Genomic DNA, 55011 nt, shown 5'->3' with positions numbered 1-55011 from the left:
GCCCTCAGCGGCGTCGATTTCGACGTGCGCCCGGGTCAGGTGACCGCGCTGGTGGGTGACAATGGCGCGGGCAAATCCGTGCTGACCAAGACGATTGCCGGCATCCATGAGGCCGATGGCGGCACAATCGAATGGGATGGCAAGACGGTGCGGGTGCGCAATCCGCGTGACTCTGCCGCGTTGGGCATTGAGGTGGTCTATCAAGACCTTGCGCTGTGCGACAACCTTGACGTGGTTCAGAATATGTTTCTGGGCCGCGAAATTATGACAAATGGCATGCTGGACGAGGACGCGATGGAACGCGCCGCCGCCGAAACGCTATCGGGGCTGCGGGTCACGACCCTGCGCTCGATCCGCCAGCCGGTGGCCTCGCTTTCGGGCGGGCAGCGCCAGTCAATTGCGGTGGCGCGCGCCGTGATGTGGAATTCCAAGCTGGTGATTTTGGACGAACCCACCGCCGCGCTGGGTGTCGCGCAGACCGGTCAGGTGCTGCAACTGGTCCGCCGCCTAGCCGATCAGGGGCTGGCGGTGGTGATGATCTCGCATAACCTCAATGATGTGTTCGCGGTGGCCGACAATATTGCGATCCTGCGGCTGGGTGAGATGGTCAGCCAAGGGTCGATGGACGACTATGATACGCAGCGCGTGGTCGAGCTGATGACGACGGGCAAATCCGATCACGTGGTGACTGCCGGACAGGGGCGCGCCGCGCCCTCGATTGCCGCCGAAAACGCCAAAGAGGTCGCCGAGGCGCGCGCCGCATCTGGCGAAAGCGGCCCGGCAGCGGTCGTCACCAGTGGCGAAACCGAAAGCTTTGGCAGCTACATGGGCCGCGTCTGGTCGCGCGTCAAAGCGGGCGAAAGCGGCGTGCTGCCGGTGATCCTTGGCTTTGTGCTGATCTCGGCGATCTTCCAGTTTCAGAACGACAAATTCCTGTCCAATGGCAACCTTGTGAACCTGCTGGTGCAAGGCTCGGTCTTTATGATGATCGGGATGGGGCAGGTTTTCGTGCTGCTTTTGGGCGAGATCGACCTGTCGCTGGGCTTTGTCGCGGGGATCGGGGCGACGGTGGCGACGCTGCTGGTGGCACCGGGGCTGGGCTGGCCGTGGTGGACGGCTGTGATCGTGGCGCTTAGCGTAACGGCGGTGCTGGGCATCGTGCAGGGTTTGCTGATCACGCGCCTGCGCCTGCCCTCGTTCGTGGTGACGCTGGCGGGTCTGCTGGGCTTTAACGGCTTGATGATCCAGCTATTAGGCGCGGGCGGCACGGTGCCGATTGCGTCCGAGATGATCAACAACTTCGCCAATGGCACGCTCAGCCCGCTGATGGGCTGGATCGTGACTGGCGGAGCGGTGCTGGTCTTTGCCGCGCTCACCTATCTCAAGGACGCCAAGCGGCGGGCCAGTGGATTGGTCGCACCGCCACTGGGAATGACGCTGCTAAAAATCGCGCTGGCGGTTGTGGCGGGGGTTGTGCTGGTCACTATTTCCAACATGAATCGCGGGATTGCGCGCTTTCCGCTCTCGGGGATGCCTTGGGTGATCCCGATTGTGTTTACGGTGCTGATCGCGTGGTCGTTCCTGCTCGGCAAGCTGAAGTTCGGCCGCTACGTTCTGGCCATCGGTGGCAACGCCGAGGCCGCGCGGCGTGCGGGCATCAACCTTAGCCTGATCCGCACGGCCGCCTTTACGCTAGCGGCAACCACGGCGGGCATGGGGGGCATTATCTACGCCTCGCGCCTGCGCTCGATCTCGACCAGCTTCGACGGTGGTACGATTGTGCTGTATGTCGTGGCAACGGCGGTGATCGGGGGCACGTCCCTGTTTGGCGGACGCGGTCATCCGTTGCATGCGGTGCTGGGAGGGGTCGTGATTGCGGCCATCGTGAACGGCATGGCGCTGCTGGGACTGCCCGCTGCGGTGCAGCTGATGGCAACCGCACTGGTGCTGCTGGCCTCGATCACGGTTGACGTGGTAGTGCGTCGCCGCGGGGAAACTACGCGCTAAGGCAACCGCGCGTGAAACATTGAAAAGGCCCCGTCCTGTGCGGGGCCTTTTGTACCTCCTGAAAGTTTACTTCTGTCGGCCGCAGAGTAACCAACAGATTCGTCATATGCTCTGATGGAAAAAACCAGGCGGCGTTGTCAGGCGACAGAGCAGTATTGGCGGTGCTGAAAGACGAAGGCGAACTCGTCTCTCGTTGGGTAGTGACCCTGTCTCATATTCGGCGCAAACGCCGCGCCACTCGGCGAGAGCAGCAGCGCAGTTGGCGTCTGAGCTGATGCGGCTTTAGCGGAGGGCAAGGCGCTCGGAAAATTACCCCCGATAGAACAGAAGATGGCATCAACGCCGTATTCACCAGAGTACCTCGGACGCGCGGTGCGGCGGCTCATGGACCACCGCGATGCGTATCAGTGCAAAGCTGTGGCCTTGGTTGTGAGCACAGGCAAACATGGCTGCTCGCTAGACAGTCTTCGCATGTCGGTCCGGCGCAACTTTGCCGCGTGGTTTGAACCCAACCATCACACTGTTGAACCCACGGCGGATTTCTTCGCGCGCCGCTTTGGCGATATGGAGGATCTGGGCGGCAGGCCCTTTATCGGCCCGACGGGGCAGATGTTTGACACCATCGCCGCGCGCGCCGGGTTGAAACGTGAGGCGGCCTATCTCACCAATGCGGTCAAGCATTTCAAATTCACCCCGAGGGGAAAGCAGCGCCTGCATCAGCGCCCCAATGCGTCCGAGATCAAGCATTGTCGCTGGTGGCTTGAGGCCGAGATCGCTCAGGTGAAGCCCAAGCTAATCGTTGCAATGGGGGCGAGTGCGGCGCAAAGCCTGACCGGTAACGGGGCGGCCATTCTGGCACGGCGGGGACAGATCAAAAAAAGCAGATCGGGCCTGCCCGTTCTGATCACGCTGCATCCCTCGCACCTGCTCAGACTTACGGATGCCGCCGCGCAGGACCGTGCGAAGGCGCAGCTTCAAGCCGATCTTGTGCAGGCCGTCGCATTCACCGCCTCCGGTCCAAGCGCGCAAAGTTGAGCGCGACGAGGTGCGGCGCAGACATCGCCGCGCCGCCTGTATTGGAAATGCGGTGTCAGGTGATCTGCAGCGACCCTTGAGACGCCATCAGCAGCGTCACCACATCGGGCGCGGTCACTATCTCGTATTCAGGGGCCATCTGCTCGGCGTTGAACCCGTTATGGATCATGCAGGCCCCGCAAATCCCGATCCGACCGCCGCCTGCCAGATAGGCCTTGAGAAGGTCGTCCACCGGCTCAAACGGCTTGCCGATATCCATGCCTTCGGTCGCGCCGGGCACGCCCAGCTCCACTGCTTCGACCATCAAAAGCACCATCGCGCTATGGCCCGCCTTAACCGCATTGAGCGCCATGGTGAAGGCCACCGTGACCTTGGCGGGGTTGGATTTACCGTCAAAGACGGTGGTGACGAATTCGGCAGTCTGCATAGCGTTCTCCTTTGCGGTCGCGTGATCTCGATGTAGCCTCCAAAGCGCGCAGGGCTAGTCCGCGCGGACAGTCAAAGTGACGCAGCTCACCGCAATTTCCCGCGACGCATCGCGGCAAGCGAGTCAAACCACCTGCCGCTGGGAATTCTCGGCGACCAAACAACCTGCGCGGGATGAACGCTTGAGGGAGACACCACGGCAGACCGGGCCACCATCGCTGGGTGCAAGCCGCCTTACCGCACCAACGCGCGCAGGTCTCAGCGCGTAACGCCGCGTATATGAAAAGCAGTCTTCTCTGGCTGAGGGACGAGCAGGTGGCGCGGCTTCGACCTTATTTTCTGAAGATCCAGCATATTCGCGCGGGTAATGTCCTGCAGCGGCTTGTCAGCTATCACTGCAATGAAATTTGCGATCGCTTTCTTACACGGTTTTTTCCAGCGTCGCAGTTGCCCTTCGCTCTTACCCACGCCGCGACCCCGCTCAAGCGTCTAGAACATCTCGAGTGTGCTCGACACGGTAATCAGGGGCTCGGTCGCGCCGCCTAGGAGCGCCCTGGCATTGACCAGATCGATCTTTTCGCTGCTACCGCGCGCGACCTCAATCCGGTCGAGCAACGCATCCGTCGGCAACTGCGCAACCTTCGGCGCACCAAGAAATCTGCCCCCACGTGCTGATGCAAGCCGTTTGGATGCCTCAAAACGCTTCTGAGCATCCTCCGTGTCCCCAGCAAGCCGCGCCTCCCAAGCCTCGATCTGCTGATGCCAGACACCCCGAGCCTTCTGGCGCGCGACCTCCTCAGAGGCCGAACGCAACGACAAGACGACTTCTTTGCGTGGCTCTACCTCTTTGTAAGCAGGGGGAATATGTCGCCGTAAGTGCCAGACATTGCCCTATTTCGTGATTATATCGCGACTACTCACCTTGCTTCGTATAGCAAAATGTCGTGCAAAATGTGGCGCGAAAACCAAGAAGGATGCTACAGCGAAGACCAATAACTGCACAACCGATTGATATCGGACAAAGAATATCGAGCACATGGAAAATATTGGCGGAAGCGGTGGGATTCGAACCCACGGTACGGTTCCCCGCACGCTAGTTTTCAAGACTAGAGCCTTAAACCACTCGGCCACACTTCCGTTCGCGCTCGCATTAGCCCGCTTCACGCGATTCTGAAAGGGTTTCGCGCCAAATTCCGCCAGCGATGTGCAGCGCTGCTTTTCATGGGGCGGGCAACGCGCTAGGATCACGCGCGACGGCGATGGGTGTGCGGGCGGTTTTCGCGCTGCGCAGGACGGGATCGCTGACGGGAAAATAGCCGCGGGACAACCGCGCGCAGCAAGGGGCACAGGATGAAACGGCAGCAGATGCAGACAAATGGATTGCGCAAGCGCAGCTCGGCGATGGCGCTGATTTTGGGCGCGGGACTGGCGCTTAGCGCCTGTCAGGATGGCGCGAAACCGTTTGATTTTATGAAGAAAAAGCCCGCTGACGAGGGCAGCGCCGAGGCCACGCCCGCCAAAGCGACCAAGCTAGTTGAGCGCGACGTCGAGGCTCCGCAGGTGTTTTCGGTCGATGAAAAGGGGCTTTGGGACGGTCGCCCCTCGCTTGGCGGTGTCTGGGTCGCCTACCCCAAGGTCAAAGACCCCGAGCGCGTGATCATTCGCAACCCCGCCAATGGCAAATTTGTGATCGGCGCGCTGTTCCGGCGTGAAATCGACAATCCGGGGCCGAAACTGCAGGTTAGCTCAGATGCGGCGGATGCGCTTGGCATGCTCGCGGGGGCACCCGCTGAACTGTCGGTCGTGGCCCTGCGCCGTGAGACGGCTCCGGTGGAAGATGAAACCACGCCGTTGGTCGACAAACCCGTGATCGCCAAGCCCGAGACCGTCGAGCAGAAATCCCTTGATGCGGTGACCAGCACGGCGGCGGGCGCAATCGCCAAGGCCGAATCCGGCAAACCAGCCAAACCCGCGATTGGCGCTCCGCCGACACCCGCACCCGCGCCTGCGCCGCCGGTTGCAACACCGCCGAAAGCCTCAAAACCTGCGGTCACAGCGCCCGCTGGCAAGATGTATATCCAGATCGGGATCTTCTCTGTCGAGGCCAACGCCAAGCGCGCCCAAAGCCAGATGGCCAAGGCGGGCGTGATCGCGACGATCAAGAAAGAGCAAAGCCAAAGCAAAACCTTCTGGCGTGTGATCGCAGGGCCTGCGCCCTCGAAAACCGACCTCAACGCGTTGAAGAAAACCATTCATGGGCTGGGCTATCCTGATGCCTACCCCGTCTCGAACTAGGATGACCATGAAACTTACCCGACTGATATTCGCCACGCTTCTGGGGGCGCTGACCGCCCTGCCCGCTTTTGCTTTTGACACCAAGGCGCATGCGGCTTGGGTCTATGATGTGACGACGAAAACGGTGCTGCTGTCCAAGAACGCCGATATCCCGCTGCCCCCGGCGTCGATGTCGAAACTGATGACGATTGATATGCTGTTCGAGGCGCTTGAAGATGGCCGGATCACGATGGACACAACCTTTCCGGTCTCGGCCCATGCGCAGTCGATGGGCGGCTCGACGATGTTTCTCAACACCACCGACCGGCCCAGCGTGCGCGACCTGATTCAGGGGATCATCATCAATTCAGGCAATGATGCCTGCGTGGTCGTGGCCGAGGGGCTTGCGGGTTCCGAGCGCGCTTTTGCCGAACTGATGACCGAACGCGCCCATGAGCTGGGCATGAAGAACTCGATGTTTGCCAATGCCAGCGGCTGGCCCGATCCCGGTCAGCGCATGTCGATGCATGATCTGGGCATCATTGCCGACCGCATCATCACCCATTTCCCGCAATATTATCACTTCTTCGGCGAAACCCATTTCAACTACAAAGACCGCGCCCCTGCCAATGCGCAAAACCGCAATCCGCTGCTGGAAATCAAAGCCGCCGACTGGAAGGCTGACGGGATGAAAACCGGCCATACGCAGGAATCGGGCTATGGGCTGGTCGGCTCTGCCGTGATGGGGGATCGCCGGATTCTGTATGTCCTGTCGGGCATGGACTCCGAGGCCGCGCGTGCTCAGGAAGGCGAAGCAGTTGCCAACTGGGCCTTTCGCCAATTCGTGATGAAAGACGTGGCCAAGGCGGGATCGCGTCTGGCGCAAGCCTCGGTTTGGCTGGGCGCGCAGGACAGCGTCGGGCTGGCCCCGGAAAAAGACCTCTCGCTGCTGATCCCGGCCAATGCGCAAGACAAGGTCAAGGCAGAGGCCGTGTTTGACAGCCCCATTGCCGCGCCGATCACCAAGGGTCAAAAGCTGGGCAAGCTGGTGATCACGGTTCCCGGCCTTGAAGAGCCGCGCGAAGTCGCGCTGGTGGCGGAAAATGACGTCAAACGCGGCGGGTTCATGGTGCGCGTCAAGGCGGCCGTTGCGCGTCTTGGGGGCAAGGCCTTCACCGCCGCGATGGAAAAGGTCAACAGCTAGGGTATGTTCATCAGTTTTGAGGGGATCGACGGGTCGGGCAAGTCGACGCAAGCGCGGACGCTGGCCGAATCCCTTCGCGCGCGTGGGCTGGACGTAGTGCTCACGCGCGAACCCGGCGGCTCTCCGGGTGCCGAGGAAATCCGGCGTCTCGTGCTGGAGGGCGACCCTGATCGCTGGTCGGCGCAGACCGAGATCCTGCTGTTCACCGCCGCGCGCCGCGATCATCTGGAACGCGTGATCGAACCTGCCCTCGCGGCGGGTAAAGTGGTGATTTGTGATCGTTTCGCCGATAGCACGCGGATGTATCAGGGCCTGTCGCGCGGCGATCTGCGCGCGCTGGTGGATCAGCTTCACACGCTTATGATCGCCCGCGAACCTGACCTCACGATCTTGATCGACATCGACCCCGCCGTGGGGCTTGCGCGCGCCAAGGGGCGGCAGGGCAGCGAAGAACGGTTCGAAGATTTCGGCCTTGGATTGCAGCAAAAAATGCGCGCCGGGTTTCTGGATCTCGCGCGCGAATTCGCGCCCCGTTTCGCCGTGATCGACGGCGCGCGCACATCTGAAATAATCGCGCAAGACGTGCTGGAAACCACCCTCGCCAAGCTCTAGAGTGGCGGGCATGAGCACGGCCGACCTTCCCGATCCTACCCTCGCGCCCGGAGCGCGCCACCCGCGCGAAACCCGCGTTCTGGTGGGTCAAACCCGTGCCGAGGAAGATTTCCTTGACGCCTTCAACATGGGGCGGCTGCATCACGGCTGGCTGCTGACCGGCCCGCGCGGGGTCGGCAAGGCCACACTAGCGTGGCGGATCGCGCGGTTTCTGCTGACGCGCCCCGATGACAGCGGACCGGGCCTGTTTGGCGAACCAGACTTGCCCCGCAGCCTTGATCCCGATCCCGACCACCCGGCGCTTGCGCGCATCACGGCTGGCTCGGAACCCGGTATTTTCACGCTCAAACGCGGCCCCAATGAAAAGGAAACCGCGCTGTCGCAAGACATTCGCGTCGATCAGGTGCGCAAGCTGAAATCGTTTTTGCACCTGTCGGCGACCGAGGGCGGGCGGCGCGTGGTGATCGTGGATGCCGCCGATGAGCTGAACGTGCAGGCCGCCAATGCGCTGCTCAAGCTGCTTGAGGAACCACCCCCTCGCGTGACTTTCCTGCTAATCGCGCATCAACCCGCGCGGCTGTTGCCTACGATCCGCTCGCGCTGTCGCGAATTGCGCCTTTCCACGCTGGCACCCGAGCAGATGGAAGCGGCCCTCGCCGCTGCCGAGGATGAGGGCGTGCCGCCCGAGTTGGACCACCACGCGCTTGCAGCGCTATCTGGCGGCTCGGTTGGCGCCGCGATCCGGTTGATCAATCTTGAGGGCATGACGCGCTATGCCAATCTGATCAAGCTGATGGCCACTCTGCCCCAATTGGACCGTCTTGGCGCGATTGCACTGGCAGAAGGCTGCGCGGGCAAAACCAACGAGCCGCGCCTTGATCTGACGCTTGGCTTGGTGGAGTTATTTCTAGCCCGTGTGGCGCGCACAGGTGTCGCAGGCGCTCCCATGCCCGAGGCAGCCCCCGGCGAGGCCGATTTGCTGACCCGCCTATCACCAGATGAACGCGCCGCAATGAAATGGGCGACCCTTCACCAAACCTTGGGCGCGCGGGCGCGTCATGGTCGGGCGGTCAACCTTGACCCTGCCGCTTTGGTGATGGATATCGTTTTAGAGATTACCGCCGCAGCTTCGTAAGCCGCGAAAGGAGCCTTTTTTGACACTCCCCGACGTTACCACGCCCCCCGAGATCACCGACAGCCATTGCCACCTCGATTTCCCTGATTTCGCGGGTGAGTTGGATCAGGTCATCGCGCGCGCCAATGAAGCTGGCGTGACGCGCATGGTCACGATCTGCACGCGGCTGAAAAGCGAGCCCTCGGTGCGCGCCATCGCTGAAACCCATAAGGGCGTTTTCTACGCTGCGGGCACCCACCCAATGAGCGTGGCCGAAGAGCCAATGACATCGGTCGCGGAACTGGTCGCGCTGGCTCAGCATCCCAAATTCGTCGGTCTTGGCGAAACCGGGCTGGATTATCACTACACCGCCGAGAGTGCAGAGGCCCAAAAGGTCTCGTTGCGTATTCATATCGAGGCCGCGCAGGAAACTGGCCTGCCGCTGATCATTCATTCGCGCGACGCGGATGAAGATATGGAAGCGATCCTGACTGAAGGGATGAAGATCGCGCCCTACTCCTGCGTCATGCATTGTTTTTCCAGCGGTCCGCGTCTGGCGCAAGCGGCGATTGATCTGGGGTTCTATTTGTCGATGTCAGGCATCGCGACCTTCCCGCGCAGCCAAGAGGTGCGCGATATTTTCGCTACGGCGCCGCTTGATCGCATCCTTGTGGAAACCGACAGCCCCTATCTAGCACCTCCGCCCCATCGCGGACGGCGCAACGAACCCGCCTATACCGCGCTAACCGCCAAGGTGGGCGCAGATGTGTTCGGGGTGCCGCTCACCGAATTCGCCGCCGCCACGCAGGCCAATTTTGACCGTCTATTCGCCAAAGCCGCCCAACATGGCGAGCGCGGGAGTCTGCCCGCATGAGCCGCCTGCGTTTCACCATTCTGGGCTGCGGATCATCGGGCGGTGTGCCGCGCATCGGCAACCATTGGGGCGAATGCGACCCCGCCAATCCGAAGAACTACCGCCGCCGTTGCTCAATGCTGGTGGAGCGCATCACCCCGCAGGGCCGCACGCAGGTCTTGATCGACACCTCGCCCGATATGCGCGCGCAGCTGCTTGACGCAAAGGTCGGCACGCTGGACGCGGTGGTCTACACCCATTCCCACGCCGATCATGTCCACGGAATTGATGACCTGCGCCAGATCGTGTTCAACATGCGCAAACGCCTGCCCGTCTGGGCCGATAGCGACACGCAAGAGGCGCTACTGAACCGCTTTGCCTATGCGTTCGTGCAGCCCCCAGACAGTAATTACCAACCGATCTGCGACCTGCAGGCGATCCGCCATGAAACCGCGTTCGAGGTGAACGGCGCGGGTGGTGCGATCAGTTTTCAGCCGTTCCGAGTAGAACACGGCAATATCGACGCGCTTGGCTTTCGCATCGGCCCGCTGGCCTATCTGCCCGATGTCTCAGCCATTCCCGACCCGGCTTGGGCGCATCTTGAGGGGTTGGAGTGCTGGGTGCTTGACGCGCTGCGCCGCACGCCCCATCCGACCCACGCTCATTTGGCGCAATCGCTGGAGTGGATCGCGCGCGCGCAGCCCACAAGCGCGGTTCTGACCAATATGCATATCGACCTCGACCATGACGCGGTGGCCGCCGAGACCCCCGATCATATCCGCCCGGCCTTTGACGGGATGGCGCTTGAATTCACAGCCCCCGACAGCCCAAAATGAGTTCGCTGATCGACGTCATCCTGCCGGTTTTTCTGGTGCTCGGCTTTGGCTATGTGGTGGCGTGGCGCGGGATGTTTTCGGACAGTGCCGTCGATGGGCTGATGCGCTTTGCGCAGAATTTCGCGGTGCCGGTCCTGCTGGCGCGCTCGATCGCCAATCTTGACCTTGGCCAAAGCTACAACTGGGGCATGATGAGCGCGTTTTATGCAGGCGCGCTGGTGTCTTTTGCAATCGGGATCGCCGGCGCGCGGATGATGGGGCGCACCGGGCCGGAAAGCGTCGCCATCGGCTTTGCCTGCCTGTTTTCCAACTCGCTGCTGCTGGGCGTGCCGATCACTGAGCGCGCCTATGGCACCGACGCCCTGTCGGGCAATTTCGCAATCATCTCGATCCACGCGCCGCTGCTGTACACCATCGGCATCCTCACAATGGAGGGCGTGCGCAATCACGGCACCGGCGCGGGGCTTGGCCGCGTCGGGATGAACGCGCTACTGGGGGTGGTGCGCACGCCGCTGGTGATCGGAATCATGACGGGTTTCGCGATCAAACTGGGAACCGCGCTGACGGGGTATCCGCTGCCCCATCCGCTGCAAGCGGGCATGGATATGATGGCGCAAGCGGCGCTGCCAGCGGCGCTGTTCGGGCTGGGTGGCGTGCTGTATCGCTACCGCCCCGAGGGCGACAGCCGTGCAATTGCGATGATTGCGGTGCTCTCGCTGGTGGTGCATCCCGGCATTGCCTACGCGCTGGCGCATTTCGCGTTTCACGTCGACACCAGCGCGCTGCGCTCGGCCACGCTGACAGGGGCGATGGCACCGGGCGTAAATGCCTACATATTCGCCAATCTCTACGGGGTTGGGCGACGCGTCGCGGCCTCGGCGGTGCTGATCGCTACCGCGCTGTCGATCTTCACAATCTGGGGCTGGCTGGCGGTTCTGCCTTAGGCGTCGCTAAGTGCGCCGCACCCGGATCACCACATCCACCCGCGTCACCTGCGCCCCTTCGGGGGCCTTGGGCACGCGAGCCAGTTCCAATTCTTCAGCAGGTGCATCGGAAATCCGATTCTCGTCTTCCCAGAAGAAATGCGGGTGATTATCCATGCGCGTGTCGAAATAGCTGCGCGAGCCATCGACCGTGATTTCATGCATTAACCCGGCCCCACAAAACGCGCGCAACGTATTGTAGACCGTGGCCAGCGAGACCTTCTCGCCCGCGTCAACTGCTGCCGCATACAGGCTTTCAGCGGTGACATGACGGTTCTCGCCATCGCCCACCAAAAGCGCCGCCAGTGCCAAGCGTTGCCGCGTCGGACGCAAGTCGGCCTTATTCAGCCACGCCTGAGCGCGCGTCTGCATCAAATTTGGTATCACGGACATCTTAGCACTCCTCCCCTGTATATATGCAGGTTTGCGCATCAAATTTCAATGCAACCGCGTTACTGCGCCATTCCCCTTGCCCTTGCGCCGATTGGCGCGGCAATGATAGACAATTGAAAACGCGGGGCAGAACCATGAGGGGGCAGGTATGACAGGATTTCCGACGAGCTTCGGGAAAGAGGATCTCCTCAAATGTGCGCGGGGCGAGTTGTTCGGTCCCGGCAATGCGCAGCTTCCCGCGCCGCCGATGCTGATGATGGACCGCATCACCGAGATTTCGGGCGATGGCGGCTTACACGGCAAGGGCCATGTCGTTGCCGAATTCGATATCACCCCCGATCTGTGGTTCTTTGAATGCCACTTCCCCGGCAATCCGATTATGCCGGGCTGTCTGGGCCTTGATGGCCTGTGGCAATTGACCGGGTTCAACTTGGGCTGGCGCGGCTGGCAAGGGCGCGGCTATGCGCTGGGTGTCGGTGAGGTCAAGCTGACCGGCATGGTGCGCCCCGAACGCAAAATGCTGACCTATAAGGTCGATTTCACCAAAGCCATTCAAACCCGCCGCCTCACGATGGGGGTTGCTGATGGTATTGTCGAGGCCGATGGAGACGTGATCTATCAGGTCAAAGATATGAAAGTCGCGCTCTCGGAAACCTGAGCGCCAGAGAAAGAATGGAGGGCCGTATGCGCCGTGTCGTCATTACCGGGCTGGGCATCGTCTCGCCCATCGGCAACTCTGCCGAGGAAGTCACCGCCAGCCTCAGGGCTGGAAAATCGGGCATCACCTTCCAGCCCGAATATGCCGAGTTGGGCTTTCGCAGTCAGGTCGCGGGCGTGCCCGAGATTGATCTGGCCGCCAATATCGACAAGCGCCAGCTGCGCTTCATGGGGCCGACGGCCGCCTATGCCTATATCGCGATGGCGCAGGCGATTGCCGATGCCGGGCTGGAACAATCCGACATTTCAAACGAACGCACCGGCCTGATCGCAGGCTCGGGCGGCCCATCCACCTCGAGTTTCTTTGCCGCGCATCAGATTGTCCAAGAAAAGGGCAGCCCTAAGCGGATCGGCCCGTTCGCGGTCACCAAATGTATGTCCTCGACCGTCTCGGCCTGCCTTGCCACGCCGTTCCAGATCAAGGGTGTGAACTACTCAATCACCTCGGCCTGCTCGACGTCCGCGCATTGCATCGGCAATGCCTGCGAGCTGATCCAGATGGGCAAGCAGGACATGGTCTTTGCCGGTGGCGGCGAAGAGGTCGACTGGACACTGTCGTGCCTGTTCGACGCGATGGGCGCGATGTCGTCAAAATATAACGACACGCCCACTACGGCGGCGCGCGCATTCGATGCAACCCGCGACGGGTTCGTGATTGGCGGCGGCGGCGGCATGCTGGTGCTTGAGGAACTGGAACACGCCAAGGCCCGCGGCGCGAAAATCTACGCTGAAATCACCGGTTACGGCGCGACTTCGGACGGCTATGACATGGTTGCCCCCTCGGGTGAGGGTGGCGAACGCGCGATGAAACTGGCGTCGTCGACTTTGGCTGAGGGGCGCAAGATCACCTATATCAACGCCCACGGCACCTCGACCGTGGTCGGCGATGTTGTCGAGGTCGAAGCCGTGCGCCGCGCCCTTGGTGACGACCACGCGCCGATTAGCTCGACCAAGTCGATGACCGGACACGCGCTTGGCGCGGCGGGCGCGAACGAGGCGATCTACTCGCTTCTGATGATGCAGCACGATTTTATCGCGCCCTCGATCAACGTCACCGAACTTGATCCCGGCATCCGTGAAGGCGAAATCGCGACCAAGCTGGTCGAGAATGTGAACCATGATTCGGTGCTGTCCAACAGCTTCGGCTTTGGCGGCACGAACGCCTCGCTTTTGATGAGCAAATACAAAGACTAATTCAGAAAATCTCGGCGAGGGCGGACATGGCAGATCTGATGAAGGGCAAGCGCGGCCTCGTGATGGGCGTCGCCAATGAGCGCTCGATTGCGTGGGGGATTGCCAAGGCGCTGGCCGATGAGGGCGCGGAATTGGCGTTTTCCTATCAGGGCGACGCGTTCGGAAAGCGCGTCGAACCGCTTGCCGCCAGCGTCGGTGCCAGCCTGCTGGTCGATGTCGATGTGACGGATGATGCCTCGATGGATGCGGCCTTTGCGCAGATCAAAGACGAATGGGGCAGCCTCGATTTCGTGGTCCACGCCATCGCGTTCTCTGACAAGAACGAGCTGACAGGCCGCATCATCGACACCTCGCGCGACAACTTTAAGAACTCGCTTACGATTTCCTGCTACAGCTTTATCGACGTGGCCAAACGGGCCAGCGAATTGATGAATGACGGCGGCTCAATGATCACGCTGACCTATATGGGGTCGCAGCGCGTGACGCCGTTCTACAACGTGATGGGCGTGGCCAAGGCAGCGCTGGAATCGGCTGTGCGCTATCTGGCCGCCGATCTGGGGCCGGATGGCATTCGCGTCAACGCAATCTCGCCCGGCCCAATGAAAACGCTGGCGGGCGCGGCAATTGGCGGGGCACGCAAGACCTTCCGCCATACCGAGGCCAACGCACCTTTGCGCCACAACGCCACGCTAGAGGCGATCGGTGGCACCGCCGTTTACCTGTGCTCGGACTATGGCGCTTGCACCAGCGGTGAGATCATCTCGGTCGATAGCGGCTATCACGTCATGGGCATGCCCGCCGCCGATAACCTGTAAGGGTTTCGCCAGCATCCGCCACGCGCTAGGCTGCGCCCAAATCTTTAAGGGAGCGGCGCATGGCACTTGGGTTTTCAATCGGCATAATCGGCTCAGGGATGTTAGGCGGCGCAATCGCGCAGGCGCTTTGGCGGGCCGAACCCCAAGCGCTGTATGTCGCAAACCGCTCGGGCAAGGCCCCCGACATCGCAGACTTCCCCCCCGAAAACACCCTGCGCGATCCGCAAGCCTTAGCCGAGCGCTGCGACGTGGTGATCCTGTGCGTCCCGCCCTCTGGCGCGCGCAATCTGCGCATCAATGCGCGCGACACGCTGGTGATCTCGGTCATGGCGGGGGTGCCGCTGGCCGAACTGTCCCGCCTCTCGGGCAGCCCCCGCGTGATCCGTGCCATGTCGAGCCCCGCCGCCGCCAGCGCACTGGCCTATTCCCCCTGGATCGCAAGCACCGCCGTCACGCCGCAAGACCGCGCCCGCACCCGTACACTGTTTGAAGCCTGCGGAACCACTGACGAACTCCAGAGCGAATCCCATATCGACCTTTTCACCGCGATGACCGGCCCCGTGCCCGGTTTTGTCGCCGCCTGCGCTGCCGCGATGGTGCGCCATGCCGAGGCCGAGGGCGTTCCCCCCGGGATCGCTGATCGCGCGGTGCGTCAGCTTTTCCTTGCAGCAGGTGAGATGATGGCGCACGGCCCCAGCCCGCAAGATCATGTCGATGAGATGATCGACTATGCGGGAACCACCGCCGCTGGTCTGCTCACTCTGCGCGAAAACGGGTTTGACGCGCGCTTGGCCCAAGGCCTTGCGGCCGCTGCGCAGAAATCGCGCGAGATCTACTGACCCTTGCGAAGTGGCCGCCCGGCGCTAGACTGGTCGCGGGGAGGACTGAGCATGTCCATTCAGCTTTGCGTCTTTGACGCTTACGGCACATTGTTCGATGTCGATGCCGCCGCGCGCGATTTGGCGATTGAGGAACCGCGCCTGCAGGAAATCTGGCCGCGACTGGCCGCCGATTGGCGGCGCAAACAGCTAGAATATAGCTGGCTGCGCGAAATCATGGGCGATTACGTCGATTTCTGGCAACTGACCCGCGATGGGCTCGACTGGGCGATGGAGGCGCAGGGGCTAAGCGATCCCGAGCTCGCCAATCGCCTGATGGCGCTCTATCGCGAATTGCCCGCCTACCCGGAAGTTCCCGAGATGCTGGAGGCGCTGCATCATCGCGGCATCGGGCGCGCGATTCTGTCCAACGGGTCGCCCGACATGCTGGAGGCTGCGGTGCATGCCGCCGGGATCGGACCGCTGCTGGATGAGGTGCTGTCGGTTGCCGACCTCAGCCGGTTCAAACCGACCGCCTCGGTCTACAAGATGATCGCAGATCGCATGGGCGTCGCGCCCGAAAAGACCGTTTTTGTCTCGTCCAACGGTTGGGATGCAGCCGGCGCGGCCAAGGCCGGGTTTCGCGTGCTTTGGATCAATCGCGCGGGTGCACCGCCCGAACGGCTGCCCTACAAACCCGCCGCGATCCTGAGCGATCTACGCGCGGTGCCCGATTGGGTCTAGGCCCGCTTATCGGTTCTCATCCATCTTTCGCAGCGCATTGCGCAGCCTTACGGTTTGCCTGTTGAACGCCTCGGCATCGCCGTAGTCGACAAAATCGCCGTAGCGCCCATGTTGACCTTCAAGGCGGCGCGCATGTTTGATCGGGCACCAGAATTGCTCGGTGCGCGCGGCCACCTCGCGCACATAGCTCAGCACCCCGTTGCCATAGCCGCAATAGACGCAGTTCAGCTTTTGCAGCGCGTTCAGATAGGCCAAATGCTGACGGTCAATCGCGATGTGATCGGCGCGTTTCACCTTGGCGATATGATAGATCGGAAAGCAAATCGCCTGATAGATCGTGACGAAAAGATCAAGTAAAACGAATGGGATAATTAGCGAATAGATCACCGGAGCGGTCAGCACCACCATCGGGCGCGTGCGCTTGAGGAAAATCCACAAATTCACCCGCGCGCGCCGCTGCGCCTCACGCGCGCTTTGCTCAAACACCACGCGATTATGATCTAGCCGATAGGCCATCGCATCGCGGCGCGTAGCCCATTCCGCCTCGATTTCCTCTTCGATCTCATTCAGTTTTTCGTGCAATCTATCGAGCTTATCGGGCATAGAACTCTCCTTTGAACGCAGTATGATCTGAGCAGCCGTAGTATTCCAGAGGAGAGCGACATGGAATTTTTCACCGCCGATGACGGGGCAAAAATCGCCTATCTTGATGAGGGCACGGGCGTGCCGGTTTTGGCGCTGGCGGGGTTGACGCGCACGGTGCATGATTTCGACTATATGGCGCCGCATCTGGATGGCATCCGTTTGATCCGAATGGATTATCGCGGACGGGGGCAAAGCGACTGGAGCGGCCAAGCCAGCTACAGCGTGCCGCGCGAAGGGGCCGATGCGATACAACTTCTCAACCATCTGGGACTTGATCGCGCGGCGATCCTTGGCAGCTCACGTGGCGGGCTGATCGCGATGTATCTTGCAGCGACCGCTAAGGACCGCATGATCGGGCTCTGTCTGAATGATGTCGGCCCAGTGCTCGAACAAAACGGGCTGGACAAGATCTTCGACTATATCGGGCGCAATCCGGTTGCCAAAACGCATGCCGAACTGGCGGCAAAACTGCCTGCAGCTATGACCGGCTTTGCGAATGTGCCCGCAAGCCGGTGGCTGGAAGAAAGCCACCATCACTATCTGCAAACCGACGCGGGCCTAATAATCAACTACGATCCAGCGCTGCGCGATGCATTCTTGGCCGCCTTCAAGGATGGCGTCGCCGAAGTTTGGCCGCTGTTTGACGCCTGCGCCGAGCTGCCGATTGCGCTCATTCACGGCGCGAATTCCGATCTGCTTAGCAACGCGACGGCACAGGAAATGCAAACTCGACGCCCCGACATGATCTATACCGCCGTGCCAGATCGCGCACATATCCCCTTTCTCGACGAACCCCAGTCACTGGCGGCGTTACGGGCGTGGATCGCCAAACTTGGCTAATTCCAGCATATGAAAGACGACCGCATCACCCTGATCGCCAGCGCGATCACCCTTGCGACCGGCGTGATCTGGGGGCTGTACTGGTTTCCCGTGCGCGCCTTGGCCGATCGCGGTTTCGCGGGCGCTTGGGGGACTTTGGTCATCACGCTCGGGGCGCTGATCGTGCTGGCACCCAACGCCTATGCACGCCGCCACGATATCGCGCGCAGTCCTAAATTCGCGCTGTTTTCCATCGCATTAGGCGGGGCCGCCTTCGCGCTATATTCAATCGGGTTTCTCTATGGCCGTGTAGCGCTGATCATCCTGCTCTGGTGCCTCACCCCGGTCTGGAGCACGCTGATCGCGCGGTTCCTCATGGGCTGGCCGACCCCGCGCCTGCGGATCGTAGCGATGATCGTCGGCATCGCGGGTCTTGCGCTGATGCTGGGCGCAGGGGGCGGGCTGCCGCTGCCGCGCAACCTCGGCGAATGGATGTCGCTGCTCGGGGGCCTGCTATGGTCGATCGCAACGACGGGCATGCGCGCGAAATCCACCCTGCAACCGGGGCCGTCGGCGTTTGTTTTTGCGCTTGGCGCGGCGCTGGCCTGCGCGGTGCTTGTGCCGGTTCTGCAACCGACCCCAACCACGCAACAGGCGCAAAGCCTGCTTGCCCCGCTCGCCCTCGCACTGGTGTCCGGCGCGCTCTGGTGGGGGCTGTCGCTGGCAGCGTTGATGTGGGCCACTGTGCGCATCGATCCCGCGCGCGTCGGCATCTTGATGATGACCGAGGTCGTCGTGGGGGCCGCCACCGCCGCAGCTTTCGCCCATGAGACGCTGTCCGTTCTCGAAATTACGGGCGGCGCGCTGGTGCTGGCGGCGGGGATGCTGGAACTTTGGCCCGTCAAACCTGCCCGCCCCGACCTCAGCGCATAAAAAAGGCGCCCCGCAAGACGCCCTTTCCGTCCAACGGTCGCGACAGGATCAGTCCTTCGCGCGCTCTACGTAGGTGCTGTCGTCGGTGTTGATCACGATGCGCGTGCCCACGCCGATATGGGGGGGGACCATGACGCGGATACCACCGGTGCACATCGAAGGCTTGTAGCTTGACGAGGCGGTCTGACCCTTGACCACCGGCTCGGTTTCTTCAACCTCGACCGTCACCTTTTGGGGCAGTTCGATTGCAATCGCAGCCCCCTGGAACGTCTTGAGATAAACCCGAATCCCATCGCGCAGAAACGCCTTGGCATCGCCGATCACGTCTTCTTGGACCGCAATCTGCTCGTAGGTGTTGGGCTCCATAAAGTGATAGCCCTCGCCATCCTCATAGAGGAAATCATACTCGTCATCCTCGACATGGGCGCGCTCGACCTGCTCGGTGGTGCGCCAGCGTTCGCTGACCTTGGTGCCATCGGAAATGCGGCGCATATCGACCTGCGTCACCGGCGTGCCCTTGCCGGGATGGATGTTTTGGGCCGACAACACGACATATAGCTTGTCGTCTCTTTCAAGCACATTGCCCTTGCGGACCGAAGACGCGATGACTTTGACCATGGGATATCCCTTGTGAATTCGCAAAAAACAGGCTCTGGCGCCCGGATTGCTGAGCGCCTAAACCATTTGAGCCTAGATTTCCAGCCTGAAAGCCACGTCATGCCCCGCCCCTTCTGGCATCCTGACCGCCATGCCGACCGCCGTCCCGCGCTTCTGGCACGCGCGCGCATCCAGTCCGCGATACGGGGCTGGCTAGCCGATGAGAGTTTTCTCGAAGTCGATCCGAGCGCGCTGCAAATCAGCCCCGGCAACGAGGCGCATCTGCACGCCTTCGCCACCCAAGCCATCGGCAATGACGGGCAGCCCCGCACGATGTATCTGCATACCTCGCCCGAATTCGCGATGAAAAAGCTGCTCGCGGCGGGCGAACCCCGGATCGCGACCTTCGCCCATGTCTGGCGCAACCGCGAGCGCGGGGCGCGCCACAGCCCGGAATTTACCATGCTGGAATGGTATCGCGCGGGCGAGGATTACACCGTTCTGATGCGCGATTGTGCCGCGATGCTGCAACTGGCCGCGCAGGCGGCAGGGGCCACGTTGTTTCGCCATAACGGCGTGGACTGCGACCCGTTCGCGCCGCCCGAGCGGCTCTCGGTGGCCGAGGCTTTCGCACATTATGCCGGGATCGATCTGCTGGCGACCTGCGATGGTGCTGCAACCGATGTCGCGGCCCTGCGCGCGCAATGTGGCGATACTGGTTTCAGCGTAGCGCGCGATGACAGCTGGTCAGATATGGTGTCAAAGCTGCTGGTCGCCAAGGTCGAGCCGCATCTGGGCCATGGCCGCGCGACGATCCTTGATCGCTACCCGCTGGCCGAGGCTGCGCTGGCCCGCCCCACCCCGGATGATCCACGCCTCGCCGAGCGGTTTGAGCTATACGCTTGCGGGGTCGAGCTGGCCAACGGCTTTGGCGAGTTGACCGACGCGCGCGAGCAACGCCGCCGGTTCAGCGCCGATATGGACCTCAAAGAGCAGCTTTACGGCGAACGCTATCCGCTGGACGAAGATTTCCTCGCCGCCCTCGCGATCATGCCGCCCGCCTCGGGGATTGCGCTGGGATTTGACCGGCTAGTGATGCTCGCCACCGGCGCGCCCAAAATCGACGATGTGATCTGGGTGCCGGTGGGCTAACGCGCTATTTGCTTTGCGCGGCGTGCTCCTTCAGGACCGCCAACGACACTTCGCGCAGCGCATCGCGATGGGTCGAGGCCAGCATGACCTTGGGCGCGCAGCCCTCCAACGCCGCATCGGCAAACCGCGCCGCGCACAGACACCAGCAATCACCCGGTTTGAGCCCGCCAAACCCGTATTCGGGGCGCGGCGTGCTAAGGTCATTGCCGACATATTTTGACCAGGCCAAAAATTCGGCCGTCATCAACGCGCAGACCGTGTGAGAGCCGGAATCCTCCCAGCAGGTGTTGCAACTGCCATCGCGGAAAAACCCGGTCATCGGGCGCTTTGAGCAAGGCTGCAACGCCTCGCCCAGCACATTCACCGCCTCATACATCTGCATCGCGTTCGGCCCCTTTTTACAAAGCTTCCGCGATGCGCCGCAGCATGGCAAGGTTTTCTGCGTCCACGCCAGCCTCTTTGAAGCCACGATCAGCGGAATTGACCGCTATTACGGCATCATGGGCTGGATTGATGTAGATATATTGGCCGTAAATCCCGTGGGCGAAATAATCGCCGCCATGTAGGGCGGTGTCGGTAGGCACCCACCATTGATAACCATAGCCCGCCCCGCCCGGCGCTTGCAGTGAGGTCGAGGCCGCAACCCAATCGGCGGGCACGATCTGGCGACCTTGCCATTGGCCATCTTGCAAAAACAACTGCCCGAAACGCGCGTAATCGCGGGTGCGCAGGTTCAGCCCACCCAGCACAAACGAGGTGCCCTCGCCGTCCGTCAGCATCACCGGCGAGGCCTCCAGCCCCAGCGGCTTGATGATCAGATCATTCATCGCCACCGCCGGATCGGTCCCCGTAGCCCCCGCGATCACCATGCCCAAAACATGCGTGTCGATTGAGACGTAATGCATCCGCGCGCCGGGATTGGCCGCGCGCATTTTCAGCCCAGCAGCGAATTCATTCATCGACCCGCCCAGCGCCAGCACTCGGCCCATGCGGTTGATGTCGGAATTATAGTCCAGATAATCCTCGTTAAAGGCCACCCCCGAGGACATCGTCAAAACATCGCGAATGCTCGTCCCGTCATAGGCCGAGCCCTTGAGCGCGGGCGCATATTGCGTCACCTGCGCGTCCAGATCCGGGATCGTGCCGTCGTCATGCAAAATGCCGAAGGTGGCAGACAAGAAGGATTTCGCGACCGACCAACTGATGCGTTCATCATCGGGCTTGGTGTCGCGGTAATACTGCTCAAACACTTGCTGGCCGTTGTGCAGCACCACCAGCCCCGTCACCCAGCGCCGATCAATCCAATCCTGCGCACCTTTGGGCAGGGTAATCTGCGCACCCTCGGCCAAAGGCGTGATCGGCCCGGTGCCACGGTCCAACACGCGCGAGCGAAACAGCGCGGGCATATCCGAAAAATTGGCGGTGATCCGGTCGGCATCAAACAGATGATTGACTGCCCAAAGCCGCGCGATTTCCTGACGTTTCCAGATCGCCAACCCCGCTACGACGATCACTACAACCGCCAGTAACCGTAACGTCCACCGCAGAAATTTACGCATCGTCCCCTCCCAAGGATTATTCAGGATCACCAAACACGCGCCGTCCCGCTCTCACAAGCAAGACGGCGCGTCACCACGGAAATTTCAGGAAACTTAAAACGCAGCGGCACCTTGCAGATCGAAGACAGCCGCCTTCTTAGCGGGCACGCCGCAACCACCGCGCGTTCAGTAAATATAACGGATCTGATCAGACCAATAGCGTTCCATCCGGCGCAGCGTGTGGTTCATTTCCTCCATCGCCTCAAACGAAATCACCCCGCGCGCATCCATCCCTTTGGCGTGCCGTGCGAACAAGGCCTCAACGTTTTCGCGCAACTCGCGGCCCTTGGGCGTCAAGCGCACCCGCACTGAACGGCGGTCAATTTCGCAGCGCTGATGATGCATATGGCCGGTTTCGACCAGCTTTTTGAGGTTATAAGATACGTTAGAGCCTTGGTAATAGCCGCGTGTCTTCAACTCGCCCGCCGTCACCTCATTCTCGCCGACATTGAACAGCAGCAGCGCCTGAACTGGATTGATCTCAAGGATGTTGAGCCTTTCAAACTCGTCCTTGATCACATCCAGCAGCAGCCGGTGCAGCCGTTCCAGCAGCGCAAGACTGTCCAGATAGCCCGCCATCAGCCCCGGCAGTCCCGGCGCGGGCGCCATATCATTTCCCATTTTCTGCACGGTCATCCGATTCTCCGCGAGTTCGCATTTCTAGGCTGCAACACTGGCGGGAAATGGCAAAGATACCGTTAAGCGCCCAAAACGCCCTATTTTAAGGCGTTTGGGGTGCAGCTAGACGGGGAATCGTTCGCGATCAGCTGCGCGTGATGTGACGCGCGCGGGCAAATTCGCCGATCTGCGCCAACAGCGCGCTATACTGCGCGGGGCACGGCTGCGCGCCCGACACCCACGGATATAGATCCTGATCGTTTTCCTCGAGCAAAGCGTCGTAGATATCCAAAGTGGGCGCATCAAGGCTGGCAAGCCGCTCATCGGAAAACGGCCCCAAAATCATATCCATTTCCTTGGTGCCGCGCCGCCAACTGCGCATCCGCATCCGTTTCAGGCGCGCTTCTGCCGTCTCGCTCATTCGCTTTCTCCTGCCAAAAGCCGCTTTTCCAACCGGCCCAATCGCGCATCCAGCTCTTCCAGGCCCGTGCGCACTTCGCGGATCTCGCGCACAAGGGCACGATCCGCCCCCGGCTCTGCCACCAGATCGGGCGGACCGTCAAGCCCCGCACCCTCACCCGTCAGCAGCCACATCAACGTCACGTTCAGCATCCCCGCCAGCATCTGCAACCGATTAGCGCGCGGCTCGGCCACATCGTCTTCCCATGCCCTTAGCGTTTCCAGACGCACGCCCAGCTTTTCCGCTAGTGCCTCTTGGGTCAGCCCCGCCGTTTCGCGCGCGCCAGCAAGGCGGTCGCCAAAGGTCGCACTTGCCTCGCCATACCAATCCTGCGCCATGATCGACTCCTGCTCTGTCTTGATTGCCTTCGCGCGCAAGCCTAAGACCGTTGACGCAAAGTTACAAACCGGAGGCGACCCGATGGCATTCCTTTCCGACACACTCGCGCGCGTGAAACCCTCGCCCACCGTTGCGATGACGGGCAAGGTGGCCGAGTTGCGTGCACAGGGGCGCGATGTGATCGGTCTGTCCGCGGGCGAGCCTGATTTCGACACGCCCGAAAACATCAAGGCGGCGGCGAAAGCAGCGATTGATGCGGGACGCACGAAATATACCGCCGTTGATGGTATCGCCGAGCTGAAATCCGCGATCTGCGCCAAATTCGACCGTGAAAACGGGCTGAGCTACACGCCGTCGCAAGTCTCGGTCAGCTCGGGCGGCAAACAGGTGCTGTTCAATGCGCTGATGGCGACGCTGAACGCGGGTGACGAGGTGATTATCCCCACGCCCTATTGGGTCAGCTATCCCGACATGGTGCTGATCGGCGGCGGCACGCCCGTGTTTGTGCAAGGCCAAGCCGATCAGGGCTACAAGATCAACGCACAGGCGCTAGAGGCCGCGATCACGCCCCAGACCAAGTGGTTCCTGTTCAACTCGCCCTCCAATCCCTCGGGGGCGGCCTATTCGCCAAGCGAACTCAAGGCGCTGACCGACGTGCTGATGCGCCACCCCGATGTCTGGGTGATGACGGATGACATGTACGAACATCTGACCTTTGACGGGTTCGAATTCACCACCCCCGCGCAGATTGAACCGGGGCTGTATGAGCGCACGCTGACCGTCAATGGCGTCTCCAAGGCCTATGCGATGACGGGCTGGCGGATTGGCTATGCGGCGGGGCCGGAACCGCTGATTGCCGCGATGCGCAAAGTGCAGTCGCAATCGACCTCGAACCCCTGCTCGATCAGCCAATGGGCGGCGGTTGAGGCGCTTAGCGGCCCGCAAGATTACATCGCCACCTCGTGCGCGGCGTTCAAACGCCGCCGTGATCTCGTGGTGGCGCAACTGAACGCCTGCCCCGGTATCACCTGCCCCACGCCCGAGGGGGCGTTTTACGTCTATCCCTCGATCAAAGAGTGTATCGGCAAGACCTCGGCCGGGGGCACCACGATCACCGACGACGCGGCCTTTGCCAACGCCCTGCTGGAAGAAGGAGACGTCGCCGTCGTGTTCGGCGCGGCCTTCGGGCTTTCACCGAACTTCCGCATCAGCTACGCTACCTCGGATGACGCATTGCTTGAGGCTTGCGCGCGCATCAAACGGTTTTGCGAAGGACTGCGATAAGGCCGAAAACGGCCAGCGGGGACATAGGTTTATGGGCGATCTGCCAGAGTATTACTTTCGGGTAAAAGACAACGGCGCTGCGGTGTTTCGCGTCGATACCGAGAACCGTCAGCGCCGCATCGAGTTGGACCAGATCGCGGTTGTTAATGTCAAAAATGGCGAGATCAAACCCCAAGGCGAGCGCGCCCTCACCCCCGAGGACCGCGCCGAGATCGAGGCCTGGATCACCCATCGCCGCGAGGTTCTAGGCGCGCGTGAAGTCGATGACATCCTACGCGCCGTCGATCACCTCAACCTTGTCACCCAATGGGCGCAATCCAAGGCAACCGACGCCCAGCTTGAAGAAATCACCGACACGCTGCTGCTGACCATGCACGATCTGCGCACGATCTTGGTGCGCAAAAAAGCGGATCGGTTGGTGGGGGACACTTGAGGGGGATGCCGCATTTCAGTGACGGACTGCAACCAAAAGACGTGGCAAAAGCCTTTAATAACGCGACCTTCATACACGGTTGGTAAGTTACAAGAACACTCTGCCTAAGCTTAAACCCAAGCAGACCAAATTTCGGAAAAATATCAAATTTCAAGTGAGGTAAACGGACCGTGTTAGTAGATCATCGCGCCAAGCTTGTCTCAGTTTCCGTTCCCAAAACTGGAAGCACATCAATCCACCACTCCCTTAAAAAGGCTCTTGGTGCCAATAATGAAACCAAAAGCAAGCTCGCGCCAGTTTACCACCTGAATGCTGAAGACATACGAAAAATAATGGGTCCACATAAGTTCGATTCATATTTCTCGTTTGGCGTCACGCGCAATCCTTTTGACCGGATGGTTTCGTTGTTTCACGACTTCCACGATCAACGGGGCTTAATCAAAGCGAGCACGTTCGAAGATTTCATTCTCAATCGCTTCGATGAGAAATGGAGCCAGCAAATTCACTTTCTGCCTCAATCGTTTTTTCTTCACTCAGCCAGCGGACAAGTAACGTCAGAAGCTTATCGCTTTGAAGACGGTCTCGAAAATATTTTGGGAAAAATTGTCGACAGGCTTGATCTCAAAAACGTAGAAATCGGACACGCCAGAAAAAGTGCACGCAAAAAATGGCAAGACTATTATTCAAATACGAAAACGGCAGAGGTTGTGCGAACTGTTTACGCGTCTGATTTTGAGGCTTTCAATTACCCCACTGAGGTGCAGTAAGTTTCACAATTCTGCTGCCTCAGAATGCCCCGCCGCATTTAACTCCGCGCCTGCACCCCGTTAGTGATAAAGCCCGAGACTGGATAAACGCTGCCCAGTGCGTTTGGCTGACTCATTACGCGCACTTGGCTCCAGTCGTTTTTGCGCGACACGTCCATCACGATCATATCCAGCGAGACCTGATTGCGCTTCCAGTTGGCGTGATCAATGCGGATCTGGCGCGGCGAGTCGACGGCCGAGACAACCGCGACATGACCCAGCGGAATCTTGCGGCTTGATGAAAACGCCATCACCGCGCCGACTTTGGGCGTGTGGCCGCGCTCATACGTTCCATGTGCCTTTGACCACCACGTCCGCGCATTACCGCGAATTTCAACGCCCGAGGCATTGCGCGCGAACGGCACGCACCAGACCCGCTGACGCTGGGCGCGCATCTTCTTGGCGACCGCGACCGCATAGGCGCGGCGTTCGGGGGACACGCCCGACTGCTCCTGCGCGCTGGCGAAATTCATCGCCGGATCAGCCGATAGTTTCGTACCATCCGAACAGGCGGCAACAGTTGCCAAAACGGCAATCAAGAGGGGCAGACGAAACGTCAGTTTCGAGGTGGTGTTGATGTTGGGCATTTGGTCACTGTCTCGCGGGCTACGGGCTTTATGGCTTCAGAGCCGATTGTTTCCAAAACCCATAGCGAGAAAGCCACGTTTCGCGAAAGCCTATCTGTCGCCGCCCACCGCAAGCGGCGGAAATTCGCCGATTTTAGCCGCCCCAACCGCCTCAGCACGCGCCCAAGGCTTGCCTCAGACCGAGACCACCTCGCGCAACACCTCACGCGTCAGGGTCTCTTTCGTGCCTTCCATCGCCACCGCGCCGCGTTTGAGCACATAAAACCGATCCCCCAGATCATGGGCAAAGTCGAAATACTGCTCGACCAGAACAATCGCGATATCGCCCTTGTCGCGCAGATAGGAAATCACCCGCCCGATCTGGTGGATGATGTTGGGCTGGATGCCTTCGGTCGGCTCATCCAGCAACAAAAGCTTGGGCTTCATCAGCATCGCGCGCGCAATCGCAAGCTGCTGCTGCTGCCCGCCCGACAGATCGCCGCCACGGCGATTCAGGAACTCCTTCAGGATCGGAAACAGCTCGTAAATCTCGTCGGGAATGAAATGTTCCGATTTCGGCAAACAGGCAAATGCCGTTTCCATATTCTCGCGCACACTCAGCAGCGGGAATATCATCCGCCCCTGAGGCACATAACCCAGTCCCGCGCGCGCCATGCCTTGCGGCGGCACATGCCCCATCTCGGCCCCGTCCAAGACCACATCCCCGCCCGAGCGGATATGCGTCCCCGAGATCGCCTTGAGCAGCGAGGTCTTGCCCACCCCGTTCGTGCCCATGATGCAGGTCACCTCGCCCGCGCGGGCCTGCATGTCGATGCCATACAGGATCTGACTGCCGCCATAGTGCAGCGTCAGCCCTTGCGTACGTAACATCGCGGTTTTCACGTCAGCGTCCAAGATACACCTCGATCACCTTTTTATCCGCCGTCACATGATCTAGCGATCCTTCGGCCAGAACCGCCCCCTCATGCAGCACCGTGACCCGACAATTCAGACGGCGCACGAACTCCATGTCATGCTCGACCACGACCACCGCGCGCGTGCGGGCCAGATCGACCAGCAACGCGGTTGTCGCCTCACGCTCGGCCAAAGTCATGCCGGCGGCGGGTTCATCGACCAGCAACAGCTTGGGTTCCTGTGCCAACAGCATCCCGATCTCTAGCCATTGTTTCTGCCCGTGGCTCAACTCACCCGCCTTACGCGGCAGTTGATCTGCTAAGCCCACTTGCGCGGCAACCTCGGCCACGCGGGCATCGTCCTTGGTCCCGGCCCGCCAGAACAGCACCTTCCACGGGCTGCGCGCGGCTTTGAGCGCCATCATCAGATTGTCGGTGACCGATTGATCCTCAAACACCGTGGGGCGCTGAAACTTGCGCCCGACCCCGGCGCGCGCGATCTGCGCCTCGTTGCGCCGCAGCAGATTAGTGGACATCGGCCCCCATAAAACCGTGCCCTCATCGGGGCGGGTCTTGCCGGTGACGATATCCATAAAGGTCGTCTTGCCCGCGCCATTGGGGCCGATCACCGCGCGCAGCTCGGCTGGGCCGATGTTGAAACTAAGATTGTTGATCGCCTTGAACCCGTCAAAGCTGACCGAGATGCCCGAGACCTCCAATAGCGTGCCAGAGCCTGCGCCGATACTCATTCCCGCGCCTCCTCTTCTTGCAAGCTGCCTGCATCGGGGCCAAGCGGCGTGCCGCCCCGTTTGGGCGGGCGCAGCCCCGCGATCAGATCGACCAAGCCCGACAGCCCCTTGGGCGCAAGCAACGTGACCAACACGAAAGCCAGCCCCAGCAACACCTGCCACCAATCGACCCATTTGATCGTGTAAAACCCAAGCGGCACGTCAGGCACCCGCCCTCCGGTAAACCAGCTTGAAACGATAGAGACGAAAAACGCCCCCATCACCGCGCCATATAGCCGCCCACGCCCGCCAATCGCGACCCAGACCGCCAGATAGATCGAGGCAATCGGCGCCATCTCTCCGGGGTTGATGATACCCGCCTGCGGATAATACAGCGCCCCCGCAATCGCCGCGATCACCGCCGTTAAGGTAAAGACGAACAGCTTGAACCCCTCAACCGGATAGCCCAGAAAGCGCACCCGCGCCTCGTCATCGCGAATACCGCGCATCACCGAGCCGAACTTGCCCGACACAATCGCTGATGCGAGGATATACCCCAAAGCCAGCGCCAGCGCCGAAGCCCACAGAAACCAGACCGAGGAATGATCCTGATCCGCGCTGAGGCCAGGAATGTTTTGCAGCCCCGACAAGCCATTGTTGCCGCGCAGCCCGCTTTCGTTTTGAAACAGATACAGCGCCAGCGCCAGCGTCATCGCCTGCGTCAGGATCGACAGATACACCCCCGTCACGCGCGAGCGAAACGCCAGCCAGCCAAACACCAGCGCCAGCAGCCCCGGCACCAGAACGACAAACAGCAATTGCATCGGCAAGCTGCCCGCAAAGCTCCAAATTGCAGGCAGTTTCGAGCTACCCACGACGCCGAAAATCTGGCTACCAATCGCGTCTTGCAGCTCTTGCGGGGTCATCGGGAAATCGCTGGCCGATTTCAGCACGATATCGCGCGTGCGCTCATACATCAGCCACATGCCGATCATGTAGCCGCCAAGGCCGAAAAACGCGAAATGGCCAAGGCTCAGAATGCCCGTGTAGCCCCAGACCAGATCCATCGCGATGGCGATCAGGCACAGGCACAGCGTCTTGCCCAAGGTCTTGACCATCGAGGTCGAAATCAGCCCCGGCCCATAGGCATGGCTCAGCAAGGTGATTGTCAGCGTGAACACCGCAAGGATCAGCAGGAACCAGATCACCGAGGGGTTCTTGACCAGAAATCCGGGTCTCATGCGCCTGCCTCCGATGTCGCAGCGGGGGTTTCGCACCCCCGCCCCCCCGCGGGATATTTGAGCCAAGGGGAAAGGGAAAACGGGTGTGCCATGCTCAATCCCCCGCCGCCCGGCCCTTGAGCGCGACGATGCCGCGCGGGCGGAATTGGATGAAGATGATGATGAACAGGATCATGTAGGTTTGTGCGGCCAAAGTGTTGGAAGGGTTCAGGAACTCGATCCCCTTTTGCAGTCCGCCAATCAGCGTCGCACCCGCCAGCGTGCCAAAAATTGAGCCGACCCCGCCCACAACCACGGTCATGAAGCTTTGGACAATGTAGTCTTGTCCCATCTCCGAGGTGACCTTGGCGAATAACCCGATAGCGACGCCTGCGATCCCGGCGATCCCCGAACCAAAGCCAAAGGCCAGCATATTGATGCGATCCGGGTTGATCCCCATTGACGCCGCCATCGAAGGATTTTGCGTCACCGCGCGCACCTCAAGGCCCAGCCGCGTACGTTTCATCACCCACAGGTAAAGGGCGAGAAAAACAACGGCGAGCACGAAGATCGCAATGCGAATATAGCTGATCGAGACGATGTCGTTGATCTGCAGCGCCCCGTCCAGCCAAGGCGGCGAGGTCAGTGGGCGCGCCTGCGTGCCAAAGATATTCTTGAACAGCTGTTGCAGCGCAATCGAGATCCCAAAGGTCGCCAAAAGCGTTTCCAATGGCCGCTTGTAAAGCCAGCGGATCACCAGCCGCTCCATCGCTACCCCCGCGCCAAAGGTAATCGCGAAGGCCAGCGGCAGCGCGATCAGGATCGAGGCGGTGTAATCGGGCACGAATTGCTGCACCACATAGCCGGTATACGCGCCCATCGTGATGAATTCGCCATGCGCCATGTTGATAACGCCCATGATGCCAAAAGTGATCGCGAGCCCAATCGCCGCAAGGAAATAGATCGAAGCTAGCGACAGCCCGTCGAGCCCCAAATCCACGCTTTGCATCATCGCGACTTGGCGGCTGACGCGGGCCAGTCCGGCCTCGGCGGCCTGTGTGACCAGCGCGTCAGGCTCGGCGTAGATGTCGGCGTAACTATGGGCGTCGATCTGGGCCTGCGCCTCGGCCGCGCTCAGGTGCGGCGCAACCGTGCCCGCCTTGGCCAGCGCACTATAGGCCAGCTCGCGTTTGGCGGGATCGGACATCTCCGCCAACGGCAAACCGCCAACTTTACCATCTACCACATTGGCCGCCAGCGCCTGTTTCATCGCGCCCTCGCTGATGCGTTTAGGGGCCATCTGCGCCGCGACCAGCAGCGCATAGGCCTTGGTCTCACTCAGGTCGCGACCGGGGCGCAACGTTTTGGCGATATTGCCTCCCGGCTCGCCGGCAAATGCCTTGCGGGTCCTTGCAACCAACGGGTTTAGCGTCGCGCGCAAATCCAGCCCGGTGTCAGACCCAAAGCTGTCTATCGCAGCGACACGTTCACCCGCGTCCTTGCCAAAGCGGATCGTCAGCAACCGCTCAAGCCGTTGTTTTTCAGCTTTGATCTGGCCGTCCGGCTCATCCGCGATTGAGGCGCGCAACGGCGCCAGATGGCTGGCCTCGCCGTCGCGCTCAATCGCCGTCAGCGCCTCACGCCGCTTGGCCGGGTCAGGATCGGACAGCAGGAACCGCACAAGCGCTGCGCCAATCACCGCACGCACGCCGGAATTGGGTTTGACCTCGGAAATCTCGCTGCGCGGCGCACGGCCTGCCGATGCGCCCGTCACCGGATCGCTCAGCGCATAGTCCTGCCCCTGCTTTTCGATCAGGAACAATGCGTCATCCGACTTGCGCAGCCCAACGCGCCGATCTGCCCAAGCCTGCAAAAAGCGCGAGGCACCGGGGCCGGAGGCGGCGATTTCGTCGATCACCGGGCCGATCGTGCGCCGCGAAGGTTTGGCGATTTGCGTGACATGAGCACTTAGCACAGCGCCCAATCCCGAGGGCGAAGCCGCCGTTTCAGACGCCTCCAAGACTGGCTGATCGGGGCTGTCTTGCGCAACGCCGGGCAGCGCCAGCATTAAGAAGAGTCCCAGCGTCATTAATACCTTGCGCATCCCGCCCCCTTGAAAATCGGCGGGGAGAGAAGCCCCCCGCCTCAGGTCGATCAGTAGTTCGACTTCTTTTGCACGCAGGTCTTGGTTTCGGTGTTGTACATGCCGCAATCGAGCCCCGGCCAATCCGATTTCAGCACCGCCGATTCCGGCAGGAAATCGGTCCAGGCATCGCCCGGCACCGGGTCGGTCTGGCTGATGATGTCAAACTGGCCATCGGCCTGAATTTCGCCAATCAGCACCGGCTTCGTCAGATGGTGGTTTGGCAGCATTGTGGCTGTGGTGCCCGTCAGGTTGGGGAATTCCTGCCCCGGCATCGCGGCGATCACCTTGTCAATATCGGTGGAGGCAACCTGCGTCACCGCCTGCACCCACATGTTAAAGCCGATATAAGTGGCCTCCATCGGGTCATTGGTCACGCGGGCATCGTCGCCCGTGTAGGCGTGCCATTGCTTGATAAACGCGGCGTTTTCAGGGGTGTCGGAACTCTCGAAATAGTTCCAGGCAGCAAGCTGGCCGACGAGGTTCTTCAGATCGGCCTCGCCCAGACCCGACAGCTCTTCTTCGCCCACCGAAAAGGCCACGACCGGAATGTCATCGGCTGTGATGCCGCTTGCCGCGAGTTCCTTGTAAAACCCGATATTGGCATCGCCATTGATCGTCGAGATCACGCCGACCTTCTTGCCATCCGCGCCCAACGCCTTGACGTCAGACACAATTTTCGACCAATCCGATTGCCCGAAAGGCGTGTAGTTGACGAAAATGTCGCTCTCCGCGATGCCCTTGGATTTCAGATAGGCGTCCAGAATGTTGTTCGTGGTGCGCGGGTAGACGTAATCTGTGCCCAGCAGCGCGAATTTCTCAACGCCCAGTTCCTCAAGGAAATAATCGACCGCCGGGATCGCTTGCTGGTTCGGGGCCGCGCCGGTGTAGAACACGTTGCGCGAGCTTTCCTCGCCCTCATATTGCACCGGGTAGAACAGCAAACCGTTCAGTTCTTCAAGAACCGGCAACACCGATTTACGGCTCACCGAGGTCCAGCACCCAAAGATCACATCGACCTTATCGACCGAGATCAGCTCTCGCGCTTTTTCCGCAAACAGCGGCCAATCCGAGGCCGGATCGACCACGACCGCCTCCAGCATCTTGCCGTTGATCCCGCCTTTTTTGTTCTGCTCTTCAATCAGCATTAAAACGGTGTCTTTCAGCGTGGTTTCCGAAATCGCCATCGTCCCCGAAAGCGAGTGCAAAACCCCGACCTTGATCTTTTCACCCTCTGCAAAAGCAATGCTTCCCGTCATCGAAGCCGCGCCCGCAAAGGCGGCTGAAATCATAAGATTGCGCCGTGTCAGCATGTGTTTTCCTTCGTTGTGTCAGCGCGCGAGGCCTGTATTCGGCAAGCTCTTGTCGCGGCGGCTGATCCCCCAATGTTGATTGCAGTGCGCAGATCCATGCTGCGACCGATGGCCCGGTTTCGGCGCCTCAACCATCGAAGCCGCGACCGCTGCATTGCGGCAAAATAAACCGCGCAACCGCCGCATAAATCACGCCAAGAAGGCGAATTTGCTGAAATTTCATACGTGAAAATATAGAAACTGCGCAATTTTTCAGCGCAAAATACTCAGTTACATAAGAATCGCCTTCGGCAGTAAACCGCCTTCGCGGATCAAAAACGCCACCACATCTTCGACCCCCGCCCCTTGGCGCAGCCGCGCCAGCACATAAGGTTTATCGCCCCGCGCGCGCTTCGTGTCACTCTCCAATAGATCCAGATCGACCCCGACATAGGGCGCAAGATCGGTCTTGTTCACCACAAGCAGGTCCGATTTCGTCACCCCCGGCCCGCGTTTGCGCGGAATATCCTGCCCCGCCGCCGTGTCGATCACATAGATCGTCAGATCGGCCAATTCGGGGCTGAACGTGGCGGCCAAATTATCGCCGCCCGATTCAATCAGCACCAGTTCCAGATCGGGAAACGCGCGGTTGAGATCGGCAATCGCGGCGAGGTTGATCGAGGCATCCTCGCGGATCGCCGTGTGCGGACACCCCCCCGTTTCCACACCGCGAATCCGATCCGCAGGCAGCACTTGCGCGCGCATCAACGCCTCGGCATCCTCGCGCGTATAGATGTCATTGGTCACCACCGCCATCGACAGCCGCGGCGCCAGCGCGCGGGCCAGTTGCTCGGTCAGCGTCGTCTTGCCCACGCCCACCGGCCCGCCAATTCCTACGCGTAAAGGTCCGTTGCCCATACTCCCCCCTCAGGTCCTGAACAGACGCACATCCAGCGTCTCATGTTGCATTGCCGCCATCTCGGCGCGAAAGGCGCTGGTCGCGATATCGGTCGTCTTCGCCTGCGCGGCGCGCTGCGCAATCTGGGTAATCTGCCCATGCATCTCGGCAAGCACGCGTTGACCGGAGATTTGTCCTAAAGGGACAAGTCTAACCGCCGCTGACACCAAGTTCGCCGCGAAAGAATGTAGAAAAAGTGCTATTACCTGATCGGGCGCAAGCGGCAAATTGCGCGCCGCATCAGCCACCGACACCGGCAAAGCACGCGGCGACACCGCGACCCCGCGCAGACCCTCTTGCGCACGCGCAAAGGCCGCCCCCTGCTCCACCGTTTCGTGCAACCGCTCTGCCGAGCCCGCAAGCGCTCGCGCCAGATCATCCAGCGCACCCAGATCTTCACCGCGAAAACCGCAGGCCAGCAGCACCGCATCGCTCCAGCCAGCGCCATACGTCAGCACATCCTCCAGCCAATGCGCGAAGCTGCCCGCATCCGTCACATCACCCGCCGCAATCGCCTGCTCGAGCCCGTGGCTATAGGCGAAAGCCCCCGTCGGAAACCCCGGCGAAAGCCATTGCATCAGCGACAAATGCGCGGCGATCTCAGGCATGATCGTGACTGTGGTGATGATGCCCTTGGCCGTGATCGTGATGATGGCTGTGGCCGTGGTCGTGGCCCATCGTGCGGCCCATCCCATAGGCGCCGCCCTCGGGTTGGAAGGGTTCAACACCGGGGCTGACCTGCGCACCAAGCCCCTTGAGCATCCCCTCCAGCACATGATCCGCCCGGATCACCAAGCGGTCCGGGCGGATCTGACAAGGCGTGTGGCGATTGCCGATATGCCAAGCCAGCCGCGCCAGATCGCCCCGGATCACCAGCACCGGTTCCAACGCCGGGCGCACCTCAATGAACCGCCCATCCGCCAGCACAAACGCCTCACCTCCGTGCAGATTCGTGACCTCGGCCAGATCGACCAAAAACCCCACCCCCGAATCCGCCACCAAACGTTTGCGGCGCAAAAATCGTCCTTCGTAATCCAGCGCAACATGATCAGTAGCACCCTGCCATGCACCCTTTTTAGCAATTTTTACGGCCGTCGGAAAATCACTCATCGCGCTATCTCCATTAACATTTTTTCAAGCTTCTACACGCAGGATTGGGGCAAGACCGATGGAGAAACAGAATGTTCGATTACCGCGCCCCTGCCGATGAACTCGCTCTCGTCCGCGCCGAAATTGCTCGGCTCAAACGCCGCGAGGCTGTCTTGCGCGAGGCGTATCTGACCCGCGCCGACATGCCTAAGATTGGCCGTTGGAGCAAGGTCGAGATCCGCACAGAACGGCACGCCGTCTTTGACCCGCGTCTGCTGCCCGCATCCATTCGCAACGACCCCGCCTATCAGCGCGATAAGGTGATGCGCGTTTTGCGCACCGCGCCCACTGAGCGCGCCGCGAAACGCTTGCCCGAAATCGTCGCCCCGGCTCACCCCCAATGGGCTGCGCCTCTCACTCTGGTCTCGTAAGTGCATTGCCCCCTCAGAACAGAAAGTAACGCTGTGCCAGCGGCAAGGTTGTCGCAGGTTCGCAGGTCAGTAACTCGCCATCTGCGCGCACCTCATATGTTTCGGGATGCACATCGATCTGGGGCGTAGCCGCGTTGTGAACCATATCCGCCTTGCCGATCTTGCGGGTGTTTTCCACCGCCAGCGTCGATTTTTGCAAGCCCAGCGCCGCCGCAATACCATTGGTCTGCGCGGCTTGGGACACGAATGTTACGCTTGATGCGTGACGCGCCCCGCCCAAGGCCCCAAACATATTGCGCGTGTAAAACGGTTGCGCCGGGATCGAGCCGTTCGGATCGCCCATCTGGGCCGAAACGATCATGCCACCAATCAGCACCATCTCGGGCTTGGCTGCAAAAAACGCCGGATTCCACAGCACCAGATCGGCGCGTTTACCAACCTCGATAGATCCGATATGCCGACTCATCCCATGGCAGATTGCCGGGTTAATCGTATACTTTGCGATATAGCGTTTGACGCGCGCATTGTCGTTTTCGCCCTGCTCTTCAGGCAACCGCCCGCGCTGCTTGCGCATCTTGTCCGCCGTTTGCCAGCAGCGAATGATTACCTCACCGACCCGCCCCATTGCCTGTGAATCCGAGCTGATAATCGACATCGCGCCCATATCATGCAGGATATCTTCCGCCGCGATCGTCTCTTTGCGAATGCGGCTTTCGGCGAATGCCACATCCTCGGGCACCTTATTATCAAGGTGATGACAGACCATCAGCATATCGAGATGCTCTTCAACCGTGTTGGCCGTGTAGGGCCGCGTCGGGTTGGTCGAGGACGGGATCACATTGGGCGAACTCACCACTTTCAGGATGTCCGGCGCATGCCCGCCCCCCGCACCCTCGGTGTGAAACGCGTGAATCGTGCGCCCCTTGATTGCCGCAAGCGTGTTTTCCACAAAACCGCTCTCGTTCAGCGTATCCGTGTGAATCATCACCTGCACATCCATGTCATCGGCCACGGACAGGCAGCAATCAATCGCGCCCGGAGTTGTGCCCCAATCTTCATGCAGCTTCAGCGCCGCCGCCCCGCCATTCACCATCTCAACCAGCGCCTCGGGACGCGAGGCATTGCCCTTCCCCGACAGCGCAAGATTGACCGGAAGCGCATCAAAACTTTGCAACATCCGCCCGATATGCCACGGCCCCGGCGTGCAGGTCGTCGCCAGCGTGCCATGTGCCGGCCCCGTGCCACCGCCCAGCATCGTCGTGATCCCAGAGGCCAGCGCGTCTTCAATCTGCTGCGGACAGATGAAATGGATATGCGCGTCAAAGCCGCCCGCGGTCAGGATTTTTCCTTCGCCCGCAATGGCTTCGGTGCCCGGACCGATGATGATATCGACGCCCGATTGCGTATCAGGGTTGCCCGCCTTGCCGATCGCCGCAATCATCCCGTCGCGCAAGCCCACGTCGGCCTTATAAATCCCCGTATGATCCACAATCAGCGCATTGGTAATGACCGTATCCACCGCTCCGCCCGCCCGCGAGATCTGGCTTTGCCCCATCCCGTCACGAATGACCTTACCGCCACCGAACTTTACCTCTTCACCGTAAGTCGTGAGATCGCGCTCAACCTCGATGAGCAGATCAGTGTCGGCGAGCCGCACCCGGTCACCCGTGGTAGGGCCAAACATATCGGCATAGGTCGCGCGCGAGATCGTTGCAGCCATTACAGCGCCCCCATTACTTTCTGATTAAAACCATAAACTTGCCGAGCGCCACCAAAGGGAACAAGCCGCACTTCGCGCGACTGACCCGGCTCAAACCGCACCGCCGTGCCTGCCGCGATATCGAGCCGATAGCCACGCGCCGCTGCACGATCAAACTCCAGCGCCGGATTCGTTTCGCCGAAATGATAATGGCTGCCGACTTGCACCGGACGGTCGCCGGTATTCGCCACCATCAGCGTAAGCACCTCGGCCCCGGCATTCAGCGTGATTTCACCATCAGCGGGCAGAATTTCCCCCGGGATCATCGCCTCACCCCCGGTTGCGGCGCAAAACGCGCACCAGTTCCGGCGCAAGATAGGCCGCGGCGGTCAGTGCCAGCACGCCGATCATCGGGCCATCATGGAAAAACCATGTCGTGCCCGCGCTATGACCGGGATGGGCCAGCGCGACGCTGGGCGCGAGGACGGCTAGGGTTACTAATAGCTTCATCAGACAGGCTTTCTTTAGCATAACTTATTTTGAGGGCTTAAGAATAAGCAGGGCTTATCTCAGCGGATGGGGTGGTGGACGGTCACAAGTTTGGTGCCATCGGGAAAGGTTGCCTCGACTTGGATTGAATGGATCATCTCAGGGATTCCCGACATGCATTGCTCGGCCGTGATCACGCCCGCGCCTGCCTCCATCAGGTCGGCGACCGTGCGGCCTTCGCGCGCGCCTTCGACGACGAAATCACTAATGATCGCAATCGCTTCGGGATGGTTAAGCTTTACGCCCCGCTGCAACCGCCCACGCGCGACCATTGCCGCAAGACTGATCAGGAGTTTGTCTTTTTCTCTTGGTGTCAGGTTCATCTATTCCCCTCAGATCTGCCAGACGCGCGGTGCTGCCTGCCCACGACGCAAGCATTCCATCAAACGCAAAATCTGGCGGCGCAGCGGCCAGTTTTCGCGCGCCAGCAGGCGGATGACGCATTTTCCGTCAAAGCCCGAAACTGCGCCCTCAACCCCCGACTCATCTAGGACTGCACGCGCGGCCTCGGCTGCATCTTGTGCATCCTGTGCGCATAAAACCAAGGTCGCCATCGCGCGCGCCTCGCCCAGAATTGCCGAGCGCGTGCCCTGCGCCAGTATGTCGGAATTGAGCAAGAATGGTTCAACAAATATGGGTTTTCCGGCTCTTTCGATCCGCCGCATGTCGAAAAACTGCAAGTCCGATACGCGTTCGCCCATTGCGATCCGCCCCAAAACAACGGCCTCAAGCATCAGGCATCCTGCGTCTGGTGCCAGCTCGATCACTGTTTCGCGCGCGAGCTTGGCGCGATCAAACAGGATCGTTTCTTGCGGCAGCCAATCCAGCCAACACCTGGCACCCACGCGATGGCGCACTTGCACCTCGGCGCGACCGTCATCGGCGCGATATGCACGTTCGGCTGCCTGAGTGGTTGCCACGACGCGCGCGCCATCGCGCAGATCGCAGGCATATTCCAGCGTATCACCCGCGGTTAACCCACCGGATGTATTGAGGAAAACGATTTCCGGTTCCGCCGTGACCCGTGGCAAGATTGCCTTGGCCGATCCGCGTTGTTGCAATGTGCGCAACCGCGATCCGTCAAACGCCACGCGCGCTGCGCCGTACGAGCGCTGCATCACTGGTGGTGCAATATTGGCGGCTTTGACATCTAGCATTGGACCCTCTTGCACGATCCAAACGCTGAGCAGGGATAACGTCCATTCTTGGCGGATTTATCGCAGCGCGGAGGCGCACGACAATGACAGAATTGCTCATTTAGGGCGCGCATCGCCTATTTTTTACGCAGGAAAAATTAACCTAACGGACCCGGACGTCGCTCTTCGCTGAGCAACACATTCGCCTCGACCTGACCGACACCGGGAAGCGTCATAATCCGACGCCGCAACACACGCTCAAAATCTGGTAGATCTCGCGCAGTCACCCGCAAGCGATAGTCAAACAGCCCCAAGACGTGCTGCACCACCTGCACCTCGGGGATGGCGGTCACGGCGCGCTCAAAGTCATCAAGACTCACGCGGCCCTTCGCCGCCAGCTTGATGCCCAAAAACACGGTCACCCCAAATCCGAGCGCCTCTTGATCAAGATCCACGCGCCGACCGGCCAACACGCCCGCCGTCTCAAGGCGCTTGATTCGCCGCCACGTCGCGGGTTGCGACAGCCCCAAATGCCGCCCCAATGCGCCCGCACTTTGCGTGGCATCTTGTGTCAGCGCGCGCAAAATGGCGCGATCCAGATCATCGAGATCAAGGCTCATAGCGCCAACTCCGCGCTGGATTTGATCGTTGAAACCAGCATCAATGCGTCGAGTTCAGCGATATGCGGCAAGGTCAAAATGCGCTTGCGATAAATCTCTTGGTAATGCGCCATGTCGCGCGCGATGATTTGCAAACGCATATCAGTCGAGCCAAGAAAACTTTGGATTTCAATAACCTCTGGAACCTCTCGCGCGGCAATAGTGAATTCATCAAAGGCGCGCGGATCTGTTTTGTCGAGGGTAAAGCGCAGGCTCACCTCAACCTCCCAGCCCAAGGCATGCCAGTTGATCACGGCATGCTCACCACGCAAGACGCCAGCCTCCCGCAACCGCTCAATCCGACGCCAGCAGGTCGCGGCTGTGACACCGGCGCGCTCGGCTAGATCGGCGACCGATAGGCCCGGCTCTGCCATCATCTGACGCAAGATTCGTCGGTCGGCGTCACTGATTTGCATGAATTTCTCATCTGTATAGTTTACTACGAATTGTTTTTGCCAAATGACGGCGATTTTATCAAGTTTCGAAAGTATACTCGACTAAACATGCCTATTGTTGCCTCCAGACATCAAAGGAGGAACGCCATGCGCGTCTATTACGATCGCGATTGCGATGTGAACCTGATCAAAGACAAAAAAGTCGCCATTCTGGGCTATGGCAGCCAGGGCCACGCCCATGCGCTGAACCTGCGCGACAGTGGCGCGAAGAATGTTGTCGTCGCGCTGCGTGATGGCAGCCCCTCGGCGAAAAAGGCCGAGGGCGAAGGCCTTAAGGTTATGGGAATCGCCGAAGCGGCCGCTTGGTGTGACGTGATCATGTTCACCATGCCCGACGAATTGCAGGCTGAGACCTACAAAAAATATGTTCATGACAACCTTAAAGAGGGCTCGGCGATTGCCTTTGCCCACGGTCTGAACGTGCATTTCGGCCTGATCGAGCCCAAGCCGGGCATCGACGTGATCATGATGGCGCCCAAAGGTCCGGGCCACACGGTGCGCGGCGAATATGTCAAAGGCGGCGGCGTGCCCTGCCTTGTGGCAGTGGAAAATGACGCGACCGGCAAGGCGATGGATATCGGTTTGAGCTATTGCTCGGCGATCGGTGGCGGGCGCTCGGGCATCATCGAGACCAACTTCCGTCAGGAATGCGAAACCGACCTGTTTGGTGAGCAGGCCGTGCTATGTGGCGGCTTGGTTGAGCTGATCCGCATGGGCTTTGAGACGCTGGTCGAGGCCGGATATGAGCCCGAAATGGCTTATTTCGAATGCCTTCACGAGGTGAAGCTGATCGTGGATCTGATCTACGAAGGCGGCATCGCGAACATGAACTACTCGATCTCTAACACCGCTGAATATGGTGAATATGTTTCGGGTCCGCGCATCCTGCCCTATGACGAGACGAAGGCCCGGATGAAAGCGGTTCTGTCCGACATCCAAACCGGCAAATTCGTGCGTGATTTCATGCAGGAAAACACCGTTGGCCAGCCCTTCTTCAAGGCGACGCGCCGGATCAATGACGAGCACGAGATCGAGCAAGTCGGTGCCAAGCTGCGCGCCATGATGCCGTGGATCTCCAAAGGCAAAATGGTTGATAAAGATCGCAACTAAGGCGCGACGACATGCATCAGGAGGGGCGCCTTGCGGGGCGCCCTTTTTCTTGTCAGAGTCTAGCGACGAACCTAGCGGAGGCCTTATGGCAAACCTGTCCAAATCCGAGCTGAACGCGATCCATGCCGAACGCACGAAATTTTTTACGCCCCAGTGGTTTGGCGACCTCTTCTCAGGTCGCTTATCGCCCGGTGATACGTTTTGGATTGGCAACTATGGGCCCGCGCTGATCGTTGTGCCGCTTTTGGTGATCGTCGCATTGTTTACGGCCATGGCGATGCCGGGGCATTTGGAGCCGCTGTTCGGGTCGGTCGCACTTGCCGTGGGGCTATATCGGCTTGTCGTTCTGAGCGGATTGGTGCGTAGCGTATTGCGCACGCCGGGGCCAAAAGTCTGGCGCTGGATTGGGGTATTTTGGACCTTGTACGAAGCAGCGTTGCTGATTTGGCTGGGCTCGCGTCTTTTCGGCGGCTGAAGCGTTTACGACGCGCGGTTGCCGCGCCTCCCCTTACGCGGTTTCCGCCTCGACAGCGGCAACGATGCTTTCAACCGCATCGTGCAAAACCGTCTCATCCTCACATTCGGCCATGACGCGGATTAGGGGTTCGGTGCCGGATTTGCGGATCAGCAAACGGCCATGACCAGCCAGTTTCAGCTCTGCTGCGGCTATCACTTTTTCAACATTTGATGCGCCGAGCGGTTCTTGCCCCGCGCGGTATCGCACATTTTTCAACATCTGCGGAACGGTTTCGAATTGATGCACCAGTTCAGAGGCGCGCATCTCGGTTTCCGCCATTGCTGCTAGGAATTGCAGCCCAGCCATTAGCCCGTCGCCGGTGGTCGCGTAATCGGTCATCACAATATGGCCCGATTGCTCGCCGCCCAAATTGAAGCCGCCAGCGCGCATCCGCTCGACCACATAGCGGTCGCCGACTTTGGTACGTTCCAGCCGCAATCCTTGCCCCGACAAGAACCGCTCCAGCCCGAGATTGGACATCACGGTCGCCACCAAAGCGCCGCCGCGCAACTGCCCGCTTTGCGCCCAGCGCGCGGCGAACAGCGCCATGATTTGATCGCCATCCGCGACATGGCCGGTTTCGTCGATGATCATCACCCGATCCGCATCGCCATCCAGAGAAATCCCCAAATCGGCACCGTGCGCCACCACCGCCTCGGCGCAGGTTTGCGTATGGGTCGAGCCACAATTCTCGTTGATATTGCGCCCATCGGGGGAGACGCCGACCGGGATCACTTCGCAACCCAGCTCCCACAACACGGCGGGGGCGGCGCGATAGGCAGCACCATTGGCGCAATCAACGACCACTTTCAGTCCCTGACGCCCACCCTTGGGAAAGGTCGTTTTAGCATATTCGACATAGCGGCCAAGCCCGTCATCAATGCGTTTTGCGCGACCGATGTTTTCAGGCTGGGCAAGGCGGATCTCTTGATCCAGCATCGCTTCGATTTCGGCTTCGGCGGCGTCGGATAGTTTGAAACCATCCGGACCGAAGAATTTGATTCCATTGTCTTTTGCCGGATTGTGGCTGGCAGAAATCATGATCCCAAGATCGGCCCGCATCGAGCGGGTCAGATAGCCCACGGCAGGCGTGGGCACCGGGCCCAGCAGGAGCACATTCATCCCCGTCGAGGTCAGCCCCGCCGTCAGCGCGTTTTCAAACATATAGCCCGACAGGCGCGTATCCTTGCCGATAACAACGCGATGCCCGCGCGAACTATCGGTGCGAAAATACCGCCCCGCCGCCGCGCCAAGCTTCAGCGCCATTTCGGCAGTCATATGGCCCGAATTGGCCTGACCGCGCACCCCGTCGGTGCCAAAAAGCTTTCTGCTCATAGCGCGCCCTCCTCTGGATATCCTCGTGTGATCGCGTCCCAAAGCCGGATGCCTTGGGCAATCTCGGCAACATCATGGACGCGATGGATCTGCACGCCCTGCGCCAAGCCTGCCAAGGTCACAGCAAGCGTGCCGGGCATACGCTGATCGGCCTCTTCTGTCTGGGAAATCGTGCCGATAAATTTCTTGCGCGACGCGCCAAGCAGGAGCGAACAGCCCAGGCCGTGAAACAGGCTTAACCCGCGGATAAGCGCCAGATTGTGCTGCAACGTCTTGCCAAATCCGATGCCCGGATCGGCGATGATATTAGCGCGTTCGATGCCATGTGCCTCGGCCAACGCAATCCTGTCCTCAAGATAGTCATACACGTCGAGCAGCACGTCAGAGTAGCGCGGATCGTCTTGCATATCCTCGGGCGACCCTTGGGCATGCATTAGACAAATCGGCACGCCGGACACCTGCGCCACCTCGACCATCGCGGGGTCGAACGCCATTGCAGAGACATCGTTGAGCATATCCGCGCCCGATTCCAGCGCTTGATCGGCAACTAGCGCCTTGCGCGTATCAATCGAGATCGGCGCGTCAAAATCTATCTGGCGCAAGGCGGCGATCACCGGGGCAGTGCGCGAAATCTCTTCGTCTTCCGAGATTTCCTCGGCACCGGGGCGCGTTGATTCGCCGCCGATATCGAGAATATCCGCCCCTCCGGCCCGCAATTCCAGCGCGCGCGCAATGGCAGCATCCTCAAGGTCAAACTGCCCACCATCTGAAAAACTGTCGGGCGTCACATTCAAGATCCCCATGATCCGGGGCGCGTCCAAAGCCAGCCCTGCAAGGGACGAGCGCGCGCTACACAGGCGGATCATCGCGTCTTCGGGCAGATGCGTGGCGGGAATGATTTCAGGATCGGCGTCGCGCCGGATCATCTCGACCTCGTCAAACCAGCACCAGCCACCGGCCAATGTCAGGGCGCTGTTGGGACGCGCGGTATCGGTGCGCGCAATCGCGCGGTAATAGGTCTTTTCCATGCGATCCATTCACCGCATCGGCGCGCAGAGTTCAAGCGTTTCAGATTGGCTTTGTCGTGATCGGCACGCGACTTCCTGCCGGGGCTGAAATATCTCCGTGAAGTTCAAGGCGCGCGGCGGCCAGATGCTCGGCCAGCCACAGCGTCAGCGCCACGGCATTATGAGCCGGTGCGCTGGGGCCATCGACCGCATCGAGCACGATTTTCGAGGGTGCCCAAACCACCATTTGACCGTGGCGCATCGCCCAGTCGATTTCGGTGCGGGTCGCGACCACGACGCAGCGCGAATCGCGCGCCGCCAGCCGCCATGCGTTTTGTTCAATCGCCAACAGGTCGATGCGGCGCTGGGTCGGCCCCTGCCCGCTTTGCACGACCGCCCCGTCCGGCAAGCCCACGGCCAAAATCACTGGCGCACCCATGGCTTGCAACGCATCGAGACGCATGGCCAGATCGGGGGCATCAATCGCGGCGTTGGAGAGAAACGCAACAACCGGGTGCAGCGCCTCTTCGCCGCCATCGGCGCGCAGGCCCCTGGTTGGGGCCGCTGCACGCGATCGCACGATTTCCACGCCCAAAGCACCGGGGCCCCGATCAAGTTTCTCGATGCGCACGAACACCCGCATCGCTTGCGGGGCCGCCAGCACACGTTCAGCCACACGCGCCGCGAGGGTTTCCAGCAGGTTTACCCGCTCTTCGGCCAACTCAGCCGCGATCGCCTCGGTGATGCGGTCATAGGACAGGATGCGATCGACATCATCTTCCAGCGGCTCGGGCAGTTGACGCACCTCAACAACGACGTTGAATTGCAAACGTTGCGAATGGCCACGCTCTTGCTGGAACGCTCCGATATCTGCCTCAACCACATGATCTCGCAATGAAATTCTATCTCGCGGATCGGTAGGAGCCGAAGCCGCCGCACGCGCCTCGGGATGGGCGAAAGCCAGTGTGATGTCGGAACTCAAGGCCGCCTCCGGGGGTTGCGCAGTCATGGCGAGCATAGAAAAAGGGCGGGACAAAGCCCACCCTCATCCGTCACTTCAGATACGATACGCGACCTCAGTTCGAGGCGGTGCGGATCGGATCGGCATAAAACAGGTGATGTCCAATTGCCGCCGTCTTATCAAAGACACGCGACCAGCGGGGATAGCTGTTGCGGGTGTGGAAATAAGTCGCCCCGTCGGTCAAGCTGCGCGGTGCGCCGTCGATCATCGCACGCGCCACTTTGCCAACGCGCGCGAATGCGCCCGAGTTGTGCACCGCATCGGCGCGACCATCGCAATACCAGCTAAACTGGCAGCCCCGCGAATTGGATTGATGCACGACACCGCAGATCGAGCCAGGGAAGCGCGGATCATCGACCCGGTTCAAGATCACTTCGGCAACAGCTTGCTGGCCTTTGACATTTTCACCGCGCGCTTCAAAATACAGCGCCTTGGAGAGACATTCGAATTGCGCGCCGCCCGTGGCTTTGGGTTGCTGCGCCAGCCAACTGGCCGACAGCACGCCGGGCAAAGCCCCTTTGCGCGCAACAGATTTGGAATGGGCCGGCGCCATCGTCAGCGCGGTCACCCGACGCTTGTCGATTGCGCTCATGGCCGAGCGTTCCTGCCACAGGACAGACATAAGGCCTTGTTCGGCCACTTCGGACGGATCATTGGACTGGCTCACCGTTACTTCGGCACGCAAGCCTCCGGCGAGGGCCAGGAGGACGATCGCGCCCCCCGTCCAGCTTTTCAGCACTGACATGGTTTTCTTCCGATAAGGACAATCGCCACATCCCCCCCAGAGGCGTGACCGCGCCCAGATAACGCCAATGTCAGAAAAAGTCCATAACATGCTGCACCGCAGCACAAACCCTAGTGGATTTGCGGCGGATTCTTGCCAGTTGCTCTGCGGATTTCAGCGCGAGCCTGAGAAGAATCGCATATCTCGGGAACGCGGAAATTACCAACAGGAATTAGTGAAACTGCGCGAGATTTCGCTTATTTACGCGCCCGTCAAAGCCCGGTGCGACCGCGCGGAGCCAAAAGCGCGAAATGGGCCGCGGCCAAGCGCGCCACAGGCACACGGAAGGGCGAACACGACACGTAATCAAAGCCCGCCGCACGACAAAACGCGATTGATTCGGGGTTGCCGCCATGTTCACCGCAAACCGAGATCGTGATGTCAGGCCGCGCCGCACGCGCGCGCGCCGCACCCATCAACAACAACTCGCCCACACCCTCGACATCGAGAATGTGGAACGGGTCCTCGCCATAGACTTGCTGATTGACGTAGGTGGACATGAAACGCCCGGCATCGTCGCGCGACAGCCCGTAGGTCATCTGCGTCAAATCATTGGTTCCAAAAGACAAGAAGGCGGCGTGTTCAGCAATCTCCCCTGCACGCAAGGCCGAGCGCGGGGTTTCGACCATCACGCCCAACTTGTAGCTGAAATCGGCTTTCGTTTCGTTGCGCACGGTGGACGCGACTGCATCCATTCGGGTCTTCACAAGCTCGACCTCACGCGAGGCCGACACCAGCGGAATCATGATTTCGGGCACGATTTCAGCGCCGCGCCGCTTGGCCTCGACCGTCGCCTCAAAAATCGCGCGCACCTGCATATCGTAAATCTCGGGCACGGTGATGCCCAACCGCACGCCCCGCATCCCCAGCATCGGGTTGAACTCGCTCAGCGCCTCACAGCGGCGCATCACATCCGACAGCGGACGATCCAGCGCCTCGGCCAATTCGCGCATCCCCTCGCGGTCATGGGGCAAGAATTCGTGCAAAGGCGGGTCAAACAGACGGATGCAGACCGGCGAGCCTTTCATCAACTCAAACAGGGTCAGGAAATCGGCGCGTTGCATCGGTAGCAGACGTTCAAGCGAGGCGCGGCGATCTTCGGGGCTGTCGGCAAAGATCATCTCGCGCATGACAGTCAGACGATCTTCGTCGAAGAACATATGTTCAGTGCGACACAGACCGATCCCGTCCGCCTCAAACATCAAGGCGGTGCGCGCATCATCGGGCGTATCGGCATTGGCGCGAACGCCGATATCGCGCACCAGATCGGCCCAGTGCAGCAGCGTGCGGAAACCGTCATCAAGCGCGGGCGCAAGCATCTCGGCACTGCCCACAAGCACCTCGCCATTGGTGCCATCGAGCGTGACGATATCGCCCTCGCGGAAAATCCGCCCTTTGGGGCCGCGAAACTGACGCTCGCGGGCGTTCAACTCGATCTCGGAACAGCCCACGATGCAGGGCAGGCCCAGACCGCGCGCGATCACCGCCGCATGAGAGGTCATGCCGCCGCGTTCCGTCAGCACCGCCACAGCGGCGTGCATGCCGCGAATATCCTCGGGCGAGGTTTCGCGGCGCACCAAAATGCATGGCTCGTCGCGCGCGGCCGAGGCCTGAGCAGCAGCGGCCGTGAACACGATCTTGCCCGTCGCCGCACCGGGTGAGGCCGCAATACCGCGCGCCAGCACATCGCGGGGGGCACGCGGATCGACCTGATAGTGCAGCAATTCCGTGATCGCGCGGGGCTCCACGCGCAGCAGCGCATCCTCGCGCGAAATCACCTTATCCTCGGCCAAAGCGACCGCGATGCGCACGGCGGCCCGCGACGAACGCGGCACGCGCACCGCGTCGATCACATGGACTTCACCCGATTCAATGGTGAATTCGATCTGCATCTCTTCGCGCAATTGCACACGGCAGGCGGCGCCATACTCACAAAGCTGGTCAAAAACACGCTGATCGGCCTCTTGCAGCGAGGCACCGCGCGGATCGCGCGTCAGATACAGCGCCTCAATCGCGGATTTGCGCCCCTGACTTTGGCCGCGAAACCGCCCCGTCACTTGGGTCGCGCCCGTCACCGGATCAACGAACTGGATGGTGCCCGAGCCAGACAGCCCCGGCCCGATCCCCAATGCCATTTCCTGCACCAACAGCCCCAGCGTAGCATCGGGCGGCGCGCCTTTGGCTTGACGCAGTAGCCGGGCGGTCGTGCCTTCCCAAGCGCGCGCCATTGAGCGCAGCACCTCGCCCAACTGACGCGCGGGCGATTGCGGGAAACGCTCGTCGGTCTCTTCCTCATAGGCGTCAAGGGCGAGTTCCAGCGCGCCCGGCCCCGGATCTTGCTGAAACATATCAGGATCAAGGCGCGCGACATGGATAGCGTAAAGCTGCACGAAACGCAGATACAGCGCATCCGCCGCCTCAGAGCCGTGGGTGTTGGACAGATGCGCGTGCATATCATCGTTCATGCCGACATTCAGAACCGTGCCCGGCCCACCCCATTCGGGATTTTCCGGGCTGGAGCGCACAGAGACCAGCATTTGCGGGCCGAATTCATTGGCCAACGCGGTGGTGTCAACATTTTGCCCTGCAGCGATTGCTCGCACGGTTTGGGCAGGCAGCGACACGGTTGTTGGCACCGGCAAATCCAGCCGGATCAGCCGTTGCAGGCATTTTGCGCGCCAGCCATGAGTCGCCGTCTCGACCGAGGCCGAGGGCGTCAAGGTGACAAAGTCAGCGATTTCAAGCAGTTTCTGCATTGCAGCATAATTCTCCACACAGGCAGAATAGGGTGATTCCTCGCACTCGCAAGGGCATCGGCACGAGAAACGACGTAGCGTTACCCAAGCGCCCTGCCCCAGAGGTTGGACAGGGGACGCGCGCGGGAGCCTCCGGCGGGAGTATTTTTGGCCAGATGAAAGGGCTTAGCCCTCAATCCGGGTGAGATCGGCCACGCTGAGGCAAATCTGACGGATGCGCGACAGCAGGTTGAGGCGGTTGCGCCGGATCACTTCGCTGTCGGTATTGATCTGCACCGCCTCGAAGAAGGCATCAATGGGGCCGCGCAACGATGCCATCGCGGCCATCGCGGCGGCGAAATCCTCTGCTTCCATTGCCGGTGCGATCTTGGTTTCGGCGGCGTCGAGGTCCGCAAAGAGGGCTTTTTCCTCGGGCGTTTCGGCGAATTTCACGTCTGCGCCAAAGGAGTATTCGACGCCGTCCTTTTCTTCTGCTTGGGTGAGGATGTTATTGGCGCGTTTGAACCCCTGAAGCAGGTTCGCCCCGTCCTCGGTTTTGAGGGTTTCGCTGAGCGCCTGCGCACGTTTCACCACGAGGGTAAGGTCGTCGCTGCCCGGCATCGCGGCGCTTGCCGCCGCAGACTCAACAGGCACGAGCACCGCGTCGATGACATCGTGGCGGATGCCTTGGTCTTTGAGGAAGACTTTGAGGCGGTCGTGGAAGAAGGTGAGGAGGTCTTTACGTGCCTCATCAAGCATGACCCACTGTGAAGCAACTCTTTCAATCGCCGCATCGGTAGCAGATGAAGCGACAAGACCAGACGCACGGATAAGCGACTGGCGCTCATCTTCATCTCCGGTCGCTTTATTGAGTAGTTCACGCGCTACCTGGCGTTGAAATTGATCCTCAGAGAAGTCAATAAAGTCTACGATATTGACGACATTAATGAGGTTGAAACGCAACCCATTCTCCAGCACCAACCGAATAACCCCCAGCGCGGCGCGGCGCAGCGCGAAGGGGTCTTTGCTGCCCGTGGGTTTCTCGTCAATCGCCCAGAAGCCCGTGAGTTTGTCGATCTTTTCGGCAAGCGCCACAGCGACCGAGACAGGTTCGCTTGGCACTGCGTCGGACGGGCCTAAAGGCGCGTAATGATCGCGCACGGCGTCGGCGACGCGATCATCCAAACTAGCACTTTTTGCATAATATCGGCCCATTACCCCCTGCAATTCGGGGAATTCATAAACCATTTCCGACCTTAGATCGGCTTTGGCGACGCGCGCGGCCTCGGCAGCGAGATCGGGGGCTGCACCGACGAGGGGGGCGATTTCGCGCGCCAGTGCCTCGATCCGGCGGACCTGATCACCCACGCTGCCCAGCTTGTTGTGGAAGGTCACGGCATCCAGACCTTCGGCCATGCCTTCCAGCCCGTGGGTCTTGATCATGCGCAGGTCGTTTTCCCAGAAGAACTTGGCGTCCGACAGCCGCGCCGAGAGCACCTTTTGGTTGCCTGCAAGTATAGTCGCGCCATGATCGGCGGTCTCGCGGTTGGCGACCGTCACGAAACCCTCGATCCGACCGGTTTTGGGGTTTCTGACCGAGAAGAATTTCTGATGTTCCTTCATCGAGGTTTGCAGCACCTCGGGGGGCAGGTCGAGGAATTCATCGTCGATCTGGCCCATTAGCGTCACCGGCCATTCGACCAGCCCAGCGACCTCACCCAGAAGACCTTTGTCCTCAACCACTTCCCAGCCCTTGGCGAAGGCCATTTGCTGCGCGTCATGCCAGATCGTGTCGGCGCGCTCGGCCGGGTCGAGCATCACTTTTGCGGCTTTAAGCTGCTTGGCGTAGCTTTCAAACCCGCCGACCGAAAACGCATTGGGGGCCATGAAACGGTGGCCGCGCGTGCTGTCGCTTGCGATGATGCCATCGACATCAAGCGGGACGATGGTCGCGCCGGCCTCGTCGGACAGGATCGCGAGGATCGAGTGCAGCGGGCGCACCCAGCGCAAGCTGCCGGCGCCCCAGCGCATGGATTTCGGCCAGGGGAAGTTGCGGATCGTTTGTTCAAGCACCTCGGCCACGATCTCGGTCGCGGGGCGGCCGGGGCGCTCGATGGTGGCGAAATAGACCTGACCCTTTTTGTCGTCGCGGATTTCCAACTGGTCCTTCGAAAGACCGGTGGCGCGCAAAAATCCGTCGAGCGCCTTTTCGGGGGCGTCGGTGCGCGGGCCTTTGCGCTCTTCGCGCAGGGTGGGCGAGTTGGCCGTCAGCCCCTCGATCGCCAGCACCAGACGGCGCGGCGTGGAAAATGCGCCCGCATGGGCATAGGTCAGACCCGCCTCGACGACGCCATCGGTGATGAGTTTTTGCAGATCGGCGCGCGCACGCGCTTGCATACGGGCCGGGATTTCCTCGGAGAACAGTTCAATCAAAAGATCGGGCATGTTATTTCTCCGCTTCTGAATTCAGTTGATGCCAGACGAAGGCCTGACCATCGGGGTAGATCGCTACGACGCGATCCACGCCGTCGTGAATGTCGTGTTGGGACAAGAAGGCCACGGCGCGCCCGGCCTCAAGATCGGCACCGATGCGCTTGGCGTCATAGCAGTCAAACCATTTCGGGCCGATCAGCGGGGTGGGCGCGTCATAGACCTGAAAGGTTTCGGTGGCGGTGGCCAAAGAGATATCGGTGCGGAAACAGGCCCGGTAGCGCAGCGGAGAGCTGTCGGCATCAATGCCCTGATAGCCTGCCACATCAATCGGGTCGAGCGTGCCGCCAAGTTCGGCCAGCGTAATCGCAGCCGCCGGGGCCGTGGCCGAGACCTGTTCGTAATATCCGTATTCCTGCGCGTAATAGACGCCCGCGCCAAAGGCCAGCGCGATCAACACGATGCCGCCCCCGATATATTTACCATTCACGCTGCGGCCTCGTCTGGCTGCGCGCCCCCTGCCTCGGTGCGCACGAAGGCGTCGGCGCAAGCCTTAGCGAGCGTGCGCACACGGCCAATATAGGCTTGGCGTTCCGTGACCGAGATCACGCCGCGCGCATCGAGCAGGTTGAATAGGTGAGAGGCCTTGATGCATTGATCATAGGCAGGATGCGCCATGATGATCTTGCGGCCCGCATCGTCGGTGTCGTCACTGGCAAGGATGCGGCCACATTCGGCCTCGGCATCCTCGAAATGGCGCAACAGCGTGTCGGTATCGGCCACATCGAAATTCCAGCGGGAATATTCCTGCTCTGTCTGGCGAAACACGTCGCCATATTTCAGCGCAATCGGCGCGGACGGGTCATTATAGGGCATGTCCATGACGTGGTCGATGCCCAGCACATACATTGCCAGACGTTCCAGACCATAGGTCAATTCGCCCGCGACGGGGCGGCAATCATGCCCGCCAACCTGTTGGAAATAGGTGAATTGCGACACTTCCATGCCGTCACACCAGACCTCCCAGCCAAGGCCCCAAGCGCCCAAAGTCGGGCTTTCCCAGTCATCTTCGACAAAGCGGATGTCGTGCAATTCAAGATCAATCCCGATGGCTTTGAGCGAGCCGAGATACAGCTCTTGCAAGTCAGGCGGGCTTGGCTTGATCAGCACTTGATACTGGTAATAGTGCTGCAAACGGTTGGGGTTTTCGCCGTAGCGCCCGTCGGTGGGGCGGCGCGAAGGTTGGACATAGGCCGCGGCCCAAGGTTTGTCGCCAAGCGCGCGCAAGGTGGTGGCGGGGTGGAACGTGCCTGCGCCGACCTCCATATCATAGGGTTGCAGCACCGCGCAGCCCTTGGAGGCCCAATAGCTCATCAGTCGCAGAATGATTTCCTGAAACGATTTCGGAGCGTCGGGATTGGCCATGTCTCACCTCGTATAAAGCGCTTTCTTCCTAGGCAAGGGGGGCGCGCGAAGCAAGGGGGGCAAGGCGTTGCGAGGCGGCCAATTTGCGGCCCAAGCCCCACATCAACGATTTTCCTGCCATTTGAGGGGGTGACGCAGCGCGAGGTTTCGCTAAGTTGCGCGGCAAAACGTGTAAAAGGGTTGGGTATGCGCAAGGGTCACAAAGCGATTTCGGTCATTGTCGGGGCGAGTTTGACGGCGATGGTCTGGACGGGCACCGCATGGGCGCAGGCTTGGGTGCAGATCGAGGCGAAATCCTCGCTGGCGCAGGCCGAAGAGCGCGCGCGCGACTGGTCGGGGATGTTTCCGGACGCCTCGGGGTTCCGGCTGAAGTCGGGCTGGCATGCGATCACGCTCGGGCCGTTCGCGGATGAGCAGGCCGCCGATGATCGCCGTCGTGCGCTGCGTCTAGACGGGCTAATTCCGCGCGACAGTTTCGTGGCTGATGGCGCGCAGTTCACGCAGCAATTCTGGCCCGTTGGGGCAAGCCTAAGTGGCGCGCCGATCAAGCCGGTCGAGACGCAGCCCCTTACCGCGCCCGCCCCTGCCCTTGGCGCGGCATCGGGCGCGGAAACCCCCGCCGCTGAGCCTGCAGCGCCCGCGCGACCCGCGACTGAAACGCTGGCCGACTCGCGACGCCTTGAGGGCGCACTGAGCCGCGATCAACGCCGCGACATTCAAGCTGCGCTGGACTGGGAGGGCAGCTATTCGGGCGCGATTGACGGGCTGTTCGGGCGGGGCACGCGCAGCTCCATCGCCGATTGGCAAGTCAAGAACGGCTTTGAACCGACGGGGGTTCTGTCCTCGACGCAGCAGATGGAATTGCTGGATCGCGTGGCCTCGGCGCGGGCGGAATTGGGGCTGAAAACGGTGGATGAGACCGAGGCCGGAATCTCGATCGAGATGCCTCTCGGGCTGGTGCAATTCGCGCGCTATAACGCGCCATTCGTGAGTTACGCCTCTAAGGATAATAGCGGCGTGCAGATCTTGCTAATCTCGCAACCCGGTGATGCGGCGCGGCTGCGTGGCCTGTATGATGCGATGCAGACGCTGGAAATCGTGCCAGTTTCTGGCGAGCGCAATCTGCGCGGGAACGATTTCACCATTGAGGGCAGCAATAGCGCGATCCAGTCCTACACCCAAGCCACGCTGTCCAAGGGGCTGATCAAGGGGTTTGTGCTGGTCTGGCCTGCGGGCGATGACAAACGCCGCTCCCGCGTGCTGGAGGCAATGAAATCGAGCTTCAAACCGATTGGCACGGCGGCGCTTGATGCCACGCTGGGTCAGCCGATGTCGGTCACCCGCGCGGCCCTGATGGCAGGGATTGAGAAACGCGCGCCGGTGTTTTCGCGCTCGGGCTTTTTCATTGATGACAAGGGCGCGGTGTTGACGGCGGCGCAGGGGCTTGCGCAATGCGGGCGCATCACCGTCGATGACCACCCCGCCGATCTGGCCCATGATGATGCGCAAACGGGGTTTGCGGTGGTGCAGCCGCGTGATGCGCTGGCCCCCAAGGGCTTTGCACAGTTTGCTACCACGCCGCCGCTGGCGGGCGCGCAAATAACCGTGGCGGGGTTTTCCTACCCCGAGGCCCTGCCCGCGCCGGTGTTGAATTTCGGCACGCTGAGCGCGCTTAAGGGGCTTGCGGGCGAGACTGATCAGGCCCGCATAGAGGCCAAGACGCGCGCAGGTGATGTTGGCGGGCCGGTGCTTGATGGCACGGGCGCGGTGATGGGGATGTTGCTGCCGCCTGCGCAGGATGCCAGCCGGATGCTGCCCGATGGCTTGCATGCCGCCCTACAGGCGCAGGCGATGGCCCCGACCCTGTCGCAAAACGGCTACGCCCCCGAGGCGGCCAGTTTTTCAGGCGCGCGAGCCGCCGAAGACCTGCAACAGATCGCGGATAAGATGGTGGTGCGGGTGTCGTGCTGGAAGTGATTTAGGCGCGCCAGAAGCGGGGTAGGAACAGCACGAGCACGCTCATCAATTCGAGCCGCCCGATGCACATCGCCCCGCTCATCAGCCATTTCGCACTGGCCGGGAAATGCGCAACCGAACCATTCGCGGTGATCTCAGGGCCCCAGGCCGGGCCAATATTGGCGATTGAGGTCCATGCGGCGGTCATTGCCGTTTCGGTTTCCAGCCCCGTGAACGTCAGCGCGATGATCAAAATCCCGAAAGTCAGGATGAACAGCGAAAAGAACGCCACGACCGAGTTGACGATGCCATCCTCAACCCCCTGCCCGTCATATTGCACGCGCAGTAGTCGATGGGGCGAATAAAGTCGCTGGATTTGGACTTTGATCGCCTCGAACAGCATCAGGTAGCGAAACACCTTGACCGAGCACGCGGTCGAGGATGTGCAGCCCCCGATAAGTCCCGAAATGATCAGAACGGTAAAGGCGAGATGGCCCCATTGGGTGACGTCCTCAGAGGCGTAACCGGTGCCGGTAAAGGTCGAGACGACGTTGAACGTGACCTCGCGCAACGTGGGCAAGAACGAGGTCTCGTGGCGGATCATCCGGTAGATCACGATCACCGCGATTGCGTAGCCCATCCAGCGCAAAAACGCGCGCACCTGCGGGTCACGCCAAAGCGGCACCACATTGCCCTGCGTCATCTGCACAAAGCGGATAAACGGCATCGCAGCCAGCGCCATATAGACCGAGGCCGCATATTCTGGCGCCCCCTTATAGGTCGCGAAAGAGGCGTCGTAATTGGAAAATCCGCCCGTGCTCAGCGTGGTCAGCGCATGCATCACCGCGTCAAACCCGGTCATGCCCAGCGCCATATAGGTCAGCATGCAAGCAATCGTAAGGCCAACATAAATGCGGATCAGCGCGGTTGAGATATCCATCGCGCGTGGCAGGATTTTACCAAGCGTATCAAAGCCTTCCGAGCGGAAAAACTGCATTCCGCCGACCTTCATCACCGGCAAGAAAATCATCGCAACGATGATAATCCCAAGTCCCCCGAGCCATTGCAGCAAGCCGCGCCACAGGTTCACCCCCGGCGGCAAGCCATCGAGATGCGTAATCGCCGTGGTGCCCGTGGTAGTCA

The 55011-nt window shown here is 60.7% G+C and carries 57 protein-coding genes, 1 tRNA gene and 2 pseudogenes (2 of these 60 running past the window's edge); 24 read left to right on the top strand and 36 right to left on the bottom strand.

Features of this window, described 5'->3' with window-relative positions; genetic code table 11:
• On the top strand, positions 1–2007 hold the 3' portion of the coding sequence (locus ACN0SD_RS06720; RefSeq protein ID WP_417807450.1) for an ATP-binding cassette domain-containing protein. The gene continues 84 nt to the left of window position 1, outside the view; 2007 of the gene's 2091 nt are visible here — the last part of the coding sequence; its start codon lies off the left edge, out of view; its stop codon occupies positions 2005–2007.
• Positions 2008–2565: 558 nt separating this feature from the next.
• Positions 2566–3042: pseudogene (locus tag ACN0SD_RS06715) on the top strand (UdgX family uracil-DNA binding protein); the annotation flags it as partial.
• A gap of 55 nt (positions 3043–3097) precedes the next feature.
• Here ACN0SD_RS06715 and ACN0SD_RS06710 read toward each other — a convergent pair.
• The 3 genes and pseudogenes from ACN0SD_RS06710 to ACN0SD_RS06700 form a co-directional block, all read right to left on the bottom strand.
• Positions 3098–3469 carry a DsrE family protein gene (locus ACN0SD_RS06710; protein ID WP_417807449.1) on the bottom strand — a complete coding sequence of 124 codons (372 nt, stop codon included), beginning with the start codon at positions 3467–3469 and terminating at the stop codon, positions 3098–3100.
• A gap of 488 nt (positions 3470–3957) precedes the next feature.
• Positions 3958–4347: pseudogene (locus tag ACN0SD_RS06705) on the bottom strand (integrase); the annotation flags it as partial.
• A gap of 168 nt (positions 4348–4515) precedes the next feature.
• A tRNA-Ser gene (locus ACN0SD_RS06700) sits at positions 4516–4605 on the bottom strand.
• 213 nt (positions 4606–4818) lie between these two features.
• Between ACN0SD_RS06700 and ACN0SD_RS06695 the strand changes: the two genes are divergently transcribed.
• Genes ACN0SD_RS06695 through ACN0SD_RS06665 form a run of 7 tightly spaced genes read left to right on the top strand, consistent with a single transcriptional unit; the run spans position 4819 to position 11305 of the window.
• Complete coding sequence (locus ACN0SD_RS06695; RefSeq protein ID WP_417807448.1) at positions 4819–5763, top strand: SPOR domain-containing protein; 945 nt, start codon at positions 4819–4821, stop codon at positions 5761–5763.
• A 7-nt stretch (positions 5764–5770) separates the two neighbouring features.
• Positions 5771–6946, top strand: coding sequence for a D-alanyl-D-alanine carboxypeptidase family protein (locus ACN0SD_RS06690; protein ID WP_417807447.1), 1176 nt, complete (start codon positions 5771–5773; stop codon positions 6944–6946).
• A 3-nt stretch (positions 6947–6949) separates the two neighbouring features.
• Positions 6950–7558 (top strand): dTMP kinase, encoded by a 609-nt coding sequence (tmk, locus tag ACN0SD_RS06685; RefSeq protein ID WP_417807446.1) that lies wholly within the window; start codon positions 6950–6952, stop codon positions 7556–7558.
• Positions 7559–7568: 10 nt separating this feature from the next.
• Positions 7569–8693: a DNA polymerase III subunit delta' gene (locus ACN0SD_RS06680; RefSeq protein ID WP_417807445.1), complete on the top strand. Its 1125-nt coding sequence runs from the start codon at positions 7569–7571 to the stop codon at positions 8691–8693.
• 19 nt (positions 8694–8712) lie between these two features.
• Positions 8713–9546 (top strand): TatD family hydrolase, encoded by an 834-nt coding sequence (locus ACN0SD_RS06675; protein ID WP_417807444.1) that lies wholly within the window; start codon positions 8713–8715, stop codon positions 9544–9546.
• Positions 9543–10361, top strand: coding sequence for an MBL fold metallo-hydrolase (locus tag ACN0SD_RS06670; RefSeq protein WP_417807443.1), 819 nt, complete (start codon positions 9543–9545; stop codon positions 10359–10361). The genes ACN0SD_RS06675 and ACN0SD_RS06670 overlap by 4 nt, the downstream gene beginning before the upstream one ends.
• On the top strand, positions 10358–11305 hold the full coding sequence (locus ACN0SD_RS06665) for an AEC family transporter (protein WP_417807442.1): 948 nt from the start codon (positions 10358–10360) through the stop codon (positions 11303–11305). Before ACN0SD_RS06670 ends, ACN0SD_RS06665 begins: the two co-directional genes overlap by 4 nt.
• 6 nt (positions 11306–11311) lie before the next feature.
• Here the strand turns inward: ACN0SD_RS06665 and irrA are convergent, their stop codons facing one another.
• Positions 11312–11737, bottom strand: a complete 426-nt coding sequence (gene irrA, locus ACN0SD_RS06660; protein ID WP_417807441.1) for an iron response transcriptional regulator IrrA — start codon at positions 11735–11737, stop codon at positions 11312–11314.
• A gap of 148 nt (positions 11738–11885) precedes the next feature.
• On the opposite strand from irrA, the gene fabA reads away from it, so the two are divergent.
• Genes fabA through ACN0SD_RS06635 form a run of 5 tightly spaced genes read left to right on the top strand, consistent with a single transcriptional unit; the run spans position 11886 to position 16025 of the window.
• Entirely contained in the window at positions 11886–12395 is a 510-nt protein-coding gene (gene fabA / locus ACN0SD_RS06655; protein ID WP_417807440.1) for a bifunctional 3-hydroxydecanoyl-ACP dehydratase/trans-2-decenoyl-ACP isomerase, read from the top strand.
• A gap of 26 nt (positions 12396–12421) precedes the next feature.
• Complete coding sequence (fabB, locus tag ACN0SD_RS06650; RefSeq protein ID WP_417807439.1) at positions 12422–13648, top strand: beta-ketoacyl-ACP synthase I; 1227 nt, start codon at positions 12422–12424, stop codon at positions 13646–13648.
• A gap of 26 nt (positions 13649–13674) precedes the next feature.
• Positions 13675–14463, top strand: coding sequence for an enoyl-ACP reductase FabI (locus tag ACN0SD_RS06645; protein ID WP_417807438.1), 789 nt, complete (start codon positions 13675–13677; stop codon positions 14461–14463).
• 59 nt (positions 14464–14522) lie between these two features.
• On the top strand, positions 14523–15302 hold the full coding sequence (locus tag ACN0SD_RS06640; RefSeq protein ID WP_417807437.1) for a pyrroline-5-carboxylate reductase family protein: 780 nt from the start codon (positions 14523–14525) through the stop codon (positions 15300–15302).
• A gap of 51 nt (positions 15303–15353) precedes the next feature.
• Positions 15354–16025, top strand: a complete 672-nt coding sequence (locus tag ACN0SD_RS06635) for a haloacid dehalogenase type II (protein ID WP_417807436.1) — start codon at positions 15354–15356, stop codon at positions 16023–16025.
• Positions 16026–16031: 6 nt separating this feature from the next.
• On the opposite strand, the gene ACN0SD_RS06630 is transcribed toward ACN0SD_RS06635, so the two are convergent.
• A complete protein-coding gene (locus ACN0SD_RS06630) occupies positions 16032–16628 on the bottom strand; it encodes a hypothetical protein (RefSeq protein WP_417807435.1) in 597 nt (198 codons plus the stop codon).
• A gap of 60 nt (positions 16629–16688) precedes the next feature.
• Between ACN0SD_RS06630 and ACN0SD_RS06625 the strand changes: the two genes are divergently transcribed.
• Both ACN0SD_RS06625 and ACN0SD_RS06620 read left to right on the top strand, forming a co-directional pair.
• Positions 16689–17510 carry an alpha/beta fold hydrolase gene (locus tag ACN0SD_RS06625; protein ID WP_417807434.1) on the top strand — a complete coding sequence of 274 codons (822 nt, stop codon included), beginning with the start codon at positions 16689–16691 and terminating at the stop codon, positions 17508–17510.
• A 9-nt stretch (positions 17511–17519) separates the two neighbouring features.
• A complete protein-coding gene (locus ACN0SD_RS06620; protein ID WP_417807433.1) occupies positions 17520–18422 on the top strand; it encodes a DMT family transporter in 903 nt (300 codons plus the stop codon).
• A gap of 48 nt (positions 18423–18470) precedes the next feature.
• Here the strand turns inward: ACN0SD_RS06620 and efp are convergent, their stop codons facing one another.
• Positions 18471–19040: an elongation factor P gene (gene efp, locus ACN0SD_RS06615; protein ID WP_417807432.1), complete on the bottom strand. Its 570-nt coding sequence runs from the start codon at positions 19038–19040 to the stop codon at positions 18471–18473.
• Positions 19041–19139: 99 nt separating this feature from the next.
• Here efp and epmA point away from each other — a divergent pair, with 99 nt between their 5' ends.
• Positions 19140–20171 carry an EF-P lysine aminoacylase EpmA gene (gene epmA / locus ACN0SD_RS06610; RefSeq protein WP_417807431.1) on the top strand — a complete coding sequence of 344 codons (1032 nt, stop codon included), beginning with the start codon at positions 19140–19142 and terminating at the stop codon, positions 20169–20171.
• Between the two features lie 4 nt (positions 20172–20175).
• Here the strand turns inward: epmA and ACN0SD_RS06605 are convergent, their stop codons facing one another.
• The 5 genes from ACN0SD_RS06605 to ACN0SD_RS06585 form a co-directional block, all read right to left on the bottom strand.
• The gene (locus tag ACN0SD_RS06605) at positions 20176–20553 is read right to left on the bottom strand and encodes a DUF2237 family protein (protein ID WP_368392273.1); all 378 of its coding nucleotides are present in this window, start codon (positions 20551–20553) and stop codon (positions 20176–20178) included.
• A 16-nt stretch (positions 20554–20569) separates the two neighbouring features.
• On the bottom strand, positions 20570–21730 hold the full coding sequence (locus ACN0SD_RS06600) for a serine hydrolase domain-containing protein (protein ID WP_417807430.1): 1161 nt from the start codon (positions 21728–21730) through the stop codon (positions 20570–20572).
• Positions 21731–21895: 165 nt separating this feature from the next.
• Positions 21896–22405 (bottom strand): MarR family winged helix-turn-helix transcriptional regulator, encoded by a 510-nt coding sequence (locus ACN0SD_RS06595; RefSeq protein ID WP_417807429.1) that lies wholly within the window; start codon positions 22403–22405, stop codon positions 21896–21898.
• Positions 22406–22532: 127 nt separating this feature from the next.
• Entirely contained in the window at positions 22533–22808 is a 276-nt protein-coding gene (locus tag ACN0SD_RS06590) for a succinate dehydrogenase assembly factor 2 (RefSeq protein ID WP_417807428.1), read from the bottom strand.
• Positions 22805–23185 carry a helix-turn-helix domain-containing protein gene (locus ACN0SD_RS06585; RefSeq protein ID WP_417807427.1) on the bottom strand — a complete coding sequence of 127 codons (381 nt, stop codon included), beginning with the start codon at positions 23183–23185 and terminating at the stop codon, positions 22805–22807. The genes ACN0SD_RS06590 and ACN0SD_RS06585 overlap by 4 nt, the downstream gene beginning before the upstream one ends.
• Positions 23186–23267: 82 nt before the next feature.
• Here ACN0SD_RS06585 and ACN0SD_RS06580 point away from each other — a divergent pair, with 82 nt between their 5' ends.
• The 3 genes from ACN0SD_RS06580 (at position 23268) to ACN0SD_RS06570 (ending at position 25670) form a co-directional block, all read left to right on the top strand.
• Positions 23268–24470, top strand: coding sequence for a pyridoxal phosphate-dependent aminotransferase (locus ACN0SD_RS06580; RefSeq protein WP_417807426.1), 1203 nt, complete (start codon positions 23268–23270; stop codon positions 24468–24470).
• A gap of 31 nt (positions 24471–24501) precedes the next feature.
• On the top strand, positions 24502–24903 hold the full coding sequence (locus tag ACN0SD_RS06575; RefSeq protein ID WP_417807425.1) for a hypothetical protein: 402 nt from the start codon (positions 24502–24504) through the stop codon (positions 24901–24903).
• Positions 24904–25073: 170 nt separating this feature from the next.
• Positions 25074–25670: a sulfotransferase family 2 domain-containing protein gene (locus ACN0SD_RS06570; RefSeq protein ID WP_417807424.1), complete on the top strand. Its 597-nt coding sequence runs from the start codon at positions 25074–25076 to the stop codon at positions 25668–25670.
• Positions 25671–25708: 38 nt separating this feature from the next.
• On the opposite strand, the gene ACN0SD_RS06565 is transcribed toward ACN0SD_RS06570, so the two are convergent.
• The 9 genes from ACN0SD_RS06565 to ACN0SD_RS06525 all read right to left on the bottom strand — a co-directional run bounded on the left by ACN0SD_RS06565 (position 25709) and on the right by ACN0SD_RS06525 (position 34640).
• Complete coding sequence (locus tag ACN0SD_RS06565) at positions 25709–26296, bottom strand: CHAP domain-containing protein (protein ID WP_417807423.1); 588 nt, start codon at positions 26294–26296, stop codon at positions 25709–25711.
• Positions 26297–26470: 174 nt separating this feature from the next.
• Positions 26471–27166: an urea ABC transporter ATP-binding subunit UrtE gene (urtE, locus tag ACN0SD_RS06560; RefSeq protein ID WP_417807422.1), complete on the bottom strand. Its 696-nt coding sequence runs from the start codon at positions 27164–27166 to the stop codon at positions 26471–26473.
• A 13-nt stretch (positions 27167–27179) separates the two neighbouring features.
• The gene (gene urtD / locus ACN0SD_RS06555) at positions 27180–27938 is read right to left on the bottom strand and encodes an urea ABC transporter ATP-binding protein UrtD (protein ID WP_417807421.1); all 759 of its coding nucleotides are present in this window, start codon (positions 27936–27938) and stop codon (positions 27180–27182) included.
• Complete coding sequence (gene urtC / locus ACN0SD_RS06550; RefSeq protein ID WP_417807420.1) at positions 27935–29158, bottom strand: urea ABC transporter permease subunit UrtC; 1224 nt, start codon at positions 29156–29158, stop codon at positions 27935–27937. The genes urtD and urtC overlap by 4 nt, the downstream gene beginning before the upstream one ends.
• Positions 29159–29252: 94 nt before the next feature.
• Entirely contained in the window at positions 29253–31241 is a 1989-nt protein-coding gene (gene urtB, locus ACN0SD_RS06545; RefSeq protein ID WP_417807419.1) for an urea ABC transporter permease subunit UrtB, read from the bottom strand.
• Between the two features lie 50 nt (positions 31242–31291).
• The gene (gene urtA / locus ACN0SD_RS06540; RefSeq protein ID WP_417807418.1) at positions 31292–32593 is read right to left on the bottom strand and encodes an urea ABC transporter substrate-binding protein; all 1302 of its coding nucleotides are present in this window, start codon (positions 32591–32593) and stop codon (positions 31292–31294) included.
• A 270-nt stretch (positions 32594–32863) separates the two neighbouring features.
• Positions 32864–33490, bottom strand: coding sequence for an urease accessory protein UreG (ureG, locus tag ACN0SD_RS06535; RefSeq protein WP_417807417.1), 627 nt, complete (start codon positions 33488–33490; stop codon positions 32864–32866).
• A gap of 9 nt (positions 33491–33499) precedes the next feature.
• The gene (locus tag ACN0SD_RS06530) at positions 33500–34138 is read right to left on the bottom strand and encodes an urease accessory protein UreF (RefSeq protein ID WP_417807547.1); all 639 of its coding nucleotides are present in this window, start codon (positions 34136–34138) and stop codon (positions 33500–33502) included.
• The gene (locus tag ACN0SD_RS06525; protein WP_417807416.1) at positions 34131–34640 is read right to left on the bottom strand and encodes an urease accessory protein UreE; all 510 of its coding nucleotides are present in this window, start codon (positions 34638–34640) and stop codon (positions 34131–34133) included. Before ACN0SD_RS06525 ends, ACN0SD_RS06530 begins: the two co-directional genes overlap by 8 nt.
• A gap of 71 nt (positions 34641–34711) precedes the next feature.
• Between ACN0SD_RS06525 and ACN0SD_RS06520 the strand changes: the two genes are divergently transcribed.
• Positions 34712–35050, top strand: a complete 339-nt coding sequence (locus ACN0SD_RS06520) for a hypothetical protein (RefSeq protein ID WP_417807415.1) — start codon at positions 34712–34714, stop codon at positions 35048–35050.
• A gap of 13 nt (positions 35051–35063) precedes the next feature.
• Here ACN0SD_RS06520 and ureC read toward each other — a convergent pair whose 3' ends face one another.
• From ureC to ACN0SD_RS06485, 7 genes are all read right to left on the bottom strand, one after another.
• A complete protein-coding gene (gene ureC, locus ACN0SD_RS06515) occupies positions 35064–36770 on the bottom strand; it encodes an urease subunit alpha (protein ID WP_417807414.1) in 1707 nt (568 codons plus the stop codon).
• On the bottom strand, positions 36770–37075 hold the full coding sequence (locus ACN0SD_RS06510) for an urease subunit beta (RefSeq protein ID WP_417807413.1): 306 nt from the start codon (positions 37073–37075) through the stop codon (positions 36770–36772). Before ACN0SD_RS06510 ends, ureC begins: the two co-directional genes overlap by 1 nt.
• A gap of 4 nt (positions 37076–37079) precedes the next feature.
• Complete coding sequence (locus ACN0SD_RS06505) at positions 37080–37259, bottom strand: hypothetical protein (RefSeq protein ID WP_417807412.1); 180 nt, start codon at positions 37257–37259, stop codon at positions 37080–37082.
• Positions 37260–37318: 59 nt separating this feature from the next.
• A complete protein-coding gene (locus ACN0SD_RS06500) occupies positions 37319–37621 on the bottom strand; it encodes an urease subunit gamma (RefSeq protein ID WP_417807411.1) in 303 nt (100 codons plus the stop codon).
• A 9-nt stretch (positions 37622–37630) separates the two neighbouring features.
• A complete protein-coding gene (locus ACN0SD_RS06495) occupies positions 37631–38455 on the bottom strand; it encodes an urease accessory protein UreD (protein ID WP_417807410.1) in 825 nt (274 codons plus the stop codon).
• Between the two features lie 137 nt (positions 38456–38592).
• The gene (locus tag ACN0SD_RS06490) at positions 38593–39054 is read right to left on the bottom strand and encodes an Lrp/AsnC family transcriptional regulator (protein ID WP_417807409.1); all 462 of its coding nucleotides are present in this window, start codon (positions 39052–39054) and stop codon (positions 38593–38595) included.
• Positions 39051–39509 carry an Lrp/AsnC family transcriptional regulator gene (locus tag ACN0SD_RS06485; RefSeq protein WP_417807408.1) on the bottom strand — a complete coding sequence of 153 codons (459 nt, stop codon included), beginning with the start codon at positions 39507–39509 and terminating at the stop codon, positions 39051–39053. The genes ACN0SD_RS06490 and ACN0SD_RS06485 overlap by 4 nt, the downstream gene beginning before the upstream one ends.
• A 126-nt stretch (positions 39510–39635) precedes the next feature.
• On the opposite strand from ACN0SD_RS06485, the gene ilvC reads away from it, so the two are divergent.
• A complete protein-coding gene (ilvC, locus tag ACN0SD_RS06480; RefSeq protein WP_417807407.1) occupies positions 39636–40658 on the top strand; it encodes a ketol-acid reductoisomerase in 1023 nt (340 codons plus the stop codon).
• Between the two features lie 85 nt (positions 40659–40743).
• Complete coding sequence (locus ACN0SD_RS06475) at positions 40744–41133, top strand: hypothetical protein (RefSeq protein WP_417807406.1); 390 nt, start codon at positions 40744–40746, stop codon at positions 41131–41133.
• A gap of 33 nt (positions 41134–41166) precedes the next feature.
• On the opposite strand, the gene glmM is transcribed toward ACN0SD_RS06475, so the two are convergent.
• The 8 genes from glmM to ACN0SD_RS06435 form a co-directional block, all read right to left on the bottom strand.
• The gene (glmM, locus tag ACN0SD_RS06470) at positions 41167–42510 is read right to left on the bottom strand and encodes a phosphoglucosamine mutase (protein ID WP_417807405.1); all 1344 of its coding nucleotides are present in this window, start codon (positions 42508–42510) and stop codon (positions 41167–41169) included.
• The gene (gene folP / locus ACN0SD_RS06465; RefSeq protein ID WP_417807546.1) at positions 42507–43538 is read right to left on the bottom strand and encodes a dihydropteroate synthase; all 1032 of its coding nucleotides are present in this window, start codon (positions 43536–43538) and stop codon (positions 42507–42509) included. The genes glmM and folP overlap by 4 nt, the downstream gene beginning before the upstream one ends.
• A gap of 40 nt (positions 43539–43578) precedes the next feature.
• Positions 43579–44499, bottom strand: coding sequence for a dihydroneopterin aldolase (locus tag ACN0SD_RS06460; protein ID WP_417807404.1), 921 nt, complete (start codon positions 44497–44499; stop codon positions 43579–43581).
• A gap of 94 nt (positions 44500–44593) precedes the next feature.
• Positions 44594–45283 (bottom strand): cell wall hydrolase, encoded by a 690-nt coding sequence (locus tag ACN0SD_RS06455; RefSeq protein ID WP_417807403.1) that lies wholly within the window; start codon positions 45281–45283, stop codon positions 44594–44596.
• Between the two features lie 251 nt (positions 45284–45534).
• On the bottom strand, positions 45535–48078 hold the full coding sequence (locus ACN0SD_RS06450) for a putative PEP-binding protein (RefSeq protein WP_417807402.1): 2544 nt from the start codon (positions 48076–48078) through the stop codon (positions 45535–45537).
• 165 nt (positions 48079–48243) lie between these two features.
• Entirely contained in the window at positions 48244–50502 is a 2259-nt protein-coding gene (glyS, locus tag ACN0SD_RS06445) for a glycine--tRNA ligase subunit beta (protein WP_417807401.1), read from the bottom strand.
• Position 50503: 1 nt separating this feature from the next.
• Complete coding sequence (locus ACN0SD_RS06440) at positions 50504–50977, bottom strand: DUF6446 family protein (protein WP_417807400.1); 474 nt, start codon at positions 50975–50977, stop codon at positions 50504–50506.
• Positions 50974–51912, bottom strand: a complete 939-nt coding sequence (locus tag ACN0SD_RS06435; protein WP_417807399.1) for a glycine--tRNA ligase subunit alpha — start codon at positions 51910–51912, stop codon at positions 50974–50976. Before ACN0SD_RS06435 ends, ACN0SD_RS06440 begins: the two co-directional genes overlap by 4 nt.
• A gap of 186 nt (positions 51913–52098) precedes the next feature.
• Here ACN0SD_RS06435 and ACN0SD_RS06430 point away from each other — a divergent pair, with 186 nt between their 5' ends.
• Positions 52099–53889, top strand: coding sequence for a trypsin-like peptidase domain-containing protein (locus tag ACN0SD_RS06430; RefSeq protein WP_417807398.1), 1791 nt, complete (start codon positions 52099–52101; stop codon positions 53887–53889).
• A 1-nt stretch (position 53890) separates the two neighbouring features.
• Here ACN0SD_RS06430 and ACN0SD_RS06425 read toward each other — a convergent pair whose 3' ends face one another.
• On the bottom strand, positions 53891–55011 hold the 3' portion of the coding sequence (locus ACN0SD_RS06425) for a TrkH family potassium uptake protein (protein WP_417807397.1). Its footprint extends 328 nt past the window's final position; only the last 1121 of its 1449 coding nucleotides appear in the window; its start codon lies off the right edge, out of view — the gene reads right to left on this strand; it ends in the stop codon at positions 53891–53893.

It is taken from the genome of Thioclava sp., from assembly GCF_048263065.1.
Classification (GTDB): domain Bacteria; phylum Pseudomonadota; class Alphaproteobacteria; order Rhodobacterales; family Rhodobacteraceae; genus Thioclava.
Note: the sequence above shows the minus strand (reverse complement) of the source record. Positions and strands in the feature narration are given on the sequence as shown.

What these genes read in the sequence shown, in the direction of transcription:
- ACN0SD_RS06710 (WP_417807449.1), bottom strand. Translation starts at nt 3,469, where the DNA reads ATGCAGACTGCCGAATTCGTCACCACCGTCTTTGACGGTAAATCCAAC.
- ACN0SD_RS06695 (WP_417807448.1), top strand. Translation starts at nt 4,819, where the DNA reads ATGAAACGGCAGCAGATGCAGACAAATGGATTGCGCAAGCGCAGCTCG.
- ACN0SD_RS06690 (WP_417807447.1), top strand. Translation starts at nt 5,771, where the DNA reads ATGAAACTTACCCGACTGATATTCGCCACGCTTCTGGGGGCGCTGACC.
- tmk (WP_417807446.1), top strand. Translation starts at nt 6,950, where the DNA reads ATGTTCATCAGTTTTGAGGGGATCGACGGGTCGGGCAAGTCGACGCAA.
- ACN0SD_RS06680 (WP_417807445.1), top strand. Translation starts at nt 7,569, where the DNA reads ATGAGCACGGCCGACCTTCCCGATCCTACCCTCGCGCCCGGAGCGCGC.
- ACN0SD_RS06670 (WP_417807443.1), top strand. Translation starts at nt 9,543, where the DNA reads ATGAGCCGCCTGCGTTTCACCATTCTGGGCTGCGGATCATCGGGCGGT.
- ACN0SD_RS06665 (WP_417807442.1), top strand. Translation starts at nt 10,358, where the DNA reads ATGAGTTCGCTGATCGACGTCATCCTGCCGGTTTTTCTGGTGCTCGGC.
- irrA (WP_417807441.1), bottom strand. Translation starts at nt 11,737, where the DNA reads ATGTCCGTGATACCAAATTTGATGCAGACGCGCGCTCAGGCGTGGCTG.
- fabA (WP_417807440.1), top strand. Translation starts at nt 11,886, where the DNA reads ATGACAGGATTTCCGACGAGCTTCGGGAAAGAGGATCTCCTCAAATGT.
- fabB (WP_417807439.1), top strand. Translation starts at nt 12,422, where the DNA reads ATGCGCCGTGTCGTCATTACCGGGCTGGGCATCGTCTCGCCCATCGGC.
- ACN0SD_RS06645 (WP_417807438.1), top strand. Translation starts at nt 13,675, where the DNA reads ATGGCAGATCTGATGAAGGGCAAGCGCGGCCTCGTGATGGGCGTCGCC.
- ACN0SD_RS06640 (WP_417807437.1), top strand. Translation starts at nt 14,523, where the DNA reads ATGGCACTTGGGTTTTCAATCGGCATAATCGGCTCAGGGATGTTAGGC.
- ACN0SD_RS06635 (WP_417807436.1), top strand. Translation starts at nt 15,354, where the DNA reads ATGTCCATTCAGCTTTGCGTCTTTGACGCTTACGGCACATTGTTCGAT.
- ACN0SD_RS06630 (WP_417807435.1), bottom strand. Translation starts at nt 16,628, where the DNA reads ATGCCCGATAAGCTCGATAGATTGCACGAAAAACTGAATGAGATCGAA.
- ACN0SD_RS06625 (WP_417807434.1), top strand. Translation starts at nt 16,689, where the DNA reads ATGGAATTTTTCACCGCCGATGACGGGGCAAAAATCGCCTATCTTGAT.
- ACN0SD_RS06620 (WP_417807433.1), top strand. Translation starts at nt 17,520, where the DNA reads ATGAAAGACGACCGCATCACCCTGATCGCCAGCGCGATCACCCTTGCG.
- efp (WP_417807432.1), bottom strand. Translation starts at nt 19,040, where the DNA reads ATGGTCAAAGTCATCGCGTCTTCGGTCCGCAAGGGCAATGTGCTTGAA.
- epmA (WP_417807431.1), top strand. Translation starts at nt 19,140, where the DNA reads ATGCCCCGCCCCTTCTGGCATCCTGACCGCCATGCCGACCGCCGTCCC.
- ACN0SD_RS06605 (WP_368392273.1), bottom strand. Translation starts at nt 20,553, where the DNA reads ATGCAGATGTATGAGGCGGTGAATGTGCTGGGCGAGGCGTTGCAGCCT.
- ACN0SD_RS06600 (WP_417807430.1), bottom strand. Translation starts at nt 21,730, where the DNA reads ATGCGTAAATTTCTGCGGTGGACGTTACGGTTACTGGCGGTTGTAGTG.
- ACN0SD_RS06595 (WP_417807429.1), bottom strand. Translation starts at nt 22,405, where the DNA reads ATGACCGTGCAGAAAATGGGAAATGATATGGCGCCCGCGCCGGGACTG.
- ACN0SD_RS06590 (WP_417807428.1), bottom strand. Translation starts at nt 22,808, where the DNA reads ATGAGCGAGACGGCAGAAGCGCGCCTGAAACGGATGCGGATGCGCAGT.
- ACN0SD_RS06585 (WP_417807427.1), bottom strand. Translation starts at nt 23,185, where the DNA reads ATGGCGCAGGATTGGTATGGCGAGGCAAGTGCGACCTTTGGCGACCGC.
- ACN0SD_RS06580 (WP_417807426.1), top strand. Translation starts at nt 23,268, where the DNA reads ATGGCATTCCTTTCCGACACACTCGCGCGCGTGAAACCCTCGCCCACC.
- ACN0SD_RS06575 (WP_417807425.1), top strand. Translation starts at nt 24,502, where the DNA reads ATGGGCGATCTGCCAGAGTATTACTTTCGGGTAAAAGACAACGGCGCT.
- ACN0SD_RS06565 (WP_417807423.1), bottom strand. Translation starts at nt 26,296, where the DNA reads ATGCCCAACATCAACACCACCTCGAAACTGACGTTTCGTCTGCCCCTC.
- urtE (WP_417807422.1), bottom strand. Translation starts at nt 27,166, where the DNA reads ATGTTACGTACGCAAGGGCTGACGCTGCACTATGGCGGCAGTCAGATC.
- urtD (WP_417807421.1), bottom strand. Translation starts at nt 27,938, where the DNA reads ATGAGTATCGGCGCAGGCTCTGGCACGCTATTGGAGGTCTCGGGCATC.
- urtC (WP_417807420.1), bottom strand. Translation starts at nt 29,158, where the DNA reads ATGAGACCCGGATTTCTGGTCAAGAACCCCTCGGTGATCTGGTTCCTG.
- urtB (WP_417807419.1), bottom strand. Translation starts at nt 31,241, where the DNA reads ATGCGCAAGGTATTAATGACGCTGGGACTCTTCTTAATGCTGGCGCTG.
- urtA (WP_417807418.1), bottom strand. Translation starts at nt 32,593, where the DNA reads ATGCTGACACGGCGCAATCTTATGATTTCAGCCGCCTTTGCGGGCGCG.
- ureG (WP_417807417.1), bottom strand. Translation starts at nt 33,490, where the DNA reads ATGGGCAACGGACCTTTACGCGTAGGAATTGGCGGGCCGGTGGGCGTG.
- ACN0SD_RS06530 (WP_417807547.1), bottom strand. Translation starts at nt 34,138, where the DNA reads ATGCCTGAGATCGCCGCGCATTTGTCGCTGATGCAATGGCTTTCGCCG.
- ACN0SD_RS06525 (WP_417807416.1), bottom strand. Translation starts at nt 34,640, where the DNA reads ATGAGTGATTTTCCGACGGCCGTAAAAATTGCTAAAAAGGGTGCATGG.
- ACN0SD_RS06520 (WP_417807415.1), top strand. Translation starts at nt 34,712, where the DNA reads ATGTTCGATTACCGCGCCCCTGCCGATGAACTCGCTCTCGTCCGCGCC.
- ureC (WP_417807414.1), bottom strand. Translation starts at nt 36,770, where the DNA reads ATGGCTGCAACGATCTCGCGCGCGACCTATGCCGATATGTTTGGCCCT.
- ACN0SD_RS06510 (WP_417807413.1), bottom strand. Translation starts at nt 37,075, where the DNA reads ATGATCCCGGGGGAAATTCTGCCCGCTGATGGTGAAATCACGCTGAAT.
- ACN0SD_RS06505 (WP_417807412.1), bottom strand. Translation starts at nt 37,259, where the DNA reads ATGAAGCTATTAGTAACCCTAGCCGTCCTCGCGCCCAGCGTCGCGCTG.
- ACN0SD_RS06500 (WP_417807411.1), bottom strand. Translation starts at nt 37,621, where the DNA reads ATGAACCTGACACCAAGAGAAAAAGACAAACTCCTGATCAGTCTTGCG.
- ACN0SD_RS06495 (WP_417807410.1), bottom strand. Translation starts at nt 38,455, where the DNA reads ATGCTAGATGTCAAAGCCGCCAATATTGCACCACCAGTGATGCAGCGC.
- ACN0SD_RS06490 (WP_417807409.1), bottom strand. Translation starts at nt 39,054, where the DNA reads ATGAGCCTTGATCTCGATGATCTGGATCGCGCCATTTTGCGCGCGCTG.
- ACN0SD_RS06485 (WP_417807408.1), bottom strand. Translation starts at nt 39,509, where the DNA reads ATGCAAATCAGTGACGCCGACCGACGAATCTTGCGTCAGATGATGGCA.
- ilvC (WP_417807407.1), top strand. Translation starts at nt 39,636, where the DNA reads ATGCGCGTCTATTACGATCGCGATTGCGATGTGAACCTGATCAAAGAC.
- ACN0SD_RS06475 (WP_417807406.1), top strand. Translation starts at nt 40,744, where the DNA reads ATGGCAAACCTGTCCAAATCCGAGCTGAACGCGATCCATGCCGAACGC.
- glmM (WP_417807405.1), bottom strand. Translation starts at nt 42,510, where the DNA reads ATGAGCAGAAAGCTTTTTGGCACCGACGGGGTGCGCGGTCAGGCCAAT.
- folP (WP_417807546.1), bottom strand. Translation starts at nt 43,538, where the DNA reads ATGGAAAAGACCTATTACCGCGCGATTGCGCGCACCGATACCGCGCGT.
- ACN0SD_RS06455 (WP_417807403.1), bottom strand. Translation starts at nt 45,283, where the DNA reads ATGTCAGTGCTGAAAAGCTGGACGGGGGGCGCGATCGTCCTCCTGGCC.
- ACN0SD_RS06450 (WP_417807402.1), bottom strand. Translation starts at nt 48,078, where the DNA reads ATGCAGAAACTGCTTGAAATCGCTGACTTTGTCACCTTGACGCCCTCG.
- glyS (WP_417807401.1), bottom strand. Translation starts at nt 50,502, where the DNA reads ATGCCCGATCTTTTGATTGAACTGTTCTCCGAGGAAATCCCGGCCCGT.
- ACN0SD_RS06435 (WP_417807399.1), bottom strand. Translation starts at nt 51,912, where the DNA reads ATGGCCAATCCCGACGCTCCGAAATCGTTTCAGGAAATCATTCTGCGA.
- ACN0SD_RS06430 (WP_417807398.1), top strand. Translation starts at nt 52,099, where the DNA reads ATGCGCAAGGGTCACAAAGCGATTTCGGTCATTGTCGGGGCGAGTTTG.